This is a genomic window from Nocardioides sp. (genome assembly GCF_035503875.1).
Taxonomy (GTDB): domain Bacteria; phylum Actinomycetota; class Actinomycetes; order Propionibacteriales; family Nocardioidaceae; genus Nocardioides.
Genome location: NZ_DATJTA010000080.1, coordinates 1 through 56,370 on the forward strand (window position 1 = coordinate 1; position 56,370 = coordinate 56,370).

Here is a 56,370-nt window from a genome sequence, read left to right on the forward strand (position 1 = left end):
ACGCATCAACGAACTCTTCGGCGACACCCTCCGCGACCCCGAATCCACCCTCCGCATGACCCTCGTCCTCAAATCCAGCGTCCCCCTCTGGAAAGCCGGCGACCACACCGACTTCGACCTCTTCCACCAACGCACCACGCTGGTCGAGTAGCCCGTCGAGTCGGCAGAACTTGCCGACACAACCACCCCAACCGTCCACAAGAACTGCCGACTCGACACGCAACTACTGCCGACTCGACGTACCACCCACGCAGACGACGAAGACCCCCACAGCCGAATCGGCTGCGGGGGTCTTCGATCGCGGTGGGTCTAGAGGGGCTTGAGGCCGGTGATCACCCAGGAGCGGCCCTCGCGCTCGGCGGTGACGTTCAGCTGGGCCGCCGAGACCGACTTCTCCTCGTCCTCGGCTCGCGAGCTGGTCTGGTCGAGGAAGACCAGGAGGGTGGCCTTGTCGGGGGTCAGCTCGCGTACGCCGGTGGCCTGGACGACCACGCTCAAGGTGAGCTGCTGCCCCGGAGCGCGCTCGGCGAGACTGGCGAACAGGGTGTCGTACTGCTCGCGCGCCTGGCCGCTGAGGCTCTCGTCGGCGAACGCGCGGGTGGCCTCGGGCTGCGTGTAGTCGTAGCTGAGCACCTGGGTCAGGCCGCGCGTCACCACGGTCACCACGCCGGCCTGAGCGGTCTCGTCCAGCTGAGCGCGGTTGGTCAGGGCCGGGTCGTCGCGGAGCGAGCGCTCCTGGAAGACGAGGACGCCCGCGATGACGAACAGCACGACGGCGAGCGCGAGGGCGATCGCCTGCGCGGTGCCGATCCGGAGGAGTCCCTTGATCCGTCCCATCACGTCCCCACCGCCACCTGAGCCAGGTTCTCCAGCTTCCACGTGCCCTTGACCAGGACCAGATCCGCGGCGAACCGGTTCCGCTTCACGGTGGGCTGGGCGGTCACGTCCTCGCCCCGCACGGTGACCTCGACGGCGACGAGCAGGGTCGCCGTACGGTCGGTCAGATCGCTGAGCGCCGCCTGGACGACCCGCCCGGTGGCGATCTTCTTCTGGTCGGCCAGCAGCTGCTGGTCCTCCGGGGTCATCGCGACCAGCTGATCGTGCAGGACCCCCGTCGACACGTCCTGCCAGGCCGCGACGCCGGACGCCACGTCGCGGTAGTCGATGGAGTTCATCGTCTCGACCGCCTCGGTGCCCTGGATCACGGCCGTGTCCCGCAGGTCCGCCCGTGCCCGGTCGGGATCGTTGTCGGCGGAACGCCAGGAGAAGAAGGCGAGGACGACCGCGACGATCGCCACCGCGCACACGCCCCAGACCCAGAGGCCGCTGCGGCCCGGCCGCGGCTCGGCGGCGACCTTCGGGGTCTCCTCCGGTGGTGCCGAATCAGTCTCCTCCTGGACGACCTCGTCCTGCGGCTCGTCGACCGGTGGGTCCTCCGGCGGGACGGGCGGCTGCGCGCCCTTCCGGTTCCGGATCTCGAAGCGCGGCTCCGGATCGGTCGCGTTCACTGCTCACCACCCATGAGGTCCTCCATGCTGTCGGCAGCAGAGACCGTACTCCGGCGGGAGTCCCGGCCCTTCCGCTTGTCGCCCGGCATGTCGGCCGACGGCCCACGCACGTTGCCGCCGTCCGAGGGTCGCAGACAACCCGCGTCCTCGTTGAACGGCTCGCCCGGCGAGACGTCGGTGCCGGGGCGCATCTCGGTCTTCTTGTAGCCGCCGTTGACGCACGGCAAGGGCGTGAAGAACGTCGGCTGCAGGCCGCCCTGCATGCCCTTGCCGGTCATCACCGCGTACGTAATGGAGATGCCCTCGGGCAGCCGGACCATGGTCTCCTTCACCCCGGCCGCGTTGGTGCCGTACACCTCCGCGGTGGAGACCAGGTTCCCCATCAGCTGACCGAGCGGCTGGCCCACCGAGCTGAACAGCGCGTCGATCTGCTTGGCCGCCGCCGGAGCGTTCTCCACCAGCTTGCGCCAGTCGTCGTCCTGCTCCGCGAAGGCGTCGGCCACCAGGCTCAGGTCCTCGCTGAAGCTCTTGAAGCTCGACGCGGCGGCCTTCTGGGTGGTCAGCACGGTGCCCGAGTTGTCGATCAGGCTGGCCGTCATCAGGAAGTTGCGGTCGGCCGTCCGGGCGAAGTCCGCGGAGGTCTCCACCAGTCGGGCCAGGTTCTCCCCGTTGCCACGGGTCATGGCCTCGGTCTCGTCGATCACGGTGTCGAGGGCGTCGGACGGCACGGAGGCGACGAAGTCCCGGCTGCTGCGCAGCAGTCCGTCGATCGACGGCGGCAGGTCGGCCGCGGTGAGGGTGAGGTGCGCCCCCTCGTCCAGCAACTCGTCGTCGGTGGAACCGCCGCGCAGGTCGAGGTACTGCTCACCGATCGCCGAGCGGTTCACCACCCGGCCGCGCACCTCGGCCGGGATGTCTGGCGCACCGCGCTCGATCCGGACCACCGCGTGCGCGCCTTCAGGAGATGCCGTCAGCGACTCGACCTTGCCGACCGGTACGCCGCGGTAGGTGACCTGGGAGTTCTCGAAAAGGCCCCCGGTCTCCGGCAGGTCGACGGTCACCTGGTATCCACCGAGGTAGCGGTCCAGCCCGACGTACTGCACGGCCAGGAAGGACGTCGTCACCAGCGAGATCACCACGAACGCGACGACCTTCGCGCGGGTCATGAACGAGAGCATCAGTCCTCCCCTCCCGGGGTGGTCGCGGCGCCGGACGGCGCATCCGTGACAGGCACCTGGACCGAGGGCTCAGGCAGCCCCGGCATCGCCGAGTCGGTGGGCGGGAGCAGGCTCGGCGAGGGCGAGGCCGCACCGGACGTGGGGCCGGCAGAACCCGGCCCGCTCGGCGATGCGGTCCCACCTCCGGTCGGGCTTGCCGAGCCGGACGGCTTGGTCGGGTCGGGCTTTCCACTCGGCTTGCCCGGCTTCGGCTTCGCCTTCGTCGGCGCGTTGCCCGAAGACGGCGACGGCGACGGCGACACGGTCGCCAGCGGGTCGATCGCGGGCGTGGTGTTGAGATCCGGCAGCTGAGGCCAGGGACAGCCCATCCCCGTGCAGCTGGCCGGCAGCGAGGTGTAGTTCGCCGTGACGAAGACGTTCAGGTAGTCACCCTTGATCGCGTCGAGCACCGAGTCGGAGAACGGGTACGTCAGCAGCAGCTCCAGGGAGTTCGGCAGCGCGTCCCCGGACTCGGCCAGCTCCCGCAGGATCGGCTCGAGCAGCTTCATGTCCTCGACCATGTCCTCCTGGGACGCGTTCAGCGTGCGCACCGAGGCGTCGCTGAGCTTGTCCAACGCGGTCAGCATCTCGACCAGTTGCTCGCGCTGCTCGACCAGCACCTGCATGCCGGGGCTGAGCCCCTCCAGGGCGGTCGCGATCTTGGCCCGGTCCGCGTCCAGGGTGGCCGACAGGGTCGCGACCGAGTCGAGCGCGTCCGTGATCGAGGCCTTGCGGGAGTCCAGCGACGACACGAAGGTCTCCATGTTGCGCAGGAAGCCGCGGATCTCCTCGGGTCGCCCATCGGAGACCTGCTGGAGCTCGCGGGAGATCTCCTGGAACTTGGCGAGTCCGCCGCCGTTGACGACGAGGGACAGCGCCCCGAGGACCTGCTCGATCTCGGCGATCTGGCTGGTGTCCTGGATCGGGATGTGTGCCCCCGACGCCAGCGACCCCTGGCCCTCCTCGCCCGCGGCGGGCCGCAGGAGGGCGACGTACTTCTCGCCGAGCAGCGAGGTCTGCTGCAGCCGGGCGGTCGTTCCTGCGGGGAGGTCGACGTCGCGGCGCACCAGCAGGGTCGCCCGCGCGCTCTGGCCGTCCGGGTTGAGCTTGATCGTCGAGACCCGGCCGACCGCGATGTTCTCGACCTTGACGCTGCTCTGCGGCACCAGGTCGACGACGTCGCGGAAGTCCACGGTGACGGTCATGGGGTCGTCGCCCACGTCGGCGCCGCCGGGCAGCGGGGTGTTGTAGAGGTCCTTGCCCAGGCCGCAGCCGGTCAGCAGCAGGGCCAGGCCGAGCGCCGACCCGACCAGTCCGATCCGACGACCGGGCCGCGAGCCGCGAAGAGCGGTGCCGAGACTCATCGCTCGCTCCTGTCCGTCGAGCCGCCGTCGAGCATGGTCGGCGGGGCGGTCTTCGAGCTGCGGGCGCTGAGCCCGTCGTTGCTCCACACCGAGACCTCGTTGACGTTGCCGCGGCCGGCGATGAGGTTGTACTCCGGGTCGTAGGCCTCGCGCAGGTTGTGCAGGAGGAGCGGTGCCAGACGGATCATCTCCTCCAGCGAGTCGCGCTGGCGCTGCAGGGCCTTGGTCGTCGGCACCAGGTTCTCGACGCTCGTCTGCAGGTTCGCCCGGTTCTCCCGGATGAAGTCGTCGAGCACCGCCATGGCGTCGGCCAGGTTCTCGGCGGCCTTGCCCATCTCCTCGCGGTCCTCGGCCAGGAAGCCCGCGACGTCGGCGAACTGGTCGTTGACCTCGGCGACCGTGTCGTCGTTCTCGACGAGCATCTTGTTGACCTCGTCGAGGTTGGCCATGGTGCCGAAGAAGCTCTCGTCGAGATCGGCGAGGGTGGCACTGGCCACGCCGAACTCACGGATCATGGTGTTCAGCCCCTCGCCCTGACCCTCCAGGTTGTCGGCGCCGACCTCGAGCAGCTTGCTCAGGGCGCCGTTCCTGTTGGCCCCGCGAGGTCCGAGCGCCTCGGACACGTCCTTCAACCCGTCGTACAGGTCGTCGATCTCCACGGGTACGGCGGTCCGGTCCTTCTCGATCACCGCGCCGCTGGCCAGCCGGTCCTCACCGGACTCCTCCTGCCACGGCTCGGTCAGCTGGACGAACCGGTCGCTCACCATGGTGGGGGCGACGATGACGGCCTTCGTGTCGGCGGCGACGGCCTGGTCGGGGTCCAGCTCCATGCTGACCCGGACGACCTCACCCTCGGCCGACACCTCGGTCACCTTGCCGACGGGCACGCCGAGGACCTGCACGTCCGAGCCCTCGTAGAGCCCCACGGTGGAGTCGAACATCGCGGTGAACCGGACCGGCTCGTCGCGCAGCAGCGCCCGGGCGCCCAGGGCTCCGGCGACGATCAGGGCGACGACCAGGCCGGCCACCAGCCAGCGTCGTGCTCTCGTGCTGGTCACTGGGCACCTCCGGGAGCGCAGTCGCGGATCACGTCGTTCTGGAGCACGGGGTCACCGTTCTTGTCGAAGAGTCCGCACAGGTAGGAGTCGATCCACCGGCCGTTGCCGAGCGCGGACGCCATGACCCGGTAGTAGGGGCCGAGCATCGAGAGCGCGTCGTCCAGGTTCTCCTGGTTCCGGTTGAGGATCGCCGAGACCCGGTCGAGCTTGGCCAGCGCCGGTGCCAGGGTCTCCTGGTTGTCGTCGACGAGGCCGCGCACCTGGGTCCCCAGGTCGCGGGTGCCGACCCACATCGCGTGGACGGCCTCGCGCCGGTTCTGCAGCTCGGCGAGCAGGTCGGAGCCGTCGGTGAAGAGGGCGGCGAGCTCCTGGTTGCGTTCCGCCAGGGTGCCGCTGACGCCGTTCGTGGCCTCCAGCAGCTCGGCCAGGTCCTCGTCCCGGGTGGAGATGGTGCGCGAGAGCTCGGTGAGACCGCCGACCATCTTCTGCACCGACGCCGGGGTGTTCTCGAAGGCGGCCGACAGCGCGTCGAAGCTCTCCTCGAGCTGGGCGGTGTCGATCTCGTTGAACGTGGTGGCCATGTCCGAGACCGCCGCGTTGACGTCGTACGGCGTCGTGGTGCGCTCCAGCGGGATCGCCTCCGTCAGGGTGCCGGTGCCCATCGGGTCGACGGCCAGGAACTTCTGCCCCAGCATGGTCTTGACCTTGATCGCGGCGGTCGTCTGCGCCGGCAGGTCGATGTCCTTGGCCCGGAAGCTGACGACGACCTGGTCCCCGTCGAGCTGGACCTCGGTCACCTCGCCGACCCGTACGCCGGCGACCCGGACCTCGTCACCGGCGCGCAGCCCGCCGCCCTCGGTGAAGACGGCCTGGTGGACCTTGCCCTGGCCGACGATCGGCAGCGAGGTCATCTGCATGGCGCCGTAGAAGAGGACGCCCATGACGGTCAGGCCGATCACGGCGATCAGCACCCGGTTGCGCTCCGTGAACGCGCGGGGGTATCGAGTCATCAGCGGCACCTCTTCGCGACCGGGAGGACGCCGAGATCACCCATGTAGCCCTCGGGCATCGGGATCCGTCCGTCCATGGAGCACAGGTAGAAGTTGAGCCAGGAGCCGTAGCTGCCGAGGCGGCCGATCCGGTCCAGCTTGGTGGGCAGCAGCTTCAGGAAGCTGTCGACCTCCTCGCTGTGCTCGTCGAGGGTCTCGGAGAGTACGCCGAGGTGGCCGATCGACTTGCGCAGCGCCGGGCGGGTCTCCCCCAGCAGGCTGGAGACGCGGTCGGTCAGGGCGCCCATCCCCTCGATCGACTCGCCGATGGCGGCGCGGTCGGCCGAGAGCCCGGAGACGAGCTGCTGCATCGTGGTGATGGTGAGGTCCAGCTGGTCGGACCGGCCGTCGACCGTCTGCATCACGCTGCTGAGGGAGTCGATCAGCTCGCCGATCACCTCGTCCTTCTCGGCGAGCGTCGTCGTGAGGCTGGCGGTGCTCTGCAGCAACCCCTCGACGGTGGCGTCCTCGCCCTGGAACACGGCGATGATCTGCTCGCTCAGCTTGTTGACGTCGTCGGGGTTGAGCATCTGCATCAACGGCCGGAAGCCGTTGAAGAGGACGGTCAGGTCCAGCGCCGGACGTGTGGCGTCCACACCGAAGGTGTGTCCGGCCTTGATCTCGCCGCCGGTGGTCGCGCTGGCCGGGACGATCGAGCTGCCCCCGCCAGGCTCCGTGGACTGCGCGCCCTGCACGACGGCGAGGTAGCGCTGGCCGACCATGTTGCGGAACCTGATCTGGATCACGGCGTCGTTGCGGATCGGCACCCCCTTGCGGATGGTGAACCGGACCTTCGCCATCCGCTTGTCGGTGACGGCGACGTCGCGCACGGTGCCGACCTTGACCCCGGCGATGCGTACGTCGTCGCCGCGGTTCACGCTCGTCGCGTCGGTGAACACCGCGGTGTACTCCTGCGCCTCTCCGGAGGAGCTGTTGCGGATGGTCATGGCCAGGATCCCGGTCACGATCACCGTCGCCACGGTGAAGACCACGCTCTTGAGGCCGATGGCCCAGAGCGGTCCGTGGTTGGCGTCCTTCGTCATCGCAGCACCACCTTGGTGTTCCGCAGGGTCGGGCCGACCAGCAGCGAGCCCCAGTCCGGGTACTCGGCCGGAGCCAGTCCCTGGGTGGGTGCCACCAGCTCGGCGATCAACTGGTTCTCACCGGGCGAGTTCGCGTCTCCCAGGCCGGCCAGGGCCGTCAGGAAGGAGTCGGCGTTCGCCCGGGGCGGCGGACCGATGGCGACCGGGTCGTCGCCCTCCTCGGTCCCGGTGTCGGTCTCGTCGTCGACGCGCGAGCTCTCCGGCCACTGCGTGCCCGCCGCGCCGTCGCCGGCAGTGCTCCGCTTGACGGGCGAGGCGCCCACCTTGCCGGTCACGTAGGGGCAGCGGGGGGCCGGCGTGCCCTTGGCGAAGCTGATGTCGTCCTTGCCCGCGAGGTACTTGGTGCGGGCCGGCATCACCTTCAGCACGGCGTGCATGCCCGGCTCGTCGGTGCCGACGCCGAGGGCCTTGTCGATGCGCGGCTTGAAGTTGGCGACCGCCCGGAACAGGCAGGGGAACTGGGACGCGTACGGCGCCGTGGCCCGCAGCGCCGCCTTGCTCTCGCGGGTCAGCACCACGATGGTGTCGTGGTTCTCGGTGACCCAGCCGCGGGCGGTGTCGGACGAGCCGATCACGCTGGCGTAGACGTCACGCAGCTCGGTCTGCTTGTCGACCAGCGTCTGTGAGCTGGTGGTCATGGTCGACAGCGCGTCGACAAGGTCGGGTGCCGCGATGTTCCACTCGTCGGCGACGTCGGCCAGCAGCGCGAAGTCCTCGGCGATCTGGGGCACCTTGGGGTTGAGCTTCTTCACGTACGTCGACCACTCGACCATCGCGTCGCCCAGGTTCTCGCCCTGCCCGTCGAGCATCCCGGCGAACTCGCTGAGCATCGCGGACAGCTTCTCGGGCTGGATGGCACGCAGCATCGGCAGCAGCTCGTCGAGGACCTGCTGCAGCTCGGCCGCCTCGGCGGAGTCGTCCTGGCGGATCACGTCGCCCTCCTCCAGCTTCGTGCTGCTGACGACGGCCGGCTGGACGAGGGCGACGTACCGCTCCCCGAACATGGTCTTGGGTAGCAGTCGGGCCACGACGTTCTCGGGCAGCATCGGTAGGACCTCGGGGTCCAGGGCCAGCCTCAGGTCGGCGCCCTGGTCGGTGGCGCTGATCTTGGCGACCTGGCCGACCGGGACGCCTTGGAACTTCACGTCGGAGCCGACCTTCAGCGCGTTGCCCACCACGTCGGTGCGCAGCGTGACGTCGCGGTGCGGGACCAGCGTGCGGTTATAGGCCAGGTAGGCGACGGTCAGCAGACCGACCACCAGGGCGATGGCGACCACGCCGATCAGCAGGTCGCGCGTCTTCGCGGCGTTCATCCGGCGATCCTCACCGTGGTGGAGGCGCCCCATAGCGCCATGGACAGGATCAGGTCGAGCACGGCGACGGTGACCAGGCTCCGGCGGACCGCGCGGCCCACGGCCACCCCCACGCCGGCGGGACCGCCGACGGCCTGGAAGCCCATCCGGCAGTGCACCATGATGATGATCACCGAGAAGAAGAGGACCTTCACGAACGACAGCAGGATGTCGATCGGCGGCAGGAACAGCCCGAAGTAGTGGTCGTAGGTGCCCGCGGACTGGCCGTAGACGAAGACGGTCACCATCCGGGCGCCGCCGTACGAGGTGAGCAGGCCGATCACGTAGAGCGGGATGATCGCGACGAAGCCGGCGATCACCCGGGTGGTGATGAGGTACGGCACCGCGGGCACGGCCATCGCCGTGAGGGCGTCGACCTCCTCGTTGATCCGCATCGCGCCGAGCTGGGCGGTGAAGCCGGAGCCGACGGTGGCGGAGAGCGCGAGCGCGGCGACCATGGGCGCCACCTCGCGGGTGTTGAAGTAGGCGGAGATGAACCCGTTGAGGGCCGAGGCGCCGATCTGGTCGAGTGCCGCGTAGCCCTGCATGCCGACGACGAAGCCCACCGAGAGCGTGAGCCCGAGCATCACGCCGATGGTGCCGCCGATCACGGCCAGCGCCCCGGAGCCGAAGCTGACCTCGGAGAGCAGCCGCATGACCTCCTTGGGATAGTGCCGCAGCGTGGTCGGGATGTGCCCCAGCACCGAGAGGTAGAAGCGCATGTCGGCGCCGAGCTTGCCGAGCTTGTCCACCGGACGGTTGAGCAGGCGCACGGCGAGGCTCTCGCCCGGCTGTGCGCGCCGCGGGGCGCGGCCCTCCAGCTCCGCCGTCAGGGGCGGGAAGGTGGGCTGGGGCCCCCTCGATTGGGGTGCGGCCATGTCAGGCCCCCTTCATGGGCACCAGCGTCAGGTACAACGCGGTGAGGACGAAGTTGACGAAGAAGAGCATGAGGAAGGTGATCACCACGGACTGGTTGACCGAGTCGCCCACGCCCTTCGGCCCCGGGGCCGTGTTGAGACCCCGGTAACAGGCGATCACGCCGGCGAGGAAGCCGAAGACGATGGCCTTGATCTCGCCGATCCACAGGTCGGAGATCTGGGCGAGCGCGGTGAAGCTGGCCAGGTAGGCACCGGGGGTGCCGCCCTGCAGGATGACGTTGAAGAAGTAGCCGCCGAGCACGCCGACCACCGCGACCAGGCCGTTGAGCAGGATGGCCGCCATCACACAGGCGAGCACCCGCGGGACGACCAGGCGTTGCACGGGGTCGAGCCCCATCACCTTCATGGCGTCGATCTCGTCGCGGATGGTTCGGGAGCCCATCTCGGCGCAGATGGCGGCGCCGCCGGCGCCAGCGATGACCAGGGTGGTCACCATCGGTGAGGCCTGTTGGACCATGGCCAGCACGCTGGCCGCGCCGGTGAAGGACTCGGCGCCGATCTGCTTGGTCAGGGTCCCGAGCTGCAGGGCGATCACCGCGCCGAGCGGGATCGAGATCAGCATGGCGGGCACCCACGAGACGCTCACCACGAACCAGAACTGCTGCATCAGCTCGACGCCCGAGAAGGGCCGGCGGAACGCGGCCCGCACCGTGTCGAGGGCCAGCGCGAAGAGGTTGCCGGTCGCGTCGAGGGCGCGGACCGGGAGGATGGGCTTGGGGACGGACCGATCTCGGTCGTTCTCCTCGTCGTCGGCGACGTACAGCGTCGCCGCACCGGAGGCGACCCGCGCCCGGTGCCGCTCGCCGCTGGCCCGGACCGCGCCCGACCGGGGCGCCAGTTGCAGGGGCAGCACCTCGATGGCCCGGGCGCCGGTGCGGATCGCGGCGGAGCCGGGGTAGGGCATCGTGTCGTACGAGATCGGCTCGTTGCGCTTGTGGTCGGCCTCCTCGCTCATCCCGATCGGGCCGTCCGGGTCTCCGCTCATGAACTGGCTCACGACCGGGTGGTCGGTCAGCAGGAACGCTTCGCGCGGACCGAACATCACCAGTTCACGGCGGTAGAGCATGCCGAGGTTGTCGGGCAGCGTGCGTGCGAGCTCGATGTTGTGGGTGACGACGAGCATCGTGGCGTCGGTGGCCGCGTTGACCTCGATCAGCAGCTCGGCCAGGTTCGACGTACGCACCGGGTCGAGGCCCGAGTCGGGCTCGTCGATGAGGATGATCTCCGGGTCGGTGACCAGCGAGCGCGCCAGGCCGGCCCGCTTCTTCATGCCGCCGGAGATCGCGCCGGGCAGCTTGTGCTCCTGCCCGACCAGCCCGACCATGTCGAGCTTCTCCATCACCACGTCGCGGATCTTGGACTCGCTGAGCTTGGTGTGCTCGCGCAGCGGGAAGGCCACGTTGTCGAAGACGTTCAGCGAGCCGAAGAGAGCGCCGTCCTGGAAGAGCACGCCGAACTTCTTGCGGAGCTCGAGGCGGCGCGACTCCCGGGCCGAGACCATGTCGACCCCGTCGATCAGGATCTGGCCCTCCTCGGGCTCGGTGAGCCCGATGATCGACTTCAGGAACACCGACTTGCCGGTGCCCGAGGGACCCATCATCGCGGTGATCTCACCCGGGGGCAGGGTCAGCGTGACGTCGTGCCAGATGTTCTGGCGTCCATACGTCTTGCTGAGTCCGATGACTTCGACCGATCCGCCCACGGGAGGGCCTCCTGGATTCGTAGGGCGGCCCTGCACGGGCCGGTTGATATCTGTGGGAGCTGCGCGGTCATTGCTCGCGACCTGTGACCGCGGTCACCTGCCGCCGAGGACAGGCTGCAACACCGCGGCGCTCGATCAGGCGCGAACACCGAGATCGGGTCGGACCTGAGCCGCATGTTGTGACCACTGTGACAACATGCGCGCTCGGGTCAGGTCTATTCGCTCCCGCGTGCGGGATACTCGAACGGCTTCGGCCCCGGGCAGGTGTCCGCGAAGCCCGAAGCCCGCCCACCGACCTCGCCACCGAGCTTCGGGTTCGACGCTCCCGGCGGCGTCGGCCCCAGAGCGCCGTTGACGACGAACTCGCACGACCACCCGGTCCGGGCCGCCACAGGATTGTCGGGCCCTGAGACGGACAGGGTCATCAGTCGTGACAGGTCGTCGCCCGCCTTGGTCGTGCACCCCGTGAAGGGCGGAATCGTGATCGACCCCGTCAACTGCCCCCCGAACATCGGGTGGTAGTACGTGGCAGGGTCGTGGGTGCGATACCACTCGACGTCGTTCTCGATCGGTCGGTCATAGGCGGGCGTGGTCATCCTGACCGGCGCCGGGGTGACGGTCCGGCAGTCTCCGTTGAGCCCCAGATCCACGCCGTCGACCCGCACCGACACGATCCGGACGTTCATGCTGTCCTCGATGACGTTGGTCGGGAAGGACTGGCGATCCCATAGGACACCGCCCGTGCTCGAATAGAGACGCGTCCTCATCAGCACCTTGACCGGGACGGGGTAGTTGCCGGCTCGACGCTGGCTGATCTGCACGGTGGCCTCCACCGGCATCAGCCCGAACCCCACGGACCGCACCGTCATCGGCTCCAGGTATCCGTAGTTGGCCGGCGCCCCCTTCGGCGAGACGAAGTAGGCCTCGGCGCGGATCCACTGCTTCGAGCCGTCGTCGGGCTCCTGGCCGATGGCATATTCGGCCGCCGTCATCGCGGCCGGCGTGCGGAACCACTGCTTGGCGCGCCGCGCATAGGAGAGCCCGCCCTGAGAAGTGTTGGCCCACGTGCCGAAGCTGGCGTCGGGAAGCCCCGGGTACCACTCATCGGCCTGGGAGGACTGCGCGGTCGTCAACAGGGCCGCCAGAAGCACCAGCCCGAGACCGGAGCGCGTCCAGATCTTGCGTCGCATGTGCCCAACCTCGGTCAGCACGCGAGGCTCGGCAACCGGGTCGGCAAGATTCACAGCAATCGGCCTCCACAGTTGTGACCCTCGTGACAACACTTGTGACCCTGGCGACAAACGGCGCATCCAAGGGCGAGGAAAAAGCCGCGCTAGCACAGTGCACAGCCGCAGACAACCCGATCAGGTCAGGTGTGACGGAAAGCGCCAGGGTTTCCCGGATAGCCGCTGTTTCCCTTGTCTCCGTAGCGCTGGGGCCGCGCATGATGCCGCCCACGGTGTCGACCCCGACACCACCCCCACAACCAGGGAGCAACTCATGAATCTGCGCAAGGCCATCACCGCCGCAGCCGCCGTCTCGGCGGCCGCGCTGCTCGTGCTCACCCCCTCCGCCCAGGCCTCGTCCCCGACCGGGAGCGACATCACCCAGATCCAGGTGAACGGCGTCGGCACCGCCGGCACCGTTGCGGTTTCCGGCGCCTTCAAGAGCGGCACGGCCACCTTCGACGCCCTCGGGTTCACCACCTCGTGCGCCGGCGGCACCGTCGCCGGCAACGTCAACCGCGGCCCGTTCGCCTCCGGCGGCACCGCCTTCAGCTTCGGTACCCTCTCGCTCACCTGTCCCACCCCGCTGGGTATCAACGCCACCATCGCGTTGAACGCCAGCTGCCTCGCCACCGTGACCATGGGCAACGTCAAGCAGGCCCCGCTCAACGACAACGTCCACGCGGGCCTCATCGACAGCGGCAAGTGGGCGGGCTCCACTCCCAAGCCGAAGCTGCACAACGTCCTGGGCCGCGCGGCCATCGCCTCCAAGTGCGTGACGGTGACCCTGAGCGGTAGCTCCTGCACCGCCCGTGCCGACGGCAACGTCGCGGTCGAGTTCGACGAGGCCATCAAGACCGTCGGCGGCGTCAACTACCAGGAGCTCATCCTCAAGGGCCCCGGCCTCACCCTGCGCAACCAGACCCTGGCCTGCCTCGGCCTCATGTCCGGCAGCGTCACCCTCAACCAGATCAAGTTCAACCTCCCCACCACCACGACGGGCGCCATCGACTTCCGATGATCCGTTCGCGCCCCACCACGCGGTAGGGCAATGACACCGTGGCCCGGCGACAGGAAATTCCCTGTCGCTGGGCCACTGGTCTGTCTGCCCGCCCGCAGCCGGCGGTCTCCGTCGAGCTGAGCGGTCTCCTCGCTAGACGGCGTTCGGAACCTATTCCTTTCGCCGAGCACACAGGCGTCCCACGACCCGATCGCCCTAGCTATGCACGGCGTCACCCTTCCCGACCGAGGAGCAAACTCATGAATCTGCGCAGGGCCATCACCGCCGCAGCCGCCGTCTCGGCGGCCGCGCTGCTCGTGCTCACCCCCTCCGCCCAGGCCTCGTCCCCGACCGGGAGCGACATCACCGTGATCCAGGTGAACGGCGTCGGCACCGCCGGCACCGTTGCGGTCTCCGGCGCCTTCAAGAGCGGCACGGCCACCTTCGACGCCCTCGGGTTCACCACCTCGTGCGCCGGCGGCACCGTCGCCGGCAACGTCAACCGCGGCCCGTTCACCTCCGGCGGCACCGCCTTCAGCTTCGGTACCCTCTCCCTCACCTGTCCCACCCCGCTGGGTATCAACGCCACCATCGCGTTGAACGCCAGCTGCCTCGCCACCGTGACCATGGGCAACGTCAAGCAGACCCCGCCCAACGACAACGTCCACGCGGGCCTCATCGACAGCGGCAAGTGGGCGGGCTCCACTCCCAAGCCGAAGCTGCACAACGTCCTGGGCCGCGCGGCCATCGCCTCCAAGTGCGTGACGATGGCCATGAGCGGTAGCTCCTGCACCGCCCGTGCCGACGGCAACGTCGCGGTCGAGTTCGACGAGGCCATCAAGACCGTCAGCGGCGTCAACTACCAGGAGCTCATCCTCAAGGGCCCCGGCCTCACCCTGCGCAACCAGTCTCCTGCCTGCCTCGGTATCTGGGGCGGCGCCGTCACCCTCAACCAGATCACGTTCAACCTTCCCACCACCACGACCGGGAACATCGACTTCCGATAACCCATCCGTGCCCCGAACCTCCAGTGGGCAATGACACCCGTGGCCCCGGCGACAGGTATCCCTGCCGCGCCCGGCCACTCGTCCGTTCCCGTGCGACGCACGGCCTTGGATCAAACGCCGATCTGAGCGGCTCTGCCCGAAGGGCGCATGCGCCTTTTAGACCAGCGCGCGAGCACTCCGCAACACCTTCGACCCAGGTGTGACGGAAAGCGCCAGCGTTTCCCTGACAGCCGCCATCTCCCCTACCCGGCCGCACTCGACTCGCGGAGGATTCCATCGACGGTGTCAAGCCTGACACCTTCACCCACATCACCAGGGAGCAGCTCATGAATCTGCGCAAGGCCATCACCGCCGCAGCCGCCGTCTCGGCGGCCGCGCTGCTCGTGCTCACCCCCTCCGCCCAGGCCTCGTCCCCGACCGGGAGCGACATCACCCAGATCCCGATCAACGGCAACGGCACCGCCGGAACCGTTGCGGTCTCCGGCACCCTCAAGGCTGGCAACCTCACCTTCGACGCCCTCGCGTTCACCACCTCGTGCGCCGGCGGCACCGTCGCCGGCAACGTCAACCGCGGCCCGTTCACCTCCGGCGGCACCGCCTTCAGCCTCAGTACCCTCTCCCTCAGCTGCCCTACTCCGCTGGGCATCAACGCCAACATGACAGTGAGTCCCGGCTGCCTTATCTACGTGACCATGGGCAACGTCAAGCAGACACCATTCAACGACAACGTCCACCCGGGCCTCATCGACAGCGGCAAGTGGGCGGGCACTACACCCAAGCCAAAGCTCCACAACGCACTGGGCCGCGCATCGATTGGTTCGAAGTGCGTAGCGGTGACTCTGCCCGGCAGCTCCTGCACCGCCCGTGCCGACGGCAACGTCGCGGTCGAGTTCAACGAGGCCATCAAGACCGTCAGCGGCGTCAACTACCAGGAGCTCATCCTCAAGGGCCCCGGCCTCACCCTGCGCAACCAGACCGCGGCCTGCCTCGGCCTCATGTCCGGCAGCGTCACCCTCAACCAGATCACGTTCAACCTCCCCACCACCACGACCGGGAACATCGACTTCCGATAACCCATCCGTGCCCCGAACCTCCAGTGGGCAATGACACCCGTGGCCCGGCGACAGGTATCCCTGCCGCCGGGCCACTTGTGTTTGCCAGCGATCTCCATCGATCTGAGCGGACTCATCTCATGGCATCCACAACGTCACTGCATAGCCCAGCGCACAGGCACCCCGCAACCCGACGCCCCCAGGTATGACGGAAGCCGCCAGCTTGTCCCTGAAAACCGCCGTCTCCCTTACCCGGCGGCATTCACCTCACGCAGGATGCCGCCACGGTGTCGGCCCCGACACCCCACCCCCACGACTAGGGAGAAGACCTATGAACGTGCGCAAGGCCGTCATCGCCACAGTCGCCGCCTCCACGGCCGCACTGCTCGTACTTACCCCCTCCACCCAGGCCTCGTCCCCAACCGGGAGCGACATCACCCAGATCCTGGTGAACGGCAACGGCACCGCCGGTACCGTGCCGGTCTCCGGTTCCTTCAAGAGCGGCACCATGACCTTCGATGCCCTCGGGTTCACCACCTCGTGCGCCGGCGGCACCGCCGCCGGCAACGTCAACCGAGGTCCTTTCACCTCTGGCGGGACGGTTGCCAGCATCAGCACGTTCACACTTACGTGCCCGACCCCGCTGGGGATCAACTCCGTCATCGCGCTGAACGCAGGTTGCGTTGTCAACCTGACAGCCGGCAACGTCAAGCAGTCCCCGCTCAACGACAACGTCCACGCTGGCCTTATCGACAGCGGCAAATGGGCGGGATCGACCTCCAAGCCGAAGCTGCACAACGTCCTGGGCCGAGCGAACATCGCGTCGAAATGTTTGACAAAGACCCTCACGGGAAGCTCCTGCACCGCCCGCGCCGACGGCAACGTCGCGGTTGAGTTCGATGAGGCCATCAAGACCGTCAGCGGAGTCAACTACCAGGAGCTCATGTTCAAGGGTTCCGGCCTAGTGCTCCGCAACCAGACTCCCGCCTGCCTCGGCATCGTGGCCGGCAGCATCACCCTCAACCAGATGAAATTCAACCTGCCGACCACCACATCGGGCGCCATCGACTTCCGATGACCCGTCCAGTGCAACACAACGCATAGTCCATCAACACGTTGGCCCGGGGCTGGTGGCTCCTGCCGCCGGGCCAACGTCCGGTCTCCGACTCGCTCCTAGCCCTGCCTTCGAGTCCGGTGACCATTTGACCTAAGGCGGCGCCAATTCGGGGCGCCGCGTGCCCAAGGAACGCTGGCTTCGGCTTCCGCGACTACCTCTTGACCGTGAACTTCCCGCTTCCGGCGCTGGGCTTCACCTGCTTGTTCCCGAGGTACTTGACGCTCACCGTGTACTTCCCGCGGTGCGCGGTCTTGGCCTTCTTGCCCTTGGCCTTCGTCTTCTTGACGACAAGCTTCGAGAACTTGCCGACCGTCAGCTTGGCCGCGCCGGAGGCCGGCACGTTGACGGTCTTCGACACGATGACCTTCTTGCCCTTCTTGATCGTCACCACGGCCTTGCCCGTCGCGGGACGCGTCGCACGGACCTTCGCCGTCACGGTCACCTTGGCGGCCTTCTTCGCCACCACGACCTTGACGATCTTCGTCGACGACGCAACCGGGGGTACGACGACCGGAGGTACCGTGACGCCCGCCGAGGACGATGACACCGGGGACTCCCCGGTCTTAGAGGCGGTCGAGCGATACGTGATGGACTTGCCGACCATCGCCGCGGTCACCGCCAGGGAGCTTCCCGCGCCGGGCACCGGTGCACCTCCGACCAGCCACTGGCTCTGCACGGAGTCCGGTTCGTCCGAGAACGTGCCGGGCACGCCGGTCAACACCGCCCCGACCCGGACCGACCCACGCACCTGCGGGAGCTCCGCACGCAGCATCTTCTGGATGACGACTCCGCCGGTGGTCGACGGCCCGCCCGAATACGGACCCAACGCGATGTGCGTAATCGGACGACCATCCAGGTCCGAGGGGACCTCATCGGGGCCACCGCTCAAATTCATCCAGTGGTGAATAGCACGATCCCGATCCACGATCGCGAACTCCAGATCGTCGCCACCGTTCGCTAGCAGCAGCGGCCCCCGACCCTGAACCTCTGAGGGAACGTCAACGAGTAGAGCCCCATCGAAGGACACCAGAGTGTCGTCCGCCAGCAATGCCAAAGCCCCGTTGGCGGCAGCCGCGATGGCCTTGACATTTCCCGGTTGCTGAACGGCCGCGGGAAGAGGGGCAGTCGCGTTGTTACCCCAACGCACCAAGGTGCCCTCGTCGGTCAGCGCATACGCTGTCGTGCTTCCTGCAACGACGGCCGTCGCCTTCAGGCCGGCCGGGACGTCGGTGATCCCGTTGAGGTTCCGACCCCACGCGACGACCGAGCCGTCGCGCTTCAGGGCGATCGCGGCGTTAGCGGTGACCGCCAACTGGGCGACGTCGCGCAAGCCGCTCGGCACGTCCAACGGGTTGAGGTTTGACATTTTTCGACCCCACATGAGCACCCGCCCATCACGCGTCACCGCTCCGGCGTGGAGGTTCGTGGTCGCGATCTGCGCAACCTTGGTGGCAGCCACCGCGGCCGGCACCTGCTGCAGCCGATCAAGGTTGGCACCCCACCCCACGACCCGACCGTCCGCCGTCAACGCCAGGCCGGCGTTCATGGGCAGCACCACCTGCGAGACCGCGACGCCGGAGAGCGAGGCCGGCAGGGTCGACTGGCGACCGTCCTGGCTCCACACGACCAACTCGCCGGACTGTGCCAACGACACCGCCGCTCCTGGAACAGATAGCGGCACTGTCTCACTTGGATCCGGCTCGGCCCCCGCCGGCACCGCGCCCGCCGCCGCACTCAGCGCCAGAGCTGCGGCGATGGCCACCCCACGTCGCGCCAACCGTCCTCGCATAGCCACTCCTCCACCAACTGTCCGCCGAACACGCCTCACGGCGTGACTTCCGGCACACCGTAAGCCGGTCGCCGCATCGGAGACATACGCGCCTGAGGTCGCGTCCGACCTGATCGCGGAAGTTGTCACCCGCGTGATGAAACCCGAACGCACGTGCCCCGTTCCTGTGCTCGGGCGCCTCGCCGCCCCGAAGGATGCGGCTGGTGCCGCCCCCGGCACCATCTCCCCCGAACAAACGGAGCAACCCCCATGCAACTGCGCAAGGCACTGATAGTTGGCGCCGCCGTCCTGGCGGCCGGACTTCTCAGCCTCACCCCCACCTCCCAAGCCGACCCCCCCACCGGCGGGCCCATCGTCTTCGTCGAGGTGAACGGCGTCCAGTCTCTGCCCAACAACCCAGTCCCCGTCAACGGCACCTTCGCCGGCGGCACCTACACCCACGACCTCACCGGGTTCACCACCAGCTGCACGCACAGCACCCTCGCTGGGACCGTCAACCGCAGCGCGCGCCCCTTGCCCGCAGGTGCCCACGACTTCGGGTTCTCCTCCCTGCACATGCCGTGCGCCTACGCCATCTACACCGACACGTGGACCATCACCCCCGGCTGTGTCCTCCGAGCGAACTTCTACGATGACAACGTCCACGACGGCACCGTGGACACCGGCCCCTACAACCTCGGCGCGAGCTTTCACGCCGTCCGGGGCAGACTCTCGATCCCGCACGCGTGCATCACCGTCACCCGCTCCGGCGGGTGCACCTACCGGATCGACGGCGACGTGGGCGCCTCCTTCGACGAGGCCATCACGACCGTCGGCGGTGTCCGCTACCAGAAGCTGGTCCTCGACGGCCCCGGCCTGACCATGCGTCAGCAGACCCCGTCCTGCCTCGGCGTGGCGGGCGGCAGCATCACCCTCAACAACATGACCTTCAACCTGCAGGTCACCGGCGGGTCCACGACCGGCATCGACTTCCGTCAGACGTTGCCAGCACTGCCGACCGGGGGCGCCGTGGCCGCGGTCGAAGTCAACGGCGACCGCACCGTCGGCACCGTTGCCATGGACGGCGTCTTCAGAGCCGGCACCAAGACCTACTCCATCTTCGGATTCGACGCCGGTTGCGCGGTCGGCAGTATGGCGGGAACTGTGACCCGTGGCCCTCGGCCCCTGACGACGGGCGTCCGCGACATGACGCTCTCCACCCTCGACCTCACCTGCGCGACCCCGCTCGGAGTCAACGGAAAGATCTCGATCACGCCCGGGTGCGTCATGACTCTTGACTTTCCTGACACTCCCAACGTTCAGGACACTGGCCCCAACGTCCACGACGGCACGGTCGACACAGGGCCCGGTCCGGCCTTCAGCCGCGTCGAGGGTCGAGCGTCGGTCGCGTCCCAGTGCCTCACGATGCTGCTCAGCGGGAGTTCCTGCGCGGCCAAGCTCTCAGGGGACATCGACGCCTACTTCGACGAGGCGGTCAAGACCGTCGGCGGGGTCGCCTACCAAGAGCTCATCCTGAATGGCGATGGCCTCACCTACTCCCAGCAGACTCCCGCGTGCCTCAGCCTGATGACCGGGGGCCTCAGGCTGAACAACATCAAGTACGACGTCCGAGTCGCCTCCGGGACGACCACTGGCATCGACTTCCGCCAGACTGCCTGACCACCCGGTCGGTGGCCCGGCGACAGATCTGTCGCCGGGTTACCTGCCCGGCCTCCACTCCGGCCGCATCACGGATGCCGACCTCATCGAGTTGTGAGCCGCCTCACAACTTTCCGGGTTCTCTGCGCCGACTTCGGCCCACTCGCCACCCATACCCCCTTCCCTTCAGCAAGATCGGCGCACACCTGGGAGGGAGCCCTCCTTGCGCCTGAATTGGGAGACAGACATGCGATTGCGCAACCTTCTGGCCGCCACGGCGGCCAGCGCCCTCATCGTCGGAGCGGTCGGTGTCCCGGCCCACTCCGTCACCGCCCCATCGCCGGCGGGCGCCGGTGCGCTCGTGGCCTGGGGCGATGACGAGGACGCCGAATCCGGCCCGGCCATCGACATCCCCGAGGACCTCACCGGGGACGTGCGGTCGGTTGCTTCCAGCAACACGGCGACCGGGGTCGTCACGCTCGATGGCACGGTTCGAGTATGGGGCGGCCCCGGCCTCGAAGTCATGAACGCCCCGACCGGGATCACAGACGCGGCAACCATCGCCCTGGATCGATTCCAAGGCGCCATCATCCACACCGACGGCCGCGTCACCGCCTGGGGCGGCTTCGGCCCCGCGTTCAGCGAGGTCCCGGCCGACCTCCGCGCGAAGGCGATCTCGATGATCACCGGCACCGGATACGCCGTGCGAACGGACGGCACCTTGACCACCTGGGGGAACGCCCCCTTCCTCGAGACCCCGGCCGGACTGACCAACCTCGTCGACGTCGCCGCGAAGCCGAACAACGTACTGGCTCTCCGCGCCGACGGCTCGGTCGTCGGCTGGAACGACGGCACCGAATCCCTCGACGTGCCCGACCTCGGCGGCAAGAAGGTGACGAAGATCGCCGCGGCGGCGAGCTACAGCGCAGTCGTCTTCGAGGACGGCACAATCCAAATCTGGGGCGACGAGGCGGGGATCCCCGACGACGTCCTGGACTTCGACGGGCTCACCCCCGCCACCACGGTGACGAGCCTCTCCCTGGGCGGGATGACAGGCAACGTCCTTGCTGCCCTCACCGCCGACGGCACCATCCACGTCTTCGGTGCGGAGGCCGAGGCTCCGGTCAGACAGATCCCCGGGGTGCTCGACGGTCAGCCGGTGTCCGCGATCTCCGTGGGCGTCGGGATGACCCCACACATGGCCGCCATCGTCACCACCTACCGCGAGCTCACGAAGCCGGTGGTCACCGGTCAGGCGCGGGCCGGCCAGACGCTGACGGCGACGCCGGCCACGTTCTCGCTGACCCCGGAGACCGCCACCGGCCAGTGGTACGCCGGCGCCACTCCGATCGCCGGCAAGACCGCGACGACCCTCCCGCTCGACGCGGCCCTGGTCGGCAAGGCGATCAGCTACCGCACCACGGCGACCCGCGACGGCCAGACCCTCGTGTCGGCTTCCGCGGCCACCGCGCCGGTCGCCGCAGCGGCCACGACTCCGGTCGTCAAGGCCTCCTCGAAGGTCTCCGGGAAGGCCAAGGCCACCGGCAAGACCAAGAAGATCGCCAAGAAGGTCACGATCGCCATCACGGTGAAGACCGCCAAGGGCGTCTCCCCGGCCGGCAAGGTGACCGTCACCCTGAAGGGCAAGACCAAGAAGAAGGTCACCGTCAAGGTCAACGCCAAGGGCAAGGCCACGGCCACCTTCAAGAAGGTCAAGCGCGGCAAGTACACCGCCACCCTGAAGTACGCCGGCAACGCCAAGGTGAAGGCGTCCACCGGCAAGGCCAAGTTCAAGGCCTGAGCCACAGCAGAACCCGGCCGAGGCCGGGGTCCACCGTCAGGTGGACCCCGGCCTCGGTGCCGTTGACGGTGAATCGCCGTCCTACTCAGAACGTCATGGCGGCCCTGACGATCCTCGCTCGTCACTCAAGTTGTGATGGGGCTCACAACTTTTGCGCTCTCGCTCTGCCGACTTGGCTCCGCACTCGACTGCGAGGCTCGCTCCTGCGCTGAACTGATCGCCGGAACGGAAGGCCGGAGACCACCGGCCACGAGCATCAGGAGTTCGTCATGGCATCCCCTCCTCGCCGGCATCGTCGGGCACTGGTGGCCGCTGTCGCGCTCAGCGTCGGCGGCGTCCTGGGCGCCGTACTGCTACCCACGTTCGCGGCCCCCGGAGGTCCCGTAGCGGGCGCCCCCCGGGACGCCGACGCGAAGTTCCGGACGGTCGGTGACGGGTCGTTGCCCGAGACCGCTCCCCGGCTGCGCGAGCCTCACGAGCCATTGAGTGCCGGGGAGCGTGGCTACGCCTTCCACCTCGCACGCGAGGCGATGCCCGAGCAGGCACGCGACCTCCTGGGCGAGCCCGGCGGGGAGCCGGTCGCGGCGGACCTGCCGCCGCTCTCGCAACGCACCTCGGACCGACGTGTCGTCGTGGCGCTCTACGACTACACCGCCGATGAGCTCCACCAGCTGCTGGTCGACCTGACCCACGACACCGTGGTCCAGCAGCAGGCCACCCAGGAGCTCCAGCTCCCGCCGACCGACACCGAGACCGCGACCGCGCTCGAGCTGGCCATCACCGCCAAGCCGATCCTGTCGTTCGTCGCGCAGTACGGCCAGGTCAACGGCGCCCCCCTGCTCAACCCGGGCCAGGTCTCCGCCATGGGCGGCGCCTGGCTCCCCGACGCCGCTCGTCCCACCGCGGAGGAGACCCAGGTCTGCGGACAGCACCGCTGCCTCCAGCTGCTGATCGCGCTGCCCACCGGGGAGTACCTCAACACCCAGGACTTCGTCGTCGACCTCAGCACCCGCACGGTGATCCGCACCGGCCTGGAGGAGCAGAACAATGCGCGCTGACCAGCCCATCCGCCACCACCGCTTCCGGCGCCTGCTCGCCCTCGCGGTCACCGCCACCGCCTCGATCACCGCCGTGGCCGGTCCCGCCACCGCCGCCCCGGCCCCCGAGGCACCCGACCTGGGCTGCGGCTCGGCCCAGGTCGTCCGCACCCTCGAGACCGGCTCGGCCTGGGCCATGTGCGTGCGCAGCGACAACGTCAAGGGCCTCGTCCTCGAGCAGATCCACTTCCGCCCGGCACCGGGCCCGACGACGTCCAGCGAGTGGCTGCCGGTCGTCGACTCGCTCTACCTGGCCCAGCTCGCCGTGCCGTACGACGGCGGCATGATCGCCTACAACGACCTCACCAGCTTCGGCTTCGGCGGCTACAGCCTGCTCCGGCAGAACGACAAGCTCTGCCCCGGCGAGACCATGGACGTCGAGCAGTCGTTCATCTTCGGCTACGAGCTCGTCGAGCGGACCATCCCCGGCATCTGCCTTGACGAGATCGGCACCGGGCTCGGCTGGGCCTCCCACGAGACCATGGAGATGCGCAGCGACAGCTACGTCCAGCAGGGCCGCGCCCTGGAGATCTCCTCCATGACCAAGATCAGCTGGTACGAGTACCAGCAGAAGGTCACCCTCAGCGACCAGGGCACCATCACGGTCGGCCTCGGCGCCACGGGAGACCTCGCCCCGTCCGACTTCCTCTTCGACCACGACGCCGCCATCGGATGGCCGATCAACCCCGCCGGCGAGGACCCCACCCGCTACTCGCAGTCGCACTGGCACAACGCCGTCTACCGCGTCGACTTCGGCATCGGCACCCACACGGGCGACGGCGAGCAGCAGGTCGAGCAGTGGGACTACAGCCAGCCCGACCCGGCCCAGCCCGCCCGCATCGAAGGGGTCGGCACCATCCGGACCGAGGCGTTCAACGCCGCTGACGACCCCGACCCCCAGACCTGGTGGCGGGTGTTCAACCCGACCTCACCCAACGCCGATGGTCACCCGCGCTCGTACGAGATCGTCAACGACGCGATCCAGAACCCGTACGACGACCTGACCCGCCCGAAGGTCAGCTTCACCAACAACCACGCCTGCCAGGAGTACGCCTCCGACAACCTCAACCTCGGGTGCCCCAACCTCTCCGTCCCCGACTACGTGGAGGCGGAGACCGAGCCGCTGACCGACCCCGTGGCCTGGGTCAACGTCGGCTTCCACCACATCGTCCGGGACGAGGACCAGTCCCCCATGCCGGCCCACTGGCAGCAGTTCTCCCTCGCCCCGCGCGACCTGCTCACCCAGCAGGCCACCGTGCCCATCGAACGCTCCTGCATCAACGGCGGACCGATCACCACCGAGGGCTCCTGCGCCGCCATCAACACCATCCCGCCCCGGATCAGCACCGGCTCCGCCCTCCGCCCCGGAGGCATCCTCAGCAGCGACCGCGGCAGCTGGCGGAACGCCCGTGCCGTCCTCGACATGCAACGCCAGTGGCTCCGTGACGGCGCGCCCATCGCGAACGCCACCGGAACCCACTACACCATCACCACCGCGGACGTCGGCCATCGCATCAGCGTCCGCCTCGACGCCACCGGCGACGGCATCATCCCGGGCTCCGCGACCTCCAACGAGATCCTGATCCCGAGCGCCCCCACCCCCACTCCCACCGCACCACCCACGACCGCACCACCCACCACCCAGCCGCCGACCCGGGTCAACCCCACGCTGAGCCTGGCCGTGCCCTCGAAGGGTCGGCTGAGGATCCGCGTGAAGGGCAGGGCGGGTGCCGCGACGGGCTCCGTGGTCGTGCGTGGCCCGGGAGGCTGGACGAGCACCCGGAAGCTCACCAAGGGCACGGTGGTCGTGCGCGTCCCGAGGAAGGTGGCGGCGAAGCGGGCGCGGGTCACGGTCCGCTACCGCGGGGACGCGTCGTACCTGCCGATCCAGCGCCGCATCCGCGTCCGTTGATCCACCGGCACCACGCCGAGGGGCCGGCGCCGACGCGCCGGTCCCTCGGCAACCGACGGCATCCGCGAGGCGACGTTTCGCCCGGCCGCGAGGTGCCCCGCACGCAGGCGTCCAACCGGGTCGCTGACGGATCTTGTCACCCGGGTGAGCAATTTCGTGACGCTCCTCACACAATTTCGCCAACTCGCGTGACCTTCCGGGTGAAGGGGCGTGAAGTTACCTTCGGCGGTTCTCGCATCGTCGGTCGCGCTAGCAACCGAGGCGGGAACCGAGCTCTGCTGGACAAGGAGTCGTGATGTCCCATTCTCGGCCGCTCGATCACCAGATGCTGCGAGAGCTGCGCAAGCGACTTGCGCTGGACCGTCTCGCGCCCGAGGCGAGCGCTGCGCTGCTGAGCGCCTCAGCCGACTCGCAGCGCCTGGCCCAACGGTACGCGGGGCAGGTGCAGGCCGACGCGTGCAGCCCTGTCGCCCGGCGGCTGGCTCACCACGTCGCCACGGTCGCGGTGCACGAGTTCGCACTGCTCGCGGCCACCCAGCCGGTGACCAGCCTCTCCGCCCCCGAACTGTTCCGACGGGTCGGCCACGCCGAGGCCGCCTCCCAGGTCGCCGAGGGGACGACCGAGAGCCTGCTGGCGGTCGTCGCCACGACCATCCGGGAGCAGATCTCCCGGCATCCCGTCCTCGGCTTCCACACCGTGGCCCTGCACACGAGCCTGCGGCGCTACACCGACTACCTGCGTCCGGCCGACGACCACCGGCACCACCCCCAGCACCCGACGGCGCCCGACGCGGCGTCGACGGGGTCTCCCGACAACGTCGCGCCCTTCCTCTACCACGAGCTGATCCAGCACTTCGGGACCCGCGTCCAGCACGCCTGCGTGACGGTGCAGGTCGCCATCCCCACGCCTGACGCCCCGAACGCCACCGTGATCCCCCCGGACGCGAACCCCGACGACGGGGTGATCATCCCCGCGACCGACCACCTCGTCTTCGTGCACCCGGCCAGCTTCATGCGGGCATCCGGCAGTGGGCCGGGGCCGGTGCTCATCGGGGTGAACGTGGGGCCCGTACCCGTCCACGACCTCGTGCGGGCCTACCACTCGGCGCTGCTGCTCGCCCGCATGGTCCGCCTCGGGTGGGCCTGCCCGCTCGCGTCGTTCCCCTGTCGGCCGCACTCGCCCTCCGACATCCCCCTCGCGGTGCTGGAGCAGATCACACCGCACCTCGGCCCGCTGATCGCCACGCCCCTCCCGCACCGGATCGAACTGGCCCGCACCCTGCACCGGGTGCTGACGACGCCCAGCACGATGCAGCAGCACGCCAAGGCCCTGAACATCTCTCCCTCCACGCTGCGCCAGCGCCTGGTGCCGCTCCAGCCGATCCTCCAGCAGAACGTGCTGACCCCGAACCAGACGGCCGTGCTCGGGTCCGTGCTGCCGGCGCTCGGCTACCTGTGGAGGACGGAGCTGAACCAGCGCCAGCAAGGGCCGCAGACGCCGGACTTCGAGATCACGATCACCTTCGACGTGTCCCCGCCGCCTCCCCCGCCGCCTCCCCCGCCGCCGCCTCCCCCGCAGCCCCCGGCCACGCCGCCGGACGCTCCGTGACGACAGCACGCCTCTCGGGCCGCGCCCCCGCCGCGCCGCACCACGACCCTGGAGCCGTCTCGGTGCTCCCCCACCTCGTCGTGACGTGAAGCGAGCGAACCAGTGCGCGGGTACGCCGCCCGCGGAATCCTCCGCGGGCGGTCGGCACGTCGTACCCCTGACGACCCCACCGAGAAGCGCCTGAGCTCATGAACGACGAGAGGCCGCATGACGCAGAGCCCGAGCAGGAGCCTGCCGAGTCCGCAGAACTCGACCCGAGCGACCTGCCACCCATGACGGACACCTCGCTCCTGTCCCCGGAGCCGGTCGTCTCCGCGAGCGGCCACCCGTTCCGCGCGGTGCTGCTGGAGATGATCGACCCGATCGTCGACATCGTGCGCGCCCAGGTCCCGGCGTACGCCGGCCCTCCGGGAGGTCAACGGCACCAGCTGATGACGATGGCGGCGAGCTCCGCCGTCCATGCCTTCCTCGACACCTCGCCGCAGCGTCCGACGGCCCAGCGCAAGGTGGACGAGCTGTTCCGCCGGATGGGGTGGGGCGAGGCCCAGGAGGACACGACCAGCGTCAACCTGGACTCGGCGTTCGCCGTGGGGGCACGTGCGGTCTGGAACTACCTCGCCGACTACGCCGTGGCCCAGGGGTACCCGGCCCAGGCCCTGCGGGACGTGACGAACGACCTCGCCGCCTACACCAACCACCTGCGCGCCGAGCTCCAGATCGGACACGCGCTGCGGGTGGGGCGCCCGCCGTCGGACACCGAGCGGGCGCGTCACCACCTGCTCGACTACCTGCGCACCACCACCGCCGGGCGGATCTCGCACCTGGCCCCGCTCGGGGTCGACCCGTTCCGGCTGGCCGAGCTCGCGGACGACGCGAAGTGGCCCCTGCCGACGGAGGTCGTGGCGCTCGCCGTCTCCTTCCACGGAGACAGCCCCTCGGTGCCGGACGAGCCCGACGTGCTGTGGACCCAGGAGGGGAACCGGCTCTACGTGCTCTGCCCGGCCCCGGCGGCCGACGAGCTGGCCGGCGTCTTCGAGCGGTCCGGGAGCGACCGGCGGGTCGTGATCAGCGGGGCGGTCCCGGCCGCGGAGGCCGGCACCGCGCTGCTGTGGACCACCCGTGCGCTCGACCTGGTCCAGGCGAGCGTCATCCCGCCGGCGTCCGTGATCCGGTGCGAGGACCACCTCACCCAGCTGTGGCTGCACTCGGAGCCGTCGATGCGCCGACAGCTGTGCCAGCGTCTCCTCCAACCGCTCCTCGCCGAGGCCCCCAACTCGCGGGAGATCCTCTCCGAGACCCTGCTGACCTGGCTGGAGACCCGGGACAGCGCGCCGGCCATCGCCTCCCGGCTCGACGTACACCCGCAGACGATCCGCTACCGCTGGCGCCGGATCAACGAGCTCTTCGGCGAAGCACTCCGGGACCCGGACTTCGTCATGCAGCTGATGCTGGTGCTGAAGGCGAGCGTCCCGCTCTGGAAGGGCGGCGACCAGAGCGACTTCGAGCTGTTCCGCGGCAGCCGGGACTCCGCCCCATGATCCCCCTGCTCCCCGTCCGGCTCCTGCCCCCGACCGCCGTCCTGGGCGCGGACCTGGTCGGCTCCGGCGCGACCTGGGCCGGCTGGGAGGCGACCGGCCGAGACGGACTGTCCCCCGCACTGGCGGTGCTCCTGCTCGCGGCTCCGGTGGGACTGATGGCCGCCCTGTGGCTTCCCGAGTGGCGCGCTCGCCGGGTCGGTCAGCGGCTCGGCGTACACACCATCGCCCCGGACGCCTCGGAGCTGTGGCGCCGAGTGGACAGCCTGGTGCTGGACCCCCTGGCCAGCCTGACGACCGGACGGCTCACCGTCACCGGCGTCCAGGCCGACGATCCCGACCACGAACGCAACGTGCGCTGGTTCGCCGGCGCCCTGGCGCACTCGTACGACGACCCGGTGGGGCACGCCCTCGCGAAACTCGCCGGGCGGGGCCGGGTCACCCACGTCAAGCATCTCCCCGGTCTGGGCATCCGCGGGATGGTCGACCGGCACCCGGTGCGGGTCGGCGAGCCCACGTGGATCGGTCACGCCGACCCGGTGGACTGGTCCTGGTTCGGCACCACGGTGGCCGTCGAGGTCGACCAGCGTCCGCTCGGCCGGATCACCCTCGCCGAGGAGGTGCGCGCCGACGCCTCCGGGCAGCTCGGGCGGCTGCGCCGGCTGGGACTCACGCCCGTCCTCGCGTCCCCGGACAGCGAGGAGTGCATCGCCCGGCTGGCCCGGCTCTCGGCGAGCCCCGTGTGGCACTCCGGAACCGAGCCCGGCCGGCTCGCCCGCGAGCTGGCGATGGCCGGGGACACGGTCGGGCTGGTGCACGTCGAGACCGACGGGACGGTCAGCCTCGTCGTGGTGGAGTGCGACGACCTGCACGGTCCGGTCCGGCACCGGGGCGCCACCTGCACCGCCAGCGCGACGGTCGACCACCTGGTGCACGCGATGACCCTCGTCCTCTCCGTGGGCCGCGCCCGTCGACGGGCGATCACGACCGCCCTGGTGCTCATGCTGCTCGCGCTGCCGTTCGCCGTACTCGGCCTGCTTCCGCCGGTGACCGCGCTGGCCCTCGCGGCCACCTCCTGGCTGGTCGCCACGGCCACGGCGCTGTGGGGATTCACCGGGATCCGGCTGCCGGCCGAGCCGGCGGTGTGAGGATCCGGCCGCCGATTTGTCACCCGGATCGCAAGATCGCCGGTGCGCTTCGGCCGGTCGTCCGTCCACTCTTGTCCGCCGGAGTACGGCGTGGATGAATCTGGCGCGGGAGAAGCGTCCGCGGCGTCTATACCCCTTCCATAGCGCCGCGGACGACGACTCGGGATCGGACGGGTTCATGCCCCGAGACCGGCCGATCCCAGCGGGCCCCGGGAGCGTGCGCCCCGGGGCCTGCTCACGGGCCGGCGCTCAGCGGCCGCCGGTGGCGTCCGGGAACGTCGACGGCAGCAGCTCGACGAGCGGCACGTCGAGGACCTGGCTGAGCGCGACGAGCGACCTCAGCTGGGGGTTCGCCGGCTGACCGGGCCGCGACTCGCCCTTCTCGTACTTCTGATAGGTGAAGCCTGTGAGGCCGGCCATGTTCGCCACCCGTTGCTGGCTCAGCCCCTTGGCGGCTCGAGCGCGGCGCAAGTTGTGCCCGAGCTCCCGGGCGAACTCTTCCCAGGTCGGGGTCGATCGTCGAGGCACCCGGCCAGCATCGTCCCCACACCCACCACGATTGGTCATACGCGTATGGGAATGTGTGGTTGGTCGGGACGAACGTTCAGCGTCCGCCGGTGACGTCCGGGAACGTCGGGGGCAGCAGCTCCACGAGCGGTACGTCGAGGACCTGGCTCAGCGCGACGAGCGTCCTCAGCTGCGGGTTCATCGGCTGACCGGGGCGCGACTCGCCCTTCTCGTACTTCTGGTACGTGAAGCCCGTGATGCCGGCCATGTGGGCCACCCGCTCCTGGCTGATGCCCTTGGCGGCACGCGCGCGGGCCAGGTTGTGCCCGAGCTCCCGGGCGAACTCCTCCCACGTCGGGGTAGCTCGTCGGCCTGGCACCCGTCGAGCATCGCGCGTCGGCGGTAGACAGATGGTCATCTACGTATGGGAGTTCCGTCCTGGGCGAGGAAGCGCAGTGGAGAAGTGGCGCGGACCGGACCGCACCGTCGGCGCCCTTCTCTACGGTCGTGGTGAGAAGCAGGCTCGCCACCGGAGACCACGCCCATGACCCGATCCGACCATCAGCCCCCGGGGGCCGACCCGGCGCCGAGCTGGCTGGGCGAGCCCTGTCCGCGGTGGTGCGTGCGGGAGCACCACGAGGACGACCACCCCGAGGACCGCTACCACCAGGGCGAGGCGTCGTACCTGCCCGTCGTCGCCGGACGCACCGACACGATCCCGATGACCTCGTCGCTCACGGCGGACGAGCTGGTCGTCCGGAGGGGGCGCCATCTCGGCGAGACCGTCGACTGGCTGGCGATCGAGTCCGACGACCTCCGGGGCCTGCGCCTGCTGCTCACCGTCGAGTCGGCCCGCACGCTCGCCGCGGGTCTGGCGTACCGGCTCGGCGCCGACGATTCCCCGTGATTGCGCCGCCGGGGCCTAGGGCGGCGCCGTACCGTGGGGGCATGGCCACGATCGAGCTGACCGCCGAGAACTTCGCGACCCACGTGCAGCAGGACGACATCCTCCTGGTCGACTTCTGGGCCGGCTGGTGCGGCCCGTGCCGCCAGTTCGCACCGACGTACGAGGCCGCCTCCGAGGCGAACCCCGACATCACCTTCGGTTCGATCGACACCGAGGCCCAGCAGGAGCTCGCTGCCGCCGCCGGCATCCAGTCCATCCCGACCTTGATGGCCTTCCGCGAGGGCGTGCTCGTCTTCTCCCAGGCCGGCGCCCTCCCCGCCCCGGCCCTCGACCAGCTCATCGAGGGCGTCCGCGGCCTCGACATGGCCGACGTCCACCAGCAGGTCGCCCAGCAACAGTCCACCCAGGACTGAGAACTGGCTGGTTGAGGTGCGAGGAGCGCCAGCGACGAGCCTCGAAACCCGGCGAGCCGACAAGCAGGCCGGATCGACGCCGACTCTCGGCTTACGAGGTTTCGAGACGGTTGCTGCGCAACCTCCTCAACCACCGTCGGGGGCCGCCGCGCAACCTCCTCGACCACCGCGGCCGCGTCCGCCACCCGACGCTGGTTGAGGTGCGAGGAGCGCCAGCGACGAGCCTCGAAACCCGGTGAGCCGACAAGCAGCCCGGATCGACGCCGACTCTCGGCTTACGGGGTTTCGAGACGGTTGCTGCGCAACCTCCTCAACCACCGTCGGGGGCCGCTGCGCAACCTCCTCAACCACCGTGGGGCCGCGCTGCGCAACCTCCTCGACCGCCGTCGGGGGCCGCTGCGCAACGTCCTCAACCACCGCGGCCGCGTCCGACACCCGACGCTGGTTGAGGTGCGAGGAGCGCCAGCGACGAGCCTCGAAACCCGGCGAGCCGACAAGCAGCCCGGATCGACGCCGACTCTCGGCTTACGAGGTTTCGAGACGGTTGCTGCGCAACCTCCTCAACCACCGTGGGCAGCCGTCAGGGCTGGGGGTTGGAGTCGTTGTCGTCGTCGACGGGGCCGAAGGCGCCGGCCTTGCGGTTGGCGTCGGTGCGCTTGAGCTGCTTGGTCAGCGCCCAGCCCAGCAGGCCCACGGCGAGGGCCAGGCCGACGAAGATGATCAGCGCGACCCAGCCCGCGACCACGTCGTTGTCCTCCGGCACGGGGTCGACGGCCAGGAGGCCGGTGGTCAGGACGAAGAGCTGCTGCATGACGGAAGTCTCTCAGGCGGGGTCGGTGATGCCGGCGAACAGGTCGTCCTCCGGGGTGGACGAGGGGACGTGGCTCACGACGAGCTCGAAGTCCTCGGTCGGCCACACCTCCTCCTGGATCTCGCGCGGGATCGCGAACCAGTGCCCGTCGGGGTCGATCTGCGTGGCGTGCGCGAGCAGCGCCTGGTCACGGACGCCGAAGTAGTCGGCGCAGGGCACCTGGGTGGTGACGCGGGCGTCCCACTCCGGCTCCGCCTTCCACTCCTTCAGGCGCTCGCCCCACGGCGACTCCAGACCGTGGGCGACGGTGGCGTCGTGCAGGCGCTGCATCCGCTCCCGGTTGAAGGAGTGGTGGTAATAGAGCTTCAGCGGCTGCCACGGCTCGCCCAGGTCGGGGTAGCGCTCCGGGTCGCCAGCCGCGTGGAAGGCTTCGACGCTGATCTCGTGGCACTTGATGTGGTCGGGGTGCGGGTAGCCGCCTCGCTCGTCGTACGTCGTCACGACGTGCGGGCGGAACTTCCGGATCAGCCGGACCAGGGGCGCGGCGGCCTCCTCCAGCGGCACCAGCGCGAAGCAGCCCTCCGGCAGCGGCGGCTTCGGGTCGCCCTCGGGCCAGCCGGAGTCCACGAACCCCAGCCAGTCCTGCTTGACGCCGAGGATGTCGCGGGCACGCTCCATCTCCTGGCGACGGATCTCGGTGATGTTCTCCAGGATGTCGGGGCGCTCCATCTTGGGATTCAGGATGGAGCCGCGCTCACCACCGGTGCAGGTCGCGACGTGTACGTCGACGCCCTGCGCGACGTACATGGCGGTGGAGGCGGCGCCCTTGCTCGACTCGTCGTCGGGGTGGGCGTGGACGTGCATCAACCGGAGGCCCGACCTGGGGTGCTGCGACATGGTCCACATCGTAGGTGCGACCATGGACCGGTGACCTCGCAGGACTCCCGAGCCACCCTCGCCGAGCGGTACGGCGCTCCTCCGCCCTGGCGTCGACGCGCGACCCTGATCGGCAGCGTGCTGCTCGGCGTCGTCGCGCTGGGCTGGCTGGCGTGGACCATCGCCGGCCAGACCTCGAAGCCCGTCGACTCCGACCTGGTCTCCTTCGACATCGTCGACCAGCACACGGCGACGGCGCTGGTCAACGTGCGTGCCCGCGACGACGCGACCGGCGTCGAGTGCCTCCTCCGCGCGTTCGCGGCCGACCACAACGTCGTCGGCGAGCTCTCCTTCTCCCCGGCGGTCGACGGGCCCGACGAGACCGAGCAGACGATCCGCACGGACCGGCAGGCCACCTCGGTCGAGTTCATCGGCTGCACCGCGGACGGCCAGGCCCGGCCGAGCTGACTCACCCTTCCGGATGGTCGCGTGGCACAGGTCACGCGTCGGCCTGCATCGCGTGGGGCAGGTTGCTAGACTGATCCGTCTGAGCCGTCCCGCCGGGCCGTCCAGGTGCAGGCCCCGCGAGATCCGAGACCGAGCCACACGGTGGCAGGCCGGAGCGGACGCCACACCCCGACCCCGGAGGGCCGGCCCCGCCGTACCCACCAGCAGTGCAGGAGCAACGCCATGACCCAGTCGACCGAGCAGGGCACCATCTGGCTGACCCAGGACGCCTTCGACAAGCTCAAGCAGGAGCTCGAGGACCTCAAGGGTCCGGTTCGCCAGGAGGTCATCGCCCGGATCAGCGCCGCCCGCGACGAGGGCGACCTGAAGGAGAACGGCGGCTACCACGCGGCGCGCGAGGAGCAGGGCAAGGTCGAGGGCCGGATCCGTCAGCTCGAGGACATGCTGCGCCGTGCCGAGGTCGGCGAGACCCCGCCGAACGACGGCGTCGTCGAGCCCGGCATGGTCGTGACCTACAAGTTCGTCGGCGATGACGACGACGAGGCCGAGACGTTCCTGCTCGGCGCGCGGGAGATCGAGCCCGAGGGCCTGACGGTCTACTCGCCGCAGTCCCCGCTCGGCTCGGCCATCAACGGCCACAACAAGGGCGAGACGGTGTCGTACGAGGCGCCGAACGGCAAGGAGCTCAAGGTCGTCATCCTCGACGCGGTGCCGTACGAGGGCTGAGCCCTACCTCTCCACCCGGTAGCCCCGCTCCCGGAGCCGCTCCAGCAGCTGCTCCGCGTGCGGGGCTCCGCGCGTCTCGAGCTGGAGGCGCACCTCGACCTCGTCGAGGTGCAGCGACGGCGAGATCCGTTCGTGCACGACCTCGAGGACGTTGGCGCCGGCCGCGCCGATCTCCCCCAGCAGCTGCGCCAGCCCGCCCGGGAGGTCGGGCACGACGACGTGCAGGTTGAGGTAGCGACCGGCCGCGGCCATGCCGTGCCGGATCACCTTGCCGAGCAGCAGCGGGTCCACGTTGCCGCCGGAGAGTACGGCGACGGCCGGAGACGCGAACCGTCCCGGGTCGTCCAGCATCGCCGCGACGGCGGCCGCCCCGGCCGGCTCCACGACCAGCTTGGCCCGCTCCACCAGCGCGAGCAGGGCGCGGGAGAGGTCCTCCTCGGAGACGGTGAGGATCTCGTCGACGTGGTCGCGGACCGCCGCGAAGGTGAGGTCGCCGGGCAGCCCGACGGCGATCCCGTCGGCCATCGTCTTCATCGACCCCAGCGCGACCGGACGGCCACTCGCCAGCGAGCCGGGGTACGCCGCCGCGCCCGCCGCCTGCACGCCCACGACGCGCACCTCGGGGCGCAGCGCCTTGATCGCGATGGCGATCCCGGCGAGCAGCCCGCCGCCGCCGGTGGGAACCAGCACGGTCTCCACCTCGGGCACCTGCTCGAGGATCTCCAGGCCCGCCGTGCCCTGGCCGGCGATGATGTCGGGATGGTCGAAGGGGTGGATGAGGACCGCCCCGGTCTCCTCGGCGTACCTCCGGGCCGCGGCGAGCGAGTCCTCCAGGAAGCGACCCTCGAAGACCACGTCGGCGCCGTACCCCCGGGTCGCCTTCTCCTTCGGGATCGGCGCGCCCTCGGGCATGAAGACGGTGGCCTGGATGCCGAGCAGCTGGGCGGCCAGGGCGACCCCCTGGGCGTGGTTGCCCGCGGAGGCCGCCACCACCCCGTGCTCGCGCTCGGCCGCCGAGAGCCGGGCGATCCGGACGTAGGCGCCGCGCGCCTTGAACGAGCCGGTGCGCTGGAGGTTCTCGCACTTCAGCGCGACCCGGCCGCCCGCGCGGGCGGAGAGCCAGCGCGACTCCTCCATCGGCGTCGTGATCGCGACACCCTCCAGCAGCTCGCGGGCCGCGAGGATGTCGTCGAGCGAGACGCTCACCGGGACTCCTCGGGGTCCGGGTCGGGGACGTCGACGACCGCGCCGGTCTCCTCGTAGTCCTCCGCGAGCTCCTCGACGGGATCGTCGCCCGGCTCGGTGTAGGTCGCCAGGTGCTGGACCACCGCGTTCAGCGCCGCGGCCATCGGGACCGCCACCAGGGCGCCCGCGATGCCGCCGACGATGACACCCGCGGCGATCGCCAGGATCACCGCGAGCGGGTGCACCGAGACCCAGCGCCCGAGCAGGAACGGCTGCAGCACGTGGCCCTCGATCTGCTGGACCAGGATGATCACGCCGAGCATCAGCAGCGCGGTGATCGGTCCCTGGTCGACGAGCGCGACCAGGACGGCGACGCTGCCCGCGATCGTGGCTCCGATCATCGGGATGAAGGCCCCGAGGAAGACCAGGACGGCGATCGCCAGCACGAACGGCACCCCGAGGACCCAGGCACCGAACGCGATGCCGATCGCGTCGACCAGGGCGACGATCACCGTCGCGCGCACGAACTGGGTCAGCGAGATCCACGCGACCCGGCCCGAGCTGTCGACCCGGTCCCGCGCGGCGCGCGGCGCCAGCCGGACGACCCAGGACCAGATCCGGTTGCCGTCGGCGAGGAAGAAGTACGTCGCGAACAGCACGATGAAGAAGCCCGCGAAGACGTGGCCGACGGTCGCGCCGACCTCGGTCACCTGCCCAAGGACGTCGCCGTCGCTGGAGCGGCGCTGGATGGCCTCCTGCGCCTGCGCGATGTAGTCGTTGATCTGGCTGTCGCTGGCGTTCAGCGGACCGGTCTTCAGCCAGCGCTTGATCTCGTCGAGCCCCTCGACGGTCGAGTCGGCGAGGTCGTTCGCGCCCGAGGCGACCTGCTGGGTGACGAAGGTCAGCAGCATCACGATCGACCCGATGCCCGCGATCACGGTCAGCAGGGACGACAGTCCCCGCGGCAGCCCGGCCCGGTGGAGTACGTCGACGAGCGGGATGGCCAGCGCGGTGATGAGCAGCGCGATCGCGATCGGCAGGACGACCACCGAGAGGTAGGCGACGCCGTACGCGATGACGGCGCCGGCCGCGACGATGACCAGGAACCGCCAGGCCCAGGCCGCCGTGAGGTCGAGCCCCCACGGCACCTGGGCGCGGCTGAAGTTCGACCGGCCGCTCGTGACCGGCAGGGGTGAGGCCTCCTGGACCCGACGCTCCTCGCGCAGCTGCGTCCACTGGTGGGCCAGGCGCTGGGCGATGCCCTCCTCGTCCTCACCGTGGGTCCGGGAGAGCCGCAGCCATCGCCGATGCTCGTCGGCCGCGCTGCTGCCCTCGCCCTCGTCGTTCACGCGAACAACGTAACCGGACCGGCCCCGGCTAACTCTCCAGGGCGCGCTCCAGGTCGGCGACCAGGTCGTCGGCGGTCTCGATGCCGACGCTGAGCCGGACCAGGTCGGCCGGGACCTCCAGGTCGGTGCCGGCGACGCTGGCGTGGGTCATCCGGCCCGGATGCTCGATGAGGGACTCGACGCCACCGAGAGACTCGCCCAGCGTGAACACCTCGGTCCGGTCGCACACGGCCAGCGCCTGCGCCTCTCCCCCGGTGACCCGGAACGACACCATCCCGCCGTACCGCTTCATCTGGCGCTGCGCGACCTCGTGGCCGGGGTGCGTCTCCAGGCCGGGGTAGATGACGTCGCCGACGGCCGGGTGGGAGGTGAGGAAGTCGACGACCCGCTCGGCGTTGTCGCAGTGCCGGTCCATCCGGACGGCGAGCGTCTTCAGACCGCGGTGAGTGAGGAACGCGTCGAACGGGCCGGGCACGGCGCCCATCGAGTTCTGGTGGAAGGCGACCCGCTCGGCGACCTCGAGGTCCTTGACCACGAGCGCCCCGCCGACGACGTCGGAGTGGCCGCCGACGTACTTGGTCGTGGAGTGGACGACGACGTCGGCGCCGAGGGTCAGCGGCTGCTGGAGGTACGGCGAGGCGAAGGTGTTGTCGACGACCAGCAGCGCCCCGGCGTCGTGGGCGACGGCGGCGAGCGCCGCGATGTCACCGATGTTGAGCAGCGGGTTGGTGGGGGTCTCGACCCAGACCACCTTGGTCCGCCCGGGGACGATCGCGGCGGCGACCCGTTCGACGTCGCTGATCGGGGCCGGGCTGTGCTCCAGCCCCCAGACCTTGGCCACCTTGTCGAAGAGGCGGTACGTGCCGCCGTACGCGTCGTCGGGGATGACGACGTGGTCGCCCGGCCGGCACAGCGACCGCAGCAGGGTGTCCTCGGCCGCCAGCCCGGAGGCGAAGGCGAACCCGCGCTCCCCCTCCTCCACCGCCGCGAGCGCACCCTCCAGCGCGGTGCGGGTCGGGTTGGCCGAGCGGCTGTACTCGTAGCCGCCGCGCATCCCGCCCACGCCGTCCTGCTTGTACGTCGAGGTCGCGTAGATCGGCGGGATCACCGCCCCGGTCATGGCGTCGGGCTCGTAGCCCGCGTGGATGGCCCGGGTCTCGAAGCCCGACTTGCTGCGGTGCTGCTGCTCGCTCATCCTTCGAGGCTAGCCGCGATCTCCGGAAGGTCCACAGCGCCCTCGGCCACCTGCATGATCAGGTCGAAAGCCTGATCCTGGGACAGGGCGAACCGCCGCCCGTTGAGTCGGAGGAATGTCGCGCCTGCCACCAGCGCCAGGCGCTTGTTGCCGTCGATCAGGGCGTGGTTGCGGCAGATCGAGTGGATGAGCGCAGCCGCCTTCAGCTCCACCGTCGGGTAGGCGTCCTGACCGAAGACCGTCGATCGGGCGCGGGCAGCGGCAGCGTCCAGAAGCCCGACGTCCCTGACGGGTCCGGCGTCCAGCAACCGGGTGAAGACCAGCAGGTCCTCGAGGTCGAGGTACTCGACCTCCGTCACACCGTGCCCAGTCGGTCCAGTGCCTCGGCGTACTCCCCGATGACGTCACCGGCGATCGTGTCGACCCGCGCCCGGTGCCCGACACGGTCACGCATCTCCAGCACCGCGCGGCGCACGACCTCCTGCCGGGACAGGCCCTGGGCCGCCGTCAGGTCGTTGAGCGCCTGCTCGAGCTCGTCGTCGGTGCGGAGAGTCATGGCCACCTCGTCATGGTATCGCTCTGATACCACCCAGGATAGGGAACACCAGGGACCGTGGCACCGTTCTTCCACAGCAACACTTCCTCCGACGGCAGGAGACCCCGTGTTCCTCAACCGCAAGTCCGAGCTCATCGCTCCCGAGCAGGCTCTGCCCGGTCGCAGCGAGCGCAACTTCCCCCTCAGCGACAAGCACGTCGTCCTGGGCACCCCGGTCGTGACCGACCTCGACTCCGGGGTCGTGCCGGACGGCTACGAGGTCGCCTTCCTCGGCCTCGGCTGCTTCTGGGGCGCCGAGGAGATCTACTGGCAGAAGGACGGCGTCTGGTCGACGTCCGTCGGGTACGCCGGCGGCACGACCCCGCACCCGTCGTACGAGGAGGTCTGCAGCGGCCGCACCAACCACACCGAGGCCGTGCGGATCGTCTTCGACCCCACCGTGGTGTCGTACGCCGACCTGCTGAAGACATTCTTCGAGGTGCACGACCCGACCCAGGGCATGCGCCAGGGCAACGACGTCGGCACCCAGTACCGCTCCGCGATCTACTACACGACCCCGGAGCAGGAGCAGACCGCGCGCGAGCTGACCAAGATCTACGGCGACGAGCTGAAGCGGCGCCGCCTCGGCGACATCACCACCGAGATCCGGCCGGCCTCCGAGACGCCGTACTACTACGCCGAGGAGCTGCACCAGCAGTACCTCGCCAAGAACCCGTTCGGCTACCGGTGCCACGCCAACACGGGGGTCAGGTTCCCGACCACCGCCTGACCGGCAGGGCGAGCCCCTAGAGTCCGAGCATGACCACTCCGCGCCGGCTCGGGTACGGCGGGTTCGCCCTGATCGTGATCGCCTACCTGGCGATCATCAAGGGCACCGGGCTGCTGGTCACCCGGATCTGGGACGTCGACGACGGGATCTACACCACCAGGGACGTCATGGTGCAGATGTGGATCCCGCTCGGGGCCGCCCTCGTCTTCACCTACGCCATGGTGGCCGTGCTGCGCTGGTGGAACCCGGTCCTGCGCGACCGCCACCCGGTGCAGCGCTGGGTCTGGGCGGTGCCGATCATCTTCGCGGTCTGCATCGGCCTGGCCATCGACTACGCCGACCTCTTCGACAAGAACGTCGGCTACCTCCTGGCCCTCCTCGTCGCCACCCAGTTCGTCGGCTGGGGCGAGGAGGGCATGTTCCGCGGCATCGGCGTCGAGACCCTGCGCTCGCACGGGCTGACGGAGGGCCGGGTCGCCCTGTGGTCCAGCATCATCTTCGGCGCCGTGCACATCAGCAACGCGCTGACCGGCGAGATCGGCCGGGCTCTGCCCCAGGCCATCGCGGTCAGCTTCGCCGGCTACTTCTTCTACCTGATCCGGCGCGTCAGCCGCGGCAACGCCCTGAACTCCGTCATCCACGGACTGTTCGACTTCTCGATCCTCACCGGCACCGCGATCGCGGTCGACCAGGGCAGCTACCTCGGGTCGCTCGCCGCGATCCTGGCCTACCTGGTCGTCGGGACCCTGCTCGTCGTCCGGCGGCACCACATCGAGCCCGAGACGGCGGATCGGTCCCGGGCGGCAGAAGCGGACAGGATCTGACCGCTGGGCGTGCCACGGTGGTGCTCGACCGACACCACCGCGAACGGAGCCCCGCATGAGCCGCGACGTCCAGATCACCTTCGACGCCCACGACCCCCGCGCCCTGTCGACGTTCTGGCGCGACGCGCTGGGCTACGTCCACCCCGGGCCGCCCGGCGTCGAGCTGCCGGCCGGCGCCGACCCGCTGGCCGCCTGGGACGACTTCCTCGCGCAGATCGGCGTACCGGAGGCGGCGCGCAACACCCGCTCGGCCATCGAGGACCCCGACGGGTCCGGTCCGCGGGTGTTCTTCCAGCAGGTCCCCGAGGGGAAGACCGCCAAGAACCGGGTCCACCTCGACGTCCGCGCGGCCCCCGGTCTCCAGGGTGAGGAGCGGATGACCGCGTTGGAGGCGGAGGCGGACCGGTTGGTCGCGCTGGGCGCGAGCCGGGTCCGCCGCTTCGACCCCGAGCCGCCGCTGTCGGCGGGCCACCTCGTGCTGACCGACCCCGAGGGCAACGAGTTCTGCCTGGACTGAGCACGCCTACAGTCGAGAGGTGGACCGTCTCCTGCTCGTCGCCGGCGTGGCGCTCGCACTGTGGGCGCTCAGCTGCGCGCTGATGGTCCTGCTCGCCGCCCGCCTCCCGAACGGCCTGATGAAGCAGGTCGCGGAGTTCCTTCCGTCGTGCGTCACCACCGCCCGCACCCTGCGCCGGAGCCCGCTCGTCCCCCGCCGGGCCAAGGTCGCGCTGCTGGTCGCGGTGCTGTGGGTGGTCTCGCCGATCGACCTGCTGCCGGAGTTCCTGCCGGTGATCGGCCCGCTCGACGACGTGGTCGCGGTCATCCTGCTGCTGCGGTACGCCGCCCGCAGCATCCCCCGCGAGACCCTCCTCGCCGCCTGGCCGACCGACCCGCGGCTGCTCGAGCGGCTGCTGGGTCGAGATCGCGTCTCGTCGACCCGCTGAGCGCAAGGACGGTCTCGGCAGCCGGACCGACCTGTATGGAGCACTTGGCGTCGGGTTTGGCCGCGCCGGTCGGGGTGCCCTTGACTCTCTCCGCCGGGGCGCGCCATCGGGGGTCCGCCGGGCACCAACGCCCACGCACTCAGACCATCTCCGGAGGGTTCCCTTGTCCCTGATCACCCGCGCGCCCGCGCGCGCCGCCGCTGCCGTCGTGGCGGCCGCCGCCCTGACCCTGTCCGGCGCCGCCGTCGTCGCCCCCACGGCCCAGGCCTCGGACGGCCGGGTCTGCACGACCGGTCGGGCGCCCACGGCGGCCACGAAGCCGTGGTACGACTTCGCGCAGAGCACGAACCCTGTGTGGAAGGCCAGGACCGAGTTCCTCGCCCTGCAGGCCGAGATCCTGCCCGCCATCCAGAAGCTCGGCCCGTCCTCGACGGAGGAGCAGGTCGACCAGGTCACCCAGGCCGTGGGCATGCAGCTGGAAGTCTGGGGCATGGGCCTCATGTTCGACCTCCAGCAGGCGCTCTCGATCGACCTCTACAACTTCGTGTCATCGCTGATGCTGGTCGACCCCGCTTCCGCCGACGCGGCGTACGCCAGCATGGAGGCCGTGATCGAGACCACGCTCACGCCCACCCTCAATGCGCTCCTCGGCGACGGAGATGAGGAGGGTGCCCTGGAGACCTGGTTCGACGCGGTCGAAGCCGGTCTGAACTACCCGCTGACCGGACCCGGGACCCTCCCGTCCGCAGCGGCCGTCCTCGCCGGACTGACGACGGCCGCTCAGGCCGTCGACACGTGGTACGACCTCGGCTACGCCAAGGTCGTGTGGACCACCGGCACGACCTGCGTCACCACCTCGACCCTGAGCGTCCCGGCGGTGAAGAACACCTTCGGCCGGGCACGGGCCGTGACCGTCGGCGCCACCCGCGACGGCCGCGCCAGCCGCGGCGACTACGTCGTGCTGCTCGACGGCCAGCGGATCGGATCGGCGACCCAGCAGTCGTCGTACGTCGCGACCCTCCCCGCCAGCCTGCCGGCAGGCAAGCACGTCCTCACCGTGGCCTTCGCCCCCGGCGACGGCAGCCCGATCGCGACCCGGTCGAGCGTCGTCACCGTCGCCAAGGCCAGGACGGCCACCAAGCTGAAGCTGTCGACGTCCAGGACCACCGCCAAGAAGGGCGCCAAGGCGACCATCACCGTGGCCGTGCCGGGCGCGTCCGTGAAGGCGAACGGCACCGCCACCGTCAAGGTCGGCACGAAGACGCTCAAGGCCAGGATCAAGAACGGCAAGGGCACGGTCGCGGTGCGCAAGCTGAAGCCCGGCACGTACAAGCTCCGCGCGAAGTTCAACGGAGGCGGTTCGCTGCTCTCCAGCTCCTCCTCGAAGGTCCGCCTCACCGTCCGGTGAGCCGACGGTCCGACCCCGGGACACGTCCCGGGGTCGGACCAGGGCTGATCCCGATGGGGCGGGGGCGTCGTACGACGCATGCTGGTGACAACGATCCAGCAACCGGAGGAACACCATGACCGACATCCGCTCCAGCCTCGCTCGCCAGGGCCTCGTACGCCCCCGGGACGGGAAGATCCTCGGCGGCGTGTGCGCCGGCGTCGGACGACGCTTCGGGCTGACGCCGTGGGTCACGCGACTGCTGTTCGTGCTGCTGCTGATGGTGGTGCCCGGCAGCCAGATCCTGATCTACCCCATCCTGTGGGTGCTGATGCCGTCCGAGGAGAGCCTGGCGGCGGCACCCGTCGCCTGGGCGCCCGAGACACCGCGCTGAGCGGTCCCGTCAGGGCAGCAGGAGCTCGACCCGGGTGCCGCGGCCGCACGGCCCGGCGGTGACCTCGAGGGTGCCTGCCAGCTCGTCGGCCCGTTCGCGCATCGACTGCAGCCCGACACCGCGGACCGCGTCCGCCTCGATCCCGCAGCCGTCGTCGACGACCTCGAGCAGCACCGGGTCGCCGTCCCCGCCGCTGACAGTGACGGTGACCGTCGTCGCTCCGCTGTGCCGGACGGCGTTCAGCAGCGCCTCCGCCGCCACGTGGTAGACCGCGATCTGCCGCTTGGTGCCGACCGAGCCCAGCCCGTCGGTGCAGGTCCGGACGACGATCCCGGTCCCCTCGAAGCGGCGGGCCAGCACCCGGAGCGCGCCGACCAGGTCCCCGTCGTCGAGCTGCGCGGGCAGCAGTGAGCGAGCCAGGTGGCGTACGGCGTCGGAGCGCCGGACGACCTCCGTCTCCAGCTCGGCCAGCAGCTCGTCGGCGACGTCCGGCTCGTCCCGGAGCCGGCGGCGGGCGGCCGCGAGTCCGAGGGCGACCCCGGCCAGCACCGGACCGAGGCCGTCGTGCAGCTCGCGGCGCAGCATCCGCCGCTCCTCGTGCCGCACCTCCCCCAGCCGCTCCGAGGCGACCCGGAGCCGCCGGTTGGTCTGCTCCAGCTCGAGCGCGACCGCGACCAGGTCGCTGAGGTCACGCACGACCCGCACCGTGCGCAGGTCGAGCCGCTCCCCCGCCGTCGCGACGACGGTGAGGTCGCCGACGTGACGGCCCTCCACCACCAGCGGGAGGACGACGGCGTCGTCGCCCGGTGAGCGCGTCCCGCGCGCCTCGGCCCGTACGTCGGGGTGGTCCCGGGAGGCGACGGTGACCGACCCGAGACGCAGCCCGCTGCGCAGGCCCTCGACCAGGGCCGGCAGCGCCTCGGCGGCACGGCCCTGGCGCAGCCGCTCGCCGAGCCGGGTCAGCATGGAGACCGGGTCGCTGTCGGCGCCGTACACCATCGCGTCGACGCGGCGCTGCAGCTGGAGCCGGGCCGGGTGCGCGACCAGGGCCAGGACCAGGGCCGCGACCAGGCCGGCGGTCTGGTCGCTGACCGGCAGCAGCCGCAGCGTGACCCAGAGCGCCACGACGTAGATCGCGACCACGGTCGCGGTGAGCGAGACCCAGACGGCGAGCCGGCTGACGGCGACGTCGATGCCCCACAGCCGCTGACCCAGGACCACGACCAGCAGGGCGATGGGCAGGAACACCTGCGCCGCCAGCAGGCTCGCGCCCGAGAGCTGGAGGACGACCTCGTCCGGCCGCTTCGTCAGGAACGCGACCGGCACCATCGCGAGCACGAGCAGCGCCTGGCCGATGGCGAGCCAGCCGTAGCCGCTCACCCCCGAGCCCCTGCCCCGCCACCAGAGGGTCAGCAGCCGGACGAGGCCGAGCGCGCCGATCACCACGCACGCCCGGTCGGGCCACATCCAGAACCGCACCAGCAGGTCCTGCCACGGCTGCCAGTCGATCGCGAACGGGTTGGCGTGCGAGCCGACCGTCATCGTCGTCGCACCGGCGACGGCCGCCGCCAGGACCGCGACCAGGCCCGCCACGGCCAGGACTCTCGGGAGACCCCTCGGCCGGTCGGGCGAGACCAGCCAGGGCAGCACGGCGACCGTCGAGTACGTGCCGAGGATCCACAGCGGGAGGCTGGCCGACCACAGCAGGTTGCCGTCCGGGACGCCCGGGTGGGCGACCTCGAGGCGGACGTACTGCGTGGCGAGGCTCGCCGACCCGCACCCGAGCGCGACCGTCATCAGGATCCAGACCGCCGGGTGCCGGGTCCGCGGCAGCATCAGCACCGCGACCGCGCCGTACAGGAAGGCGCAGACGACGTCGACGACCCAGTACGTCACCGGCTCCGGGACCATCTGGTGCACCAGGAGCAGCACCACGCTCGCGGTCGCGCATCCGGAGGCGAGCAGGGCGACGGCCAGCGCGACCCAGCGCCAGCCTCGATGCTCCGTGGTCATGCCGGCTCGACGACGGGCCATCTGCGCATGCGCAGATGATGGGCTGCCCGGCGTCCCGGCCGCCAGGTCATCCTGTCCTCATCGGCCGGGCGCCAGCACGGACTGGGTCCCGCCCGTCACACTGGTGCCATGAGCGACCTCCCGCGCAAGGCGGTGGCCAGGACCGCGCGCCTCGCGGCCCTGCCGCTGGGGTACGCCGGTCGCAGCGCGCTCGGGCTCGGCAAGCGGCTGGGCGGCCAGCCCGCCGAGACCGTGATGACCGAGATCCAGCAGCGCACCGCCGAGCAGCTCTTCCGCACCCTGGGCGAGCTCAAGGGCGGCGCGATGAAGTTCGGGCAGGCGCTGTCCGTGTTGGAGTCCGCCCTGCCCGAGGAGCTGGCCGCGCCGTACCGCGAGCAGCTGACGCGCCTACAGGACGCCGCTCCCCCGATGCCGACCCAGACGGTGCGCGAGGCGCTCGCGCGCGACCTGGGACCGGACTGGAAGGAGCAGCTGGTCTGGCTCGACGGCGGTCCCACCGCCGCCGCGTCGATCGGCCAGGTCCACCAGGGGCGCTGGCACGACGGGCGCGAGGTCGCGGTCAAGGTGCAGTACCCCGGCGCCGGCGACGCGCTCCGCTCCGACCTGCGCCAACTCGCCCGGCTCGCCCGCACGATCGGCCCGCTGGTGCCGGGGGTCGAGATCCGACCGCTGATCGAGGAGCTGCAGGCTCGAGCCACCGACGAGCTCGACTACCACCTCGAGGCCGAGGCACAGACCGCCTTCGCCGACGCGTTCACCGACGACCCGGAGATCGTGGTCCCGCGCGTCGTGGCCGTCGGCGACACCGTGCTGATCACCGAATGGCTCGAGAGCCCCGCGTCGCTTGCCCAGGTGATCCGCGAGGGCACCCCGGAGGAGCGCGACCACTACGGCGAGCTGCTGGTGCGCTTCCTCTTCGCCGGCCCGTCCCGCACCGGCATGCTGCATGCCGACCCGCACCCCGGGAACTTCCGCGTGCTGCCCGGCCCCGACGGCGAGCCGGGGCGTCTCGGCGTCCTCGACTTCGGCGCCGTGGCACGCCTGGTTGACGACGGACTCCCCGAAGCCATGGGCCGGCTGATCCGGATCGCCGGACTCCAGGACCGCGACGCGCTGCTCGACGGCCTGCGCGAGGAGGGCTTCGTCAAGGACCGGATCAACCTCGACCCCGACCTGGTCCTCGACTACCTCTCCCCGTTCGTGGAGCCGACCCTGGTCGAGCGGTTCCGCTTCTCGCGCGAGTGGATGCAGGCGCAGTTCCAGCGCATCAACAACCCGCGCGACCCGTCGTACGCGGTGGCGATGCGGCTCAACCTGCCCCCGCAGTACCTGCTCATCCACCGCACCTGGCTCGGCGGCATCGGCGTCCTGTGCCAGCTCGGCGCCGAGGCGCCGTTCCGCGAGATCCTGACCGAGATGCTGCCGGGTTTCGCCGACCCGGAGTAACCCCATCGCCGAGTCAGTTGACCTGACCGTCGATGGACTCGCGGATGAGGTCGGCGTGGCCGTTGTGCTGGGCGTACTCCTCGATCAGGTGCACGAGGATCCAGCGGAGGTTGGGCCGGCCGGCGGCCGCGTGATGATTGGTGCGGGCCGCGAGGTCGTCGAGGCGGGCGGCGGCGTACACCCGGTCGGCGGCCGCGACCTCGGCGTCGTACAGCGCCCAGATCTGCTCGGGGGTGTCGTCCTTCGCGCTGTGCCAGTCCCAGTCGGCGTCGGCGCGCCAGTCGACGCTCGCCCAGGGCTCGCCAGGGTCCTGGCCGAGGAAGACGCCGGTGCTCCACCAGTTCTCGACGTACGCGAGGTGCTTGACCATCCCGCCGAGCGTCATCGTCGACGGCGGGTGCGTGGTGTCGAGCTGCTCAGAGGTGAGTCCGCCGCACTTGCGACGGAAGGTGTCGCGGTGGCGTTGGAGGAAGTACAGGAGGGTGGCGCGCTCGTCGCTGGACTGGCTCACGCGGTGACCCTAGACCGGATTCCGGTCCGTGATGCAGTACGGCGACCCCGCGGGTGGGCGCAGCACCGTCCACTGGTCGTGCACCGACAGCACCTGCGCGCCGAGCTCGACGTGCCGCTGCGTCTCGGCCGGCCGGTCGCTGCTGGCGAGGTCGAGGTGGGCGGTCACCTGCGGTTGCGGGTCGTCCAGGCGCTGGAGCAGGAGCCCCACCGTCATCTCGGGCGGACGGGTGGGCCGCACGAACTCCCGGCCCGCCTCCCGCGTCGGCCAGCCCGTCAGGCCTCCCCAGAACGCCACCTCCGCATCCCAGAGAGCGGGCGGGACGTCCAGGCAGACCTGGTCGACCGAGGACGAATGACCGCCGGGCCACACCGCGGGTTCGGCGCGGATCGCGCTGCGTTCGGTGACCAGGCAGAAGGTGAACCCGCCGGGCGACGAGAGCACGGCGTACTCCCGCTCGTCGAGCAGTGTCGCTCCCAGCCCCACCGCGTCCTCGACCGCGGGGCTGAGCGCCGGGACGTGCAGGTCGAGGTGGATCCGGCTGGGACCGTCGCTCAGCCGCTGGACCTTGAGGTGTACGTCGGCGCCGGGTGGAAGGTACGACGCGAACTCGTCGTGGTCGCCGCGGGGCGCGGACAACCCGTGGCCGGTGACGCCGCGCCAGTGTTCGACCGCGGCGGCATGGTCTTCCGGGGCGAGGTCGAGGAAGGCGGTCACCCAGGCGGGGGTCATGTCGAGACCCTACGAGGGGCGGCGCCGGGTTGGCGCCGTCTGTTTGCTCGGCGGGTTTCGAGGCTCGCTTCGCTCGCACCTCAACCAGCGTCCGGTCAGCCGTCGGCCCAGCGCTCGCCGGCTGGCTGGAGCTCGCCGCGGCCGGCGGTGAGCTCGGCGACGAGGGCGTGCAGCCGCTCCACGCCGTCGGGAGGTACGCCGAGGAGCAGCGTCGCGCGGGCGGCGTACGACGTGCCGAGGACGGTGATCCCCCGCGTGCGGAGCTCGGTCTCGACCCGGCCCGCGTCGGCGTGGGAGACCTCCAGGGTGTGCTCGCGCACGAGCGAGCGGCGCAGCGTGCCGGCGGCGTCGAGGCCCGCGCGGACCGCGTCGCCGTACGCGCGGACCAGGCCGCCCGCGCCGAGCAGCGTCCCGCCGAACCACCGGGTGACGACCGCGACGGTGTCGCTCACCCCGGCACCCCGCAGGACCTCGAGCATCGGCGCGCCGGCCGTGCCGGCGGGCTCGCCGTCGTCGCTGGAGCGCTCGACCGGGACGGGCGGAGGTCCGAGGACGAACGCGGTGCAGTGGTGCCGGGCGTCCCAGTGTGCCGAGCGCAGCCGCTCCACGACGGCCCGCGCCGCGGCCTCGTCCTCGACCCGGACCAGCGTCGCCAGGAACCGCGACCGCTTCACCTCGATCTCCGCCTCGGCATCGCGCGCGAGGGTGAGGTAGCTGCTCACCAGACCCCCAGCACGTCGCCGCCGATCCGCAGGATGAACGCGGAGACGACCACGATGAAGAAGACCCGCACGAAGCGGGCACCGCGCGAGACGGCGACCCGCGCGCCGACGTACCCGCCGACGAGGTTGCAGGCGCCGAGGACGAGCCCGGTCTTCCACAGCACCGCCCCCTGCGGCACGAAGAGCAGCAGCGCGCCGAGGTTTGTCGCCCAGTTGGCCAGGCGGGCCTTGGCGGAAGCGTCGAGGAAGCCGTAGCCGAGCAGGCCGACCAGCGCGAAGACGAAGAAACTGCCGGTGCCCGGGCCGAGCGCGCCGTCGTAGAAGCCGATCGCCACGCCGACGACCATGGCCGCGACCAGATGACGGTGCCCGGAGAAGCGCAGCGCGGTCGCGGCGCCGAGGGTGGGCTTGAGGAGGACGTACGCGCCGACGACGACGAGCGCGACCAGCACGATCGGCTCGAACGCCGAGCGCGGAATCCGGCTCGCCACCAGGGCGCCGCAGTACGAGCCGACGAGGGCCAGCGCCATCAGCGGGACGAACGTGCGGGGGTCGGGGCGGACGCGGCGGTAGTACGTCGCCGAGCTCACCGTCGTCCCGCAGATGCTGGCGAGCTTGTTGGTGGCCAGGACCTGCACCGGGCTCGCGTGCGGCAGCCCGACCAGGAGCGCCGGCAGCTGGATCAGGCCGCCGCCTCCGACCACCGCGTCGACGAATCCCGCGGTCACCGCGGCCAGCCCCAGCAGGGCGAGCACGGTCAGGGTCGGATCCTCCACCCGCCCGATTGTCCGCGAGGGGGTAATCCTCGAGCGAACCGGACGGCCTCCTCGATACGGTCTGCTCCGTCACCCACATCCACCTCGGAAACCGGAGCACCACCATGTCCGCTCGTCGACTGACCCGCGCGCTGATCGCGCTCGCAGTCCCCGCCCTCACCGTCACGGCCCTCAGCGCGCCCGCCACCGCGGCCGCGAAGGGGCCGGCCGTCCCGTCGGTCGCCAAGGTCGCGAAGATCTACCCGCACCTCGCCGGCGGCACCTCCGACCCGACCAGCTCGAAGCTGCACTGGCCCAGCAAGAAGTGCGGCAAGCAGGGCAAGGTCATCAAGGGCGCGAAGGCCACGTTCGCGCTGTACTCGTCCGCCGACCCGGCCGACTACGCCTACACCGCCGCGAAGCCGATGACCTACGTGTCGGCGATGAAGTTCCGCAACGCCAAGGACGCGATCAAGTACCTCCACGGCACGTCCAAGGGCGCGAAGTGCCCGGTCAAGGACCCGTCGACCGGCAAGGACATGAAGGTCAAGATCAAGAAGATCAAGTTCCGTCTCGGCGACGAGCGCTGGGGTTACACGGCCACGGTGACCATGGCGGGCGAGAAGTCCGTCAGCCACTCGCTGCTGGTGCGCGAGGGCAAGTACATCGTGAGCGCGAGCGCGATGTCGCTGGACGGCAAGGCGCCCAACACCAAGAAGGCGATCAAGCTGACGGGCCTCGCCCTGAAGACCGCCAGCTGACCCCGCACCACCACCACGACCCCCGGAGCCCCGCTCCGGGGGTCGTGCCGCGTCCGGGCGTGGGTACCGTCGAGGCGTGCGGATCGTGTCCCTGCTGCCCTCGACCACCGAGATCCTCTTCGCGCTCGGTGCGGGCGAGGACGTCGTCGGGGTGACCTTCGAGTGCGACACGCCGCCCGAGGCGCGCCAGCGGCGGATCGTGTCGACGAGCACCATGCCCGCGGGCCTCTCCCCCGCCGAGATCGACGAGTACGTCGCCGGCGCGCTTGCCTCGGGCCAGGACCTCTACCTGCTGGAGAAGGACGCGCTGCGCGAGCTGGACCCGACCCACGTCGTCACGCAGGACCTCTGCGCGGTCTGCGCGGTCGACGTCTCGACCGTCGACGACGCCCTCGAGCACCTCGGCTGCAGCGCGACCGTGCTGACCTACGACCCGCACACGGTCGACGAGGTGCTCGCCTCGATCGTCTCGCTGGGTGCCGCGGTCGGCCGCACCGGTCCGGCGACGGCCCTGGTCGAGTCACTGCAGGAGCGCCTGGACGCCGTCGCGGCCCGCGTGGCCGGCCGCCCCCGGCCCCGGGTGGTGGTGCTGGAGTGGACCGACCCGCCGTACGCCCCCGGGCACTGGATCCCCGAGATGGTGGAGCTCGCGGGCGGACAGCCGGTCCTCGGCACCGCCGGTGCGAGGTCGACGCGTGTCGAGTGGTCGGACGTGTACGACGCCCACCCCGACGTCGTCGTCGTGGCCCCCTGCGGCTACGACCGGGCCGGCGCCCAGGCGCAGGCCGACGCGCTCGTCGCCGGAGGCCTGCTGCCCGCCGTACCCGTGCTCGCGGTGGACGCCGACGGCAGCTGGGCGCGGCCGGGGCCGCGGATCGTCGACGGGGTCGAGGAGCTGGCGGCGTACCTGGATGCCTCAGGGGTCACTCCGGTCACGTGACTCGGGGGGAGCCTGACGTTCTGGGGTGGAATGTCGGCTGAGAACGTCCGGATTCACCGGTGGACCGGTGAATCCGCACCCCCGGCCCTAGTCCCCCACCCAGAACCCACGCCCCCCGAACCAGTCACCGTACGCCGACCCACCCCCAGCGAGGCCGGGACCGCGGGAGCCGAGGTACGAGCCGACGACGGCGGCGCCGAGGTCGTCGAGCTCGGGGGCGACGACCCGGCCCTCGACGCGCTGGGCCATCGAGTCGACGAAGCGGGCCAGGCCGGGGTCCTCGCCGAGGCGGAAGAACGTCGTCTGGGCGCCGAGGCGGCGCGAGTTGTCGAGCTCGCGGACGGCGTACGCGACGGTCAGCGGGTGGGGCGGGTAGCTGAAGAAGACCTCGCCGTCGGGCTCGAGGTGGGACGTCGGCTCGCCGTCGGTGACGATCAGCAGCACCGGCTGGGCGTTGGGGTGCTTGCGGAAGTGCCGGTTGGCGAGCAGCAGCCCGTGGTGCAGGTTGGTGCCCTTCTCCCACATGGCGTCGAGCGCGGTGAGCTGCTCGATGTCCATCACCTCGGCGTGCCGGCCGAAGCCGATCAGCTGCAGGTCGTCGCCGCGGAAGCGCGACCGGATGAGCGTGTGCAGCGCCAGCGCGGTGCGCTTCATCGGCACCCACCGGCCGTCCATGGCCATCGAGAACGACGTGTCGACGAGCAGCGCGACCGCGGCCTGGGTGCGGGCCTCGGTCTCCTGCACCTCGACGTCGCCGATCTCCATCAGCGGGCCACCCCCGGCGCCGGCGCGGCGCAGGGTGCCGTTGAGGACGGTACGCGGGATGTCCCACGGCTCGGTGTCTCCGAAGGCCCACTCCCGGGTCGACCCCGACAGGTCGCCGGCGGCACCCGCCCGGCGCAGCTCGCGCTGGCCCTGCCGGCCGGTCATCCGGTCGGCGACGTCCTTCAGCAGCGCCTTCCCGAGCTGGCGCATCGCCTTCGGGGTCAGCTGCAGCTGGCCGGTGGAGTCGCGGCGCATGGTGCCCTGCTCGCGCAGCGCCTTCTCCAGCTGCTGCAGGGTCTTCGCGTCGACGGCCGCCTGGTCCCCGAGCTGGCGGGCCAGCTTGTCGAGGTCGAGGTCGTCCATGCGCGCCCCGCCGTACGACTGGGACAGCTGCTCGGAGAGCTGGTCGAGGTCTGCCAGGTCCTGGAAGACGCCGGTGCCGTCGCCGAGCCCGAGACCCTCGTCGCCGCCCATCTGCTCCGAGCCGCCCCAGTCCTCGCCGGGGCGCAGCGACTGCAGGTTGCCGTCGAGGCGGGACAGCGACTCCATGAGCTGCGGCGACCCGAATGCCTGCGCGGAGAGCTCCATCAGCTCCTGGCGCTGCTCGGGGCTCATCGAGTTGAGCATCCGCTGGGCGGCCGCCGCCCGCTGGGCCATCGCGTCGAGGAGCTCGTCGAGGTTCTGCGGGTTCTCGGGGAAGAAGTCGCCGTGCTTGTCCATGAAGGACTCGAAGTCCTCCTGGGTGTCGACGCCCTGCTGCCGCTTCTCCAGCAGCTCGTTGAGGTCGCCGAGCATCTCGTTGATCGCCGCGCGGTCCTCGTCGGTGGCGTTCTCGAGCGCGTCCTTCATGCCGGCGAACCGCTGGTCGAGCAGCTCGCGCCCCAGCAGGTCCTTGATCTTCTCGTAGTCCTCGCGCGCCTCCCGGCTCTGCCAGTCGTACGACGACAGCTCGCTCACCGCCGACGCGACGTTCGGCGAGAGGTTCTCGAGCTGCATCTCGCGGAACGCCCGGTCGGCGTCGTCCATCATCGCGTCGCGCGCCAGCTGCTTGCGCTCTTCGAGGACCGCCTGGTCGAGCAGCTCGCGCACCTCCTGCAGGGTGCCGTCGAGGTTGTGCCTCTGCAGCAGCTCGCGCCGCCTCTCGGCCACCCGGCGGGCCAGGTCGTCGAGGCCGGCCTGATCACGGCCGCCCCTGCGCAGGAACTCGCGCATCGCCCGCTCCGGGCTGTAGCCGGCCATCACGTCCTCGCCGATGGCGTCCAGCGCCTCGGCGATGTCGACCGGCGGTGCGAGCGGGTCGCCGCCCTCGTACCGCTTGAACCGCGTTCGAGAACCGTTCCGCCGGGTCATTCGGGGTCCCCGCGGAAGCGTGCGGTCTTCGCGCGAAGCGCCGCACTCGTACGGTTTCGTGGGGTGAAGTTAGCCATAGACGGTTTCCGCTCCGTCCGAGTCCTTGCCGATCTTGCGGGCGAGGTAGAGCCCCTCGAGGGCGAGCTCGATGGCGGCAGCGCGCTCCCCGTCGTTGCGCGCGCCGAGCCGGTCGCAGACCTCGTCGTACAGCTCCGACTCGCCGAGCACGGGCAGCCCGGCCAGGAAGTCGCGGGCGGTGACCCGCTCGCCGGTCGCGACCATCTGGCCCGCCTCGAGCGCGTCGACGAGCAGCGCGAAGTCGATGCCGCGGAAGTGCTGGCGCACCGTCTCGGCGGTCGCGGTGCGGAGCAGGTGGGTGAGGATCTCGGCCTCGCGGCCCTCCTCGCCGGACTCGAACTCGATCTTGCCGCCGAGCACGTCGACCGCGGTCTCCAGGTCGACGACCCGGGCCACCGCCTCGTCCTCGCCGCACACGCTGGCGCGGTGGATCGCCGCGGCGGCGATGGTCTCGGCGCCCGCGATCGCGAACCGGGCCGAGACGCCGCTGCGCTGGTCGACCGAGCTCGACTCGCGCAGGTTGCGGGTGAAGCGGGCCAGGATCTCGACCAGGAAGTCCGGGACCTCCGCGACCAGGTCGGACTCCTGGCGGATCACCGCGACCTCGTCGTCGAGCTCGAGCGGGTAGTGGGTGCGGATCTCGGCGCCGAAGCGGTCCTTGAGCGGGGTGATGATCCGGCCGCGGTTGGTGTAGTCCTCGGGGTTCGCGCTGGCCACCACGAGCACGTCCAGCGGGAGGCGTACGACGTACCCGCGGATCTGGATGTCGCGCTCCTCCATCACGTTGAGCATCGCGACCTGGATCCGCTCGGCGAGGTCGGGCAGCTCGTTGATGGCGACGATGCCGCGGTGGCTGCGCGGGATCAGGCCGTAGTGGATGGTCTCGGGGTCGCCGAGCGAGCGTCCCTCGGCCACCTTCATCGGGTCGACGTCGCCGATCAGGTCGGCGACGGAGGTGTCGGGGGTGGCGAGCTTCTCGGCGTACCGCTCGTCGCGGTGGCGCCACTCGACCGGCAGCGCGTCGCCGAGCTCGAGCGCGCGGCGGCGCGAGGCGTGGGTGATCGGCTCGAGCGGATGCTCGCCGAGCTCGGAGCCGGCGATCACCGGGGTCCACTCGTCGAGGAGCCCCACCATGGTCCGCAGCAGCCGGGTCTTGCCCTGGCCGCGCTCGCCCAGCAGCACCACGTCGTGCCCGGCGATCAGGGCGCGCTCGAGCTGCGGGATGACCGTGCTCTCGAGGCCGTGCAGACCCGGCCACGGGTCCACGCCCTCGCGGAGCATCGCGAGCAGGTTGTCGCGGATCTCGGTGCGCAGCGGCTTGGGGACGTGGCCCGAGGCCCGGAGCTCGCCGACGGTGCTGATGCTGGGTGCGGAGGTCACTCGACCAACGTACTCAGCATCGCAACGATCGTCAGGCGTCCGTCTCGGCCTCGTGGGGTACGACGGCGACCGCGCCGTCGGCCCGCTCGACGACGGCCGGAGCGACCGGCACCCGGATCAGGCTGCGCAGCCCGTTGGTCCTCCGCAGCCCGACGACCGTGAGGTCGCGCCCTCCGGACGCGGCGACGAGGGCCTCGTCGACCAGCCCGCGCCACAGCACGCGCTCGACCTGCACGTCCGGGTACTTCTCGCGCAGGCCGCTCATCGACGCGGCGACCATCAGCTCCAGGTCGGCGTACGCCGCCATCGCGTCGTCGGGGACCTGGTGGGCCGGCAGGGTCGCGACCTGCGCGTCCCAGAAGCAGTGCACGACCGTCAGCGGCAGCTCGCGCAGGGACGCCTCGCGGAAGGCGAGCTCCAGGGCCGGTTGGGACGCCGGGGTGCCGTCGACGCCGACCAGGATGCCGCCGGTCGCCTGCTCGATGCCGGGGCGCACCACCACGACCGGGCAGTGCGACTGGCGGGAGACGGCCACGCTCACCGAGCCGAGCAGCAGGCTCCGGACCGGTCCGCGGCCGCGGGACCCGACGACCACCATGCTCGCCGTCCGGGAGAGCTCCTCGAACGCCTCGCGCGCGTCCGCCTGGACGACCAGCTCGTGCACGGTGAGGTGGGGTCGGACGGCGAGCACCTCGTCGCGCACGGTCCGCACCAGCTGCTCGGCATCGGCCTTGATCGCCTTCGCCACCTCGCGGTGGTCGATGCCCGCCTGGTCCAACCAGGTACCGCCCTGGAGGGTCCAGGCGTGGACGAGTACGAGCGGGCGCCGGGTCAGGTCGGCCTCGGTGGCGGCCCAGCGCACGGCGCGCGCGGCACCCTCGGACCCGTCGACCCCGACGACGACGGTGCCTGCGGGGACGGCGCTGATGCTGGTGAAGGTCTCCATGGACTCATTCTGCCGAGGACGCCGTCCGCCCCGGCACGGGCCGTCGGCCCAGCAGGACGGGACCAAGGTCTCGACCGGTACCGTCGCCGCCATGCAGCTCCAGCGCCCCTGCCCCTGCGGATCCGGGACGGCGTACGACGCCTGCTGCGGGCGCCTGCACCGCGGCGCAGCCCAGGCGGAGACCGCCGAGGAGCTGATGCGCTCGCGGTACGCGGCGTACGCCGTCGGCGACCTCGACCACGTCTTCCGGACCTGGCACCCCCGGACCCGGCCCGCCGAACTCGAGCCGGACCCGACCCTGACCTGGACCGGCCTGCGCATCCTGGGCGCGAGCGAGGATCGGGTGGAGTTCGTCGCGTCGTACGAGCGCGGCGGGGTGCCCGGCGAGCGGCACGAGCACTCCCGCTTCGAGCGCCGCGGCGGCCGGTGGGTCTACGTCGACGAGATCGACGACGCCACCTGACCCGCGCTCACACGCTGAGGATCACCGACGACCCGTGGCCGAAAAGACCCTGGTTGGCGGTGATCCCGACCTTGGCGCCCTCGACCTGACGGCCCGTGGCCTGGCCGCGGAGCTGCCAGGTGAGCTCGCACACCTGGGCCAGCGCCTGCGCCGGGACGGCCTCGCCGAAGCAGGCCAGCCCGCCCGAGGGGTTGACCGGGATCCGGCCGCCGAGGGTGGTGTCCCCCGCCCGGAGCAGCTGCTCCGCCTCGCCGCGCTTGCACAGCCCGAGGTCCTCGATCCAGTCCAGCTCCAGCGCCGTGGACAGGTCGTACACCTCGGCGACGTCGACGTCCTCGGGACCGATGCCGGCCTCCTCGTAGGCGGCGTACGCGATCGACTCCTTGAAGGTCCGCTCCGGCTCGCCCGTGGCGGCGCTGGAGTCCGTGGACAGGTTGGGCATGTCCATGACGGTGTTCGGGAAGGTCGGCGTCACCGTCGAGACCGCCGCCACGCGCACCGGGTCGGCCAGGCCGTGCCGGGCCGCGTAGTCCGCGCTGGTCAGGACGACCGCGGCGGCGCCGTCGGACGTGGCGCAGATGTCGAGCAGGTGCAGCGGGTCGCTCACGACCGCGCTCGACATGACGTCCTCGACGCTGACCGCCTTGCGGTAGCGGGCGTAGGGGTTCTCCAGGCCGTGGCGGGCGTTCTTGACCTTGACCTGCGCGAAGTCCTCCTGCGTGGCGCCGTACAGGTCCATCCGGCGGCGCGCATAGAGCGCGAAGTACGCCGGGTTCGTCATGCCGAGCAGCCGGAAGCGCAGCCAGTCCGGGTCGTCCCAGCGCTCGCCGGCGTTCGGCGCGAGGAACCCCTTCGGCGTGGTGTCCGCGCCGACGACGAGGGCCACCTCGCACAGGCCGGCCATGATCCGGGCGCGGGCCGTGTCGAGCGCCTGGGCGCCGGTCGCGCAGGCGG

55 protein-coding genes and 1 pseudogene (1 of these 56 only partly in view) are annotated in these 56,370 nt (G+C 70.7%); 25 read left to right on the plus strand and 31 right to left on the minus strand.

Annotated features, from left to right (window positions below):
- Positions 1-309: 309 nt before the first annotated feature.
- From VMF51_RS18745 to VMF51_RS18800, 12 genes and pseudogenes are all read right to left on the minus strand, one after another.
- A complete protein-coding gene (locus VMF51_RS18745) occupies positions 310-840 on the minus strand; it encodes a hypothetical protein (RefSeq protein ID WP_325475984.1) in 531 nt (176 codons plus the stop codon).
- Complete coding sequence (locus VMF51_RS18750; protein WP_325475985.1) at positions 837-1,508, minus strand: hypothetical protein; 672 nt, start codon at positions 1,506-1,508, stop codon at positions 837-839. Before VMF51_RS18750 ends, VMF51_RS18745 begins: the two co-directional genes overlap by 4 nt.
- Entirely contained in the window at positions 1,505-2,674 is a 1,170-nt protein-coding gene (locus tag VMF51_RS18755) for an MlaD family protein (RefSeq protein ID WP_325475986.1), read from the minus strand. Before VMF51_RS18755 ends, VMF51_RS18750 begins: the two co-directional genes overlap by 4 nt.
- 11 nt (positions 2,675-2,685) lie before the next feature.
- Entirely contained in the window at positions 2,686-4,089 is a 1,404-nt protein-coding gene (locus VMF51_RS18760; RefSeq protein ID WP_325475987.1) for an MCE family protein, read from the minus strand.
- Positions 4,086-5,147 carry an MCE family protein gene (locus VMF51_RS18765; RefSeq protein ID WP_325475988.1) on the minus strand — a complete coding sequence of 354 codons (1,062 nt, stop codon included), beginning with the start codon at positions 5,145-5,147 and terminating at the stop codon, positions 4,086-4,088. Before VMF51_RS18765 ends, VMF51_RS18760 begins: the two co-directional genes overlap by 4 nt.
- Positions 5,144-6,157, minus strand: a complete 1,014-nt coding sequence (locus VMF51_RS18770) for an MCE family protein (RefSeq protein ID WP_325475989.1) — start codon at positions 6,155-6,157, stop codon at positions 5,144-5,146. Before VMF51_RS18770 ends, VMF51_RS18765 begins: the two co-directional genes overlap by 4 nt.
- Positions 6,157-7,239 (minus strand): MlaD family protein, encoded by a 1,083-nt coding sequence (locus VMF51_RS18775; protein ID WP_325475990.1) that lies wholly within the window; start codon positions 7,237-7,239, stop codon positions 6,157-6,159. Before VMF51_RS18775 ends, VMF51_RS18770 begins: the two co-directional genes overlap by 1 nt.
- On the minus strand, positions 7,236-8,612 hold the full coding sequence (locus VMF51_RS18780; RefSeq protein WP_325475991.1) for an MCE family protein: 1,377 nt from the start codon (positions 8,610-8,612) through the stop codon (positions 7,236-7,238). The genes VMF51_RS18775 and VMF51_RS18780 overlap by 4 nt, the downstream gene beginning before the upstream one ends.
- Positions 8,609-9,373: an ABC transporter permease gene (locus tag VMF51_RS18785; protein WP_325476056.1), complete on the minus strand. Its 765-nt coding sequence runs from the start codon at positions 9,371-9,373 to the stop codon at positions 8,609-8,611. Before VMF51_RS18785 ends, VMF51_RS18780 begins: the two co-directional genes overlap by 4 nt.
- Positions 9,374-9,530: 157 nt before the next feature.
- Complete coding sequence (locus VMF51_RS18790) at positions 9,531-10,298, minus strand: ABC transporter permease (protein ID WP_325476057.1); 768 nt, start codon at positions 10,296-10,298, stop codon at positions 9,531-9,533.
- A 396-nt stretch (positions 10,299-10,694) separates the two neighbouring features.
- A pseudogene (locus VMF51_RS18795) lies at positions 10,695-11,327 on the minus strand (ABC transporter ATP-binding protein); the annotation flags it as partial.
- A 179-nt stretch (positions 11,328-11,506) separates the two neighbouring features.
- Positions 11,507-12,481 (minus strand): hypothetical protein, encoded by a 975-nt coding sequence (locus tag VMF51_RS18800; RefSeq protein WP_325475992.1) that lies wholly within the window; start codon positions 12,479-12,481, stop codon positions 11,507-11,509.
- Between the two features lie 310 nt (positions 12,482-12,791).
- Between VMF51_RS18800 and VMF51_RS18805 the strand changes: the two genes are divergently transcribed.
- From VMF51_RS18805 to VMF51_RS18820, 4 genes are all read left to right on the plus strand, one after another.
- Positions 12,792-13,538 carry a hypothetical protein gene (locus VMF51_RS18805; RefSeq protein WP_325475993.1) on the plus strand — a complete coding sequence of 249 codons (747 nt, stop codon included), beginning with the start codon at positions 12,792-12,794 and terminating at the stop codon, positions 13,536-13,538.
- Between the two features lie 239 nt (positions 13,539-13,777).
- On the plus strand, positions 13,778-14,524 hold the full coding sequence (locus VMF51_RS18810) for a hypothetical protein (protein ID WP_325475994.1): 747 nt from the start codon (positions 13,778-13,780) through the stop codon (positions 14,522-14,524).
- A 326-nt stretch (positions 14,525-14,850) separates the two neighbouring features.
- Positions 14,851-15,597 carry a hypothetical protein gene (locus tag VMF51_RS18815; RefSeq protein ID WP_325475995.1) on the plus strand — a complete coding sequence of 249 codons (747 nt, stop codon included), beginning with the start codon at positions 14,851-14,853 and terminating at the stop codon, positions 15,595-15,597.
- A gap of 310 nt (positions 15,598-15,907) precedes the next feature.
- Positions 15,908-16,654 (plus strand): hypothetical protein, encoded by a 747-nt coding sequence (locus VMF51_RS18820; protein ID WP_325475996.1) that lies wholly within the window; start codon positions 15,908-15,910, stop codon positions 16,652-16,654.
- Between the two features lie 190 nt (positions 16,655-16,844).
- On the opposite strand, the gene VMF51_RS18825 is transcribed toward VMF51_RS18820, so the two are convergent.
- Complete coding sequence (locus tag VMF51_RS18825; RefSeq protein WP_325475997.1) at positions 16,845-18,455, minus strand: hypothetical protein; 1,611 nt, start codon at positions 18,453-18,455, stop codon at positions 16,845-16,847.
- Positions 18,456-18,731: 276 nt separating this feature from the next.
- Here VMF51_RS18825 and VMF51_RS18830 point away from each other — a divergent pair, with 276 nt between their 5' ends.
- From VMF51_RS18830 to VMF51_RS18860, 7 genes are all read left to right on the plus strand, one after another.
- The gene (locus tag VMF51_RS18830; protein ID WP_325475998.1) at positions 18,732-20,141 is read left to right on the plus strand and encodes a hypothetical protein; all 1,410 of its coding nucleotides are present in this window, start codon (positions 18,732-18,734) and stop codon (positions 20,139-20,141) included.
- Between the two features lie 226 nt (positions 20,142-20,367).
- Entirely contained in the window at positions 20,368-21,921 is a 1,554-nt protein-coding gene (locus VMF51_RS18835; protein ID WP_325475999.1) for an Ig-like domain repeat protein, read from the plus strand.
- 269 nt (positions 21,922-22,190) lie between these two features.
- A complete protein-coding gene (locus tag VMF51_RS18840; protein WP_325476000.1) occupies positions 22,191-22,979 on the plus strand; it encodes a hypothetical protein in 789 nt (262 codons plus the stop codon).
- Positions 22,969-24,930, plus strand: coding sequence for a hypothetical protein (locus VMF51_RS18845; protein WP_325476001.1), 1,962 nt, complete (start codon positions 22,969-22,971; stop codon positions 24,928-24,930). Before VMF51_RS18840 ends, VMF51_RS18845 begins: the two co-directional genes overlap by 11 nt.
- Before the next feature lie 295 nt (positions 24,931-25,225).
- Positions 25,226-26,539, plus strand: a complete 1,314-nt coding sequence (locus tag VMF51_RS18850; RefSeq protein ID WP_325476002.1) for a hypothetical protein — start codon at positions 25,226-25,228, stop codon at positions 26,537-26,539.
- Positions 26,540-26,811: 272 nt separating this feature from the next.
- The gene (locus VMF51_RS18855; RefSeq protein ID WP_325476003.1) at positions 26,812-28,077 is read left to right on the plus strand and encodes a helix-turn-helix domain-containing protein; all 1,266 of its coding nucleotides are present in this window, start codon (positions 26,812-26,814) and stop codon (positions 28,075-28,077) included.
- Entirely contained in the window at positions 28,074-29,222 is a 1,149-nt protein-coding gene (locus VMF51_RS18860; protein ID WP_325476004.1) for a hypothetical protein, read from the plus strand. Before VMF51_RS18855 ends, VMF51_RS18860 begins: the two co-directional genes overlap by 4 nt.
- Before the next feature lie 249 nt (positions 29,223-29,471).
- Here VMF51_RS18860 and VMF51_RS18865 read toward each other — a convergent pair whose 3' ends face one another.
- Complete coding sequence (locus VMF51_RS18865) at positions 29,472-29,789, minus strand: helix-turn-helix transcriptional regulator (protein ID WP_325476005.1); 318 nt, start codon at positions 29,787-29,789, stop codon at positions 29,472-29,474.
- Positions 29,790-29,826: 37 nt separating this feature from the next.
- Entirely contained in the window at positions 29,827-30,108 is a 282-nt protein-coding gene (locus VMF51_RS18870; RefSeq protein WP_325476006.1) for a helix-turn-helix transcriptional regulator, read from the minus strand.
- A gap of 165 nt (positions 30,109-30,273) precedes the next feature.
- Between VMF51_RS18870 and VMF51_RS18875 the strand changes: the two genes are divergently transcribed.
- Together VMF51_RS18875 and VMF51_RS18880 are read left to right on the plus strand one after the other, a co-directional pair.
- Positions 30,274-30,636, plus strand: a complete 363-nt coding sequence (locus VMF51_RS18875; protein ID WP_325476007.1) for a DUF6907 domain-containing protein — start codon at positions 30,274-30,276, stop codon at positions 30,634-30,636.
- A 41-nt stretch (positions 30,637-30,677) separates the two neighbouring features.
- Positions 30,678-31,049 (plus strand): thioredoxin family protein, encoded by a 372-nt coding sequence (locus VMF51_RS18880; protein WP_325476008.1) that lies wholly within the window; start codon positions 30,678-30,680, stop codon positions 31,047-31,049.
- Positions 31,050-31,629: 580 nt separating this feature from the next.
- Here VMF51_RS18880 and VMF51_RS18885 read toward each other — a convergent pair.
- Entirely contained in the window at positions 31,630-31,860 is a 231-nt protein-coding gene (locus VMF51_RS18885; RefSeq protein ID WP_325476009.1) for a hypothetical protein, read from the minus strand.
- 12 nt (positions 31,861-31,872) lie between these two features.
- Positions 31,873-32,766 (minus strand): mycothiol conjugate amidase Mca, encoded by an 894-nt coding sequence (gene mca, locus VMF51_RS18890; RefSeq protein WP_414689485.1) that lies wholly within the window; start codon positions 32,764-32,766, stop codon positions 31,873-31,875.
- Between the two features lie 21 nt (positions 32,767-32,787).
- On the opposite strand from mca, the gene VMF51_RS18895 reads away from it, so the two are divergent.
- Positions 32,788-33,204, plus strand: coding sequence for a DUF4307 domain-containing protein (locus tag VMF51_RS18895; protein ID WP_325476011.1), 417 nt, complete (start codon positions 32,788-32,790; stop codon positions 33,202-33,204).
- A 222-nt stretch (positions 33,205-33,426) separates the two neighbouring features.
- On the plus strand, positions 33,427-33,930 hold the full coding sequence (greA, locus tag VMF51_RS18900; RefSeq protein WP_325476012.1) for a transcription elongation factor GreA: 504 nt from the start codon (positions 33,427-33,429) through the stop codon (positions 33,928-33,930).
- A 3-nt stretch (positions 33,931-33,933) separates the two neighbouring features.
- Here the strand turns inward: greA and ilvA are convergent, their stop codons facing one another.
- Genes ilvA through VMF51_RS18925 form a run of 5 tightly spaced genes read right to left on the minus strand, consistent with a single transcriptional unit; the run spans position 33,934 to position 38,215 of the window.
- A complete protein-coding gene (gene ilvA, locus VMF51_RS18905) occupies positions 33,934-35,136 on the minus strand; it encodes a threonine ammonia-lyase (RefSeq protein ID WP_325476013.1) in 1,203 nt (400 codons plus the stop codon).
- Positions 35,133-36,464, minus strand: coding sequence for an AI-2E family transporter (locus VMF51_RS18910; RefSeq protein WP_325476014.1), 1,332 nt, complete (start codon positions 36,462-36,464; stop codon positions 35,133-35,135). The genes ilvA and VMF51_RS18910 overlap by 4 nt, the downstream gene beginning before the upstream one ends.
- Before the next feature lie 28 nt (positions 36,465-36,492).
- Complete coding sequence (locus VMF51_RS18915; RefSeq protein ID WP_325476015.1) at positions 36,493-37,659, minus strand: cystathionine gamma-synthase; 1,167 nt, start codon at positions 37,657-37,659, stop codon at positions 36,493-36,495.
- Positions 37,656-38,018, minus strand: coding sequence for a type II toxin-antitoxin system death-on-curing family toxin (locus tag VMF51_RS18920; RefSeq protein ID WP_325476016.1), 363 nt, complete (start codon positions 38,016-38,018; stop codon positions 37,656-37,658). The genes VMF51_RS18915 and VMF51_RS18920 overlap by 4 nt, the downstream gene beginning before the upstream one ends.
- The gene (locus tag VMF51_RS18925) at positions 38,015-38,215 is read right to left on the minus strand and encodes a CopG family transcriptional regulator (RefSeq protein WP_325476017.1); all 201 of its coding nucleotides are present in this window, start codon (positions 38,213-38,215) and stop codon (positions 38,015-38,017) included. The genes VMF51_RS18920 and VMF51_RS18925 overlap by 4 nt, the downstream gene beginning before the upstream one ends.
- A 106-nt stretch (positions 38,216-38,321) precedes the next feature.
- Here VMF51_RS18925 and msrA point away from each other — a divergent pair, with 106 nt between their 5' ends.
- From msrA to VMF51_RS18955, 6 genes are all read left to right on the plus strand, one after another.
- Positions 38,322-38,984, plus strand: a complete 663-nt coding sequence (gene msrA, locus VMF51_RS18930; RefSeq protein ID WP_325476018.1) for a peptide-methionine (S)-S-oxide reductase MsrA — start codon at positions 38,322-38,324, stop codon at positions 38,982-38,984.
- Between the two features lie 29 nt (positions 38,985-39,013).
- On the plus strand, positions 39,014-39,808 hold the full coding sequence (locus VMF51_RS18935) for a CPBP family intramembrane glutamic endopeptidase (RefSeq protein WP_325476019.1): 795 nt from the start codon (positions 39,014-39,016) through the stop codon (positions 39,806-39,808).
- Between the two features lie 55 nt (positions 39,809-39,863).
- Entirely contained in the window at positions 39,864-40,325 is a 462-nt protein-coding gene (locus tag VMF51_RS18940) for a VOC family protein (protein WP_325476020.1), read from the plus strand.
- A gap of 19 nt (positions 40,326-40,344) precedes the next feature.
- Positions 40,345-40,752: a YkvA family protein gene (locus tag VMF51_RS18945; RefSeq protein ID WP_325476021.1), complete on the plus strand. Its 408-nt coding sequence runs from the start codon at positions 40,345-40,347 to the stop codon at positions 40,750-40,752.
- A gap of 163 nt (positions 40,753-40,915) precedes the next feature.
- Positions 40,916-42,160 carry an Ig-like domain repeat protein gene (locus VMF51_RS18950; RefSeq protein ID WP_325476022.1) on the plus strand — a complete coding sequence of 415 codons (1,245 nt, stop codon included), beginning with the start codon at positions 40,916-40,918 and terminating at the stop codon, positions 42,158-42,160.
- Positions 42,161-42,275: 115 nt separating this feature from the next.
- Complete coding sequence (locus VMF51_RS18955) at positions 42,276-42,533, plus strand: PspC domain-containing protein (RefSeq protein ID WP_325476023.1); 258 nt, start codon at positions 42,276-42,278, stop codon at positions 42,531-42,533.
- A gap of 9 nt (positions 42,534-42,542) precedes the next feature.
- On the opposite strand, the gene VMF51_RS18960 is transcribed toward VMF51_RS18955, so the two are convergent.
- A complete protein-coding gene (locus VMF51_RS18960; RefSeq protein WP_325476024.1) occupies positions 42,543-44,546 on the minus strand; it encodes a sensor histidine kinase in 2,004 nt (667 codons plus the stop codon).
- Between the two features lie 129 nt (positions 44,547-44,675).
- Between VMF51_RS18960 and VMF51_RS18965 the strand changes: the two genes are divergently transcribed.
- Complete coding sequence (locus VMF51_RS18965) at positions 44,676-46,013, plus strand: AarF/ABC1/UbiB kinase family protein (RefSeq protein ID WP_325476025.1); 1,338 nt, start codon at positions 44,676-44,678, stop codon at positions 46,011-46,013.
- Between the two features lie 13 nt (positions 46,014-46,026).
- On the opposite strand, the gene VMF51_RS18970 is transcribed toward VMF51_RS18965, so the two are convergent.
- From VMF51_RS18970 to VMF51_RS18985, 4 genes are all read right to left on the minus strand, one after another.
- On the minus strand, positions 46,027-46,524 hold the full coding sequence (locus tag VMF51_RS18970; RefSeq protein WP_325476026.1) for a DinB family protein: 498 nt from the start codon (positions 46,522-46,524) through the stop codon (positions 46,027-46,029).
- A gap of 9 nt (positions 46,525-46,533) precedes the next feature.
- Positions 46,534-47,256 (minus strand): VOC family protein, encoded by a 723-nt coding sequence (locus VMF51_RS18975; protein ID WP_325476027.1) that lies wholly within the window; start codon positions 47,254-47,256, stop codon positions 46,534-46,536.
- Between the two features lie 95 nt (positions 47,257-47,351).
- Positions 47,352-47,978 (minus strand): YigZ family protein, encoded by a 627-nt coding sequence (locus tag VMF51_RS18980; RefSeq protein WP_325476028.1) that lies wholly within the window; start codon positions 47,976-47,978, stop codon positions 47,352-47,354.
- The gene (locus VMF51_RS18985; RefSeq protein WP_325476029.1) at positions 47,975-48,754 is read right to left on the minus strand and encodes a TSUP family transporter; all 780 of its coding nucleotides are present in this window, start codon (positions 48,752-48,754) and stop codon (positions 47,975-47,977) included. The genes VMF51_RS18980 and VMF51_RS18985 overlap by 4 nt, the downstream gene beginning before the upstream one ends.
- Positions 48,755-48,858: 104 nt before the next feature.
- Here VMF51_RS18985 and VMF51_RS18990 point away from each other — a divergent pair, with 104 nt between their 5' ends.
- Positions 48,859-49,494, plus strand: coding sequence for a hypothetical protein (locus tag VMF51_RS18990; RefSeq protein ID WP_325476030.1), 636 nt, complete (start codon positions 48,859-48,861; stop codon positions 49,492-49,494).
- A 76-nt stretch (positions 49,495-49,570) separates the two neighbouring features.
- Positions 49,571-50,434, plus strand: a complete 864-nt coding sequence (locus tag VMF51_RS18995) for a cobalamin-binding protein (RefSeq protein ID WP_325476031.1) — start codon at positions 49,571-49,573, stop codon at positions 50,432-50,434.
- Between the two features lie 87 nt (positions 50,435-50,521).
- On the opposite strand, the gene VMF51_RS19000 is transcribed toward VMF51_RS18995, so the two are convergent.
- The 3 genes from VMF51_RS19000 to VMF51_RS19010 form a co-directional block, all read right to left on the minus strand.
- A complete protein-coding gene (locus VMF51_RS19000; protein ID WP_325476032.1) occupies positions 50,522-52,549 on the minus strand; it encodes a VWA domain-containing protein in 2,028 nt (675 codons plus the stop codon).
- Between the two features lie 69 nt (positions 52,550-52,618).
- Entirely contained in the window at positions 52,619-54,007 is a 1,389-nt protein-coding gene (locus tag VMF51_RS19005) for a sigma 54-interacting transcriptional regulator (protein WP_325476033.1), read from the minus strand.
- Positions 54,008-54,038: 31 nt separating this feature from the next.
- Entirely contained in the window at positions 54,039-54,953 is a 915-nt protein-coding gene (locus VMF51_RS19010) for a universal stress protein (protein ID WP_325476034.1), read from the minus strand.
- 91 nt (positions 54,954-55,044) lie between these two features.
- On the opposite strand from VMF51_RS19010, the gene VMF51_RS19015 reads away from it, so the two are divergent.
- Complete coding sequence (locus VMF51_RS19015; RefSeq protein ID WP_325476035.1) at positions 55,045-55,416, plus strand: YchJ family protein; 372 nt, start codon at positions 55,045-55,047, stop codon at positions 55,414-55,416.
- A gap of 7 nt (positions 55,417-55,423) precedes the next feature.
- On the opposite strand, the gene VMF51_RS19020 is transcribed toward VMF51_RS19015, so the two are convergent.
- Positions 55,424-56,370, minus strand: the 3' portion of a protein-coding gene (locus tag VMF51_RS19020; RefSeq protein WP_325476036.1) for a lipid-transfer protein. Its footprint extends 247 nt past the window's final position; the window shows 947 of its 1,194 coding nt (coding positions 248-1,194); the start codon falls outside the window, past its right edge — the gene reads right to left on this strand; it ends in the stop codon at positions 55,424-55,426.

Bases quoted from the DNA above. Each gene is read 5' to 3' on its own strand.
- VMF51_RS18755 (WP_325475986.1), bottom strand. From the start codon at position 2,674: ATGACCCGCGCGAAGGTCGTCGCGTTCGTGGTGATCTCGCTGGTGACG.
- VMF51_RS18760 (WP_325475987.1), bottom strand. From the start codon at position 4,089: ATGAGTCTCGGCACCGCTCTTCGCGGCTCGCGGCCCGGTCGTCGGATC.
- VMF51_RS18770 (WP_325475989.1), bottom strand. From the start codon at position 6,157: ATGACTCGATACCCCCGCGCGTTCACGGAGCGCAACCGGGTGCTGATC.
- VMF51_RS18775 (WP_325475990.1), bottom strand. From the start codon at position 7,239: ATGACGAAGGACGCCAACCACGGACCGCTCTGGGCCATCGGCCTCAAG.
- VMF51_RS18780 (WP_325475991.1), bottom strand. From the start codon at position 8,612: ATGAACGCCGCGAAGACGCGCGACCTGCTGATCGGCGTGGTCGCCATC.
- VMF51_RS18785 (WP_325476056.1), bottom strand. From the start codon at position 9,373: ATGCGCTTCTACCTCTCGGTGCTGGGGCACATCCCGACCACGCTGCGG.
- VMF51_RS18800 (WP_325475992.1), bottom strand. From the start codon at position 12,481: ATGCGACGCAAGATCTGGACGCGCTCCGGTCTCGGGCTGGTGCTTCTG.
- VMF51_RS18805 (WP_325475993.1), top strand. From the start codon at position 12,792: ATGAATCTGCGCAAGGCCATCACCGCCGCAGCCGCCGTCTCGGCGGCC.
- VMF51_RS18810 (WP_325475994.1), top strand. From the start codon at position 13,778: ATGAATCTGCGCAGGGCCATCACCGCCGCAGCCGCCGTCTCGGCGGCC.
- VMF51_RS18815 (WP_325475995.1), top strand. From the start codon at position 14,851: ATGAATCTGCGCAAGGCCATCACCGCCGCAGCCGCCGTCTCGGCGGCC.
- VMF51_RS18820 (WP_325475996.1), top strand. From the start codon at position 15,908: ATGAACGTGCGCAAGGCCGTCATCGCCACAGTCGCCGCCTCCACGGCC.
- VMF51_RS18830 (WP_325475998.1), top strand. From the start codon at position 18,732: ATGCAACTGCGCAAGGCACTGATAGTTGGCGCCGCCGTCCTGGCGGCC.
- VMF51_RS18835 (WP_325475999.1), top strand. From the start codon at position 20,368: ATGCGATTGCGCAACCTTCTGGCCGCCACGGCGGCCAGCGCCCTCATC.
- VMF51_RS18840 (WP_325476000.1), top strand. From the start codon at position 22,191: ATGGCATCCCCTCCTCGCCGGCATCGTCGGGCACTGGTGGCCGCTGTC.
- VMF51_RS18845 (WP_325476001.1), top strand. From the start codon at position 22,969: ATGCGCGCTGACCAGCCCATCCGCCACCACCGCTTCCGGCGCCTGCTC.
- VMF51_RS18850 (WP_325476002.1), top strand. From the start codon at position 25,226: ATGTCCCATTCTCGGCCGCTCGATCACCAGATGCTGCGAGAGCTGCGC.
- VMF51_RS18855 (WP_325476003.1), top strand. From the start codon at position 26,812: ATGACGGACACCTCGCTCCTGTCCCCGGAGCCGGTCGTCTCCGCGAGC.
- VMF51_RS18860 (WP_325476004.1), top strand. From the start codon at position 28,074: ATGATCCCCCTGCTCCCCGTCCGGCTCCTGCCCCCGACCGCCGTCCTG.
- VMF51_RS18865 (WP_325476005.1), bottom strand. From the start codon at position 29,789: ATGACCAATCGTGGTGGGTGTGGGGACGATGCTGGCCGGGTGCCTCGA.
- VMF51_RS18875 (WP_325476007.1), top strand. From the start codon at position 30,274: ATGACCCGATCCGACCATCAGCCCCCGGGGGCCGACCCGGCGCCGAGC.
- VMF51_RS18880 (WP_325476008.1), top strand. From the start codon at position 30,678: ATGGCCACGATCGAGCTGACCGCCGAGAACTTCGCGACCCACGTGCAG.
- VMF51_RS18885 (WP_325476009.1), bottom strand. From the start codon at position 31,860: ATGCAGCAGCTCTTCGTCCTGACCACCGGCCTCCTGGCCGTCGACCCC.
- mca (WP_414689485.1), bottom strand. From the start codon at position 32,766: ATGTGGACCATGTCGCAGCACCCCAGGTCGGGCCTCCGGTTGATGCAC.
- greA (WP_325476012.1), top strand. From the start codon at position 33,427: ATGACCCAGTCGACCGAGCAGGGCACCATCTGGCTGACCCAGGACGCC.
- VMF51_RS18915 (WP_325476015.1), bottom strand. From the start codon at position 37,659: ATGAGCGAGCAGCAGCACCGCAGCAAGTCGGGCTTCGAGACCCGGGCC.
- VMF51_RS18925 (WP_325476017.1), bottom strand. From the start codon at position 38,215: ATGACTCTCCGCACCGACGACGAGCTCGAGCAGGCGCTCAACGACCTG.
- VMF51_RS18935 (WP_325476019.1), top strand. From the start codon at position 39,014: ATGACCACTCCGCGCCGGCTCGGGTACGGCGGGTTCGCCCTGATCGTG.
- VMF51_RS18940 (WP_325476020.1), top strand. From the start codon at position 39,864: ATGAGCCGCGACGTCCAGATCACCTTCGACGCCCACGACCCCCGCGCC.
- VMF51_RS18955 (WP_325476023.1), top strand. From the start codon at position 42,276: ATGACCGACATCCGCTCCAGCCTCGCTCGCCAGGGCCTCGTACGCCCC.
- VMF51_RS18960 (WP_325476024.1), bottom strand. From the start codon at position 44,546: ATGACCACGGAGCATCGAGGCTGGCGCTGGGTCGCGCTGGCCGTCGCC.
- VMF51_RS18965 (WP_325476025.1), top strand. From the start codon at position 44,676: ATGAGCGACCTCCCGCGCAAGGCGGTGGCCAGGACCGCGCGCCTCGCG.
- VMF51_RS18975 (WP_325476027.1), bottom strand. From the start codon at position 47,256: ATGACCCCCGCCTGGGTGACCGCCTTCCTCGACCTCGCCCCGGAAGAC.
- VMF51_RS18990 (WP_325476030.1), top strand. From the start codon at position 48,859: ATGTCCGCTCGTCGACTGACCCGCGCGCTGATCGCGCTCGCAGTCCCC.
- VMF51_RS19000 (WP_325476032.1), bottom strand. From the start codon at position 52,549: ATGACCCGGCGGAACGGTTCTCGAACGCGGTTCAAGCGGTACGAGGGC.
- VMF51_RS19010 (WP_325476034.1), bottom strand. From the start codon at position 54,953: ATGGAGACCTTCACCAGCATCAGCGCCGTCCCCGCAGGCACCGTCGTC.
- VMF51_RS19015 (WP_325476035.1), top strand. From the start codon at position 55,045: ATGCAGCTCCAGCGCCCCTGCCCCTGCGGATCCGGGACGGCGTACGAC.